The sequence below is a fragment of the Limnothrix sp. PR1529 genome (assembly GCF_002742025.1).
Taxonomy (GTDB): Bacteria; Cyanobacteriota; Cyanobacteriia; order CACIAM-69d; family CACIAM-69d; genus CACIAM-69d.
Genome location: NZ_LIRO01000034.1, coordinates 1 through 46043, shown reverse-complemented (window position 1 = coordinate 46043; position 46043 = coordinate 1). Strand labels below are relative to the sequence as shown.

The 46043-nt window shown below is 55.0% G+C and carries 42 protein-coding genes, 1 pseudogene and 1 riboswitch; of the genes and pseudogenes, 26 read left to right on the top strand and 17 right to left on the bottom strand.

What is annotated here, in order from left to right; genetic code table 11:
- The 3 genes from AMR42_RS05330 to AMR42_RS05320 all read left to right on the top strand — a co-directional run.
- The coding region (locus AMR42_RS05330) for an ABC transporter permease (protein ID WP_158234370.1) at positions 1-417 on the top strand (417 nt) is incomplete at its 5' end.
- Between the two features lie 33 nt (positions 418-450).
- Complete coding sequence (locus tag AMR42_RS05325; protein ID WP_099532421.1) at positions 451-1128, top strand: hypothetical protein; 678 nt, start codon at positions 451-453, stop codon at positions 1126-1128.
- Positions 1125-1496 (top strand): hypothetical protein, encoded by a 372-nt coding sequence (locus AMR42_RS05320; RefSeq protein ID WP_099532420.1) that lies wholly within the window; start codon positions 1125-1127, stop codon positions 1494-1496. The genes AMR42_RS05325 and AMR42_RS05320 overlap by 4 nt, the downstream gene beginning before the upstream one ends.
- Positions 1497-1681: 185 nt before the next feature.
- Here AMR42_RS05320 and ilvD read toward each other — a convergent pair whose 3' ends face one another.
- From ilvD to AMR42_RS05300, 4 genes and pseudogenes are all read right to left on the bottom strand, one after another.
- On the bottom strand, positions 1682-3367 hold the full coding sequence (ilvD, locus tag AMR42_RS05315; protein WP_099532419.1) for a dihydroxy-acid dehydratase: 1686 nt from the start codon (positions 3365-3367) through the stop codon (positions 1682-1684).
- 361 nt (positions 3368-3728) lie between these two features.
- Positions 3729-4499: pseudogene (locus AMR42_RS05310) on the bottom strand (site-specific DNA-methyltransferase); the annotation flags it as partial.
- A gap of 329 nt (positions 4500-4828) precedes the next feature.
- Positions 4829-5014, bottom strand: coding sequence for a hypothetical protein (locus AMR42_RS05305; protein WP_099532417.1), 186 nt, complete (start codon positions 5012-5014; stop codon positions 4829-4831).
- Positions 5015-5072: 58 nt separating this feature from the next.
- Positions 5073-6095: a Gfo/Idh/MocA family protein gene (locus tag AMR42_RS05300; protein WP_255407512.1), complete on the bottom strand. Its 1023-nt coding sequence runs from the start codon at positions 6093-6095 to the stop codon at positions 5073-5075.
- A gap of 141 nt (positions 6096-6236) precedes the next feature.
- On the opposite strand from AMR42_RS05300, the gene queC reads away from it, so the two are divergent.
- From queC to AMR42_RS05280, 4 genes are all read left to right on the top strand, one after another.
- Entirely contained in the window at positions 6237-6998 is a 762-nt protein-coding gene (gene queC, locus AMR42_RS05295; protein WP_099532416.1) for a 7-cyano-7-deazaguanine synthase QueC, read from the top strand.
- 252 nt (positions 6999-7250) lie between these two features.
- Entirely contained in the window at positions 7251-8321 is a 1071-nt protein-coding gene (locus tag AMR42_RS05290; protein ID WP_099532415.1) for a ParA family protein, read from the top strand.
- Positions 8305-9063 carry a HEPN domain-containing protein gene (locus tag AMR42_RS05285; protein ID WP_099532414.1) on the top strand — a complete coding sequence of 253 codons (759 nt, stop codon included), beginning with the start codon at positions 8305-8307 and terminating at the stop codon, positions 9061-9063. The genes AMR42_RS05290 and AMR42_RS05285 overlap by 17 nt, the downstream gene beginning before the upstream one ends.
- Before the next feature lie 176 nt (positions 9064-9239).
- On the top strand, positions 9240-10646 hold the full coding sequence (locus AMR42_RS05280; RefSeq protein ID WP_099532427.1) for a DNA cytosine methyltransferase: 1407 nt from the start codon (positions 9240-9242) through the stop codon (positions 10644-10646).
- Between the two features lie 131 nt (positions 10647-10777).
- On the opposite strand, the gene AMR42_RS05275 is transcribed toward AMR42_RS05280, so the two are convergent.
- From AMR42_RS05275 to recQ, 4 genes are all read right to left on the bottom strand, one after another.
- Positions 10778-12406: a sensor histidine kinase gene (locus AMR42_RS05275; RefSeq protein ID WP_143472947.1), complete on the bottom strand. Its 1629-nt coding sequence runs from the start codon at positions 12404-12406 to the stop codon at positions 10778-10780.
- On the bottom strand, positions 12345-12896 hold the full coding sequence (locus AMR42_RS05270) for a heme NO-binding domain-containing protein (protein WP_099532412.1): 552 nt from the start codon (positions 12894-12896) through the stop codon (positions 12345-12347). Before AMR42_RS05270 ends, AMR42_RS05275 begins: the two co-directional genes overlap by 62 nt.
- A 560-nt stretch (positions 12897-13456) precedes the next feature.
- Positions 13457-13750, bottom strand: coding sequence for a hypothetical protein (locus AMR42_RS05265; RefSeq protein WP_143472946.1), 294 nt, complete (start codon positions 13748-13750; stop codon positions 13457-13459).
- 15 nt (positions 13751-13765) lie between these two features.
- Positions 13766-16012 (bottom strand): DNA helicase RecQ, encoded by a 2247-nt coding sequence (recQ, locus tag AMR42_RS05260; RefSeq protein ID WP_099532410.1) that lies wholly within the window; start codon positions 16010-16012, stop codon positions 13766-13768.
- 184 nt (positions 16013-16196) lie between these two features.
- Between recQ and AMR42_RS05255 the strand changes: the two genes are divergently transcribed.
- On the top strand, positions 16197-16958 hold the full coding sequence (locus AMR42_RS05255; RefSeq protein ID WP_099532409.1) for a Tfp pilus assembly protein FimT/FimU: 762 nt from the start codon (positions 16197-16199) through the stop codon (positions 16956-16958).
- A 31-nt stretch (positions 16959-16989) separates the two neighbouring features.
- Here AMR42_RS05255 and AMR42_RS05250 read toward each other — a convergent pair whose 3' ends face one another.
- Positions 16990-17478: a hypothetical protein gene (locus AMR42_RS05250; RefSeq protein WP_143472945.1), complete on the bottom strand. Its 489-nt coding sequence runs from the start codon at positions 17476-17478 to the stop codon at positions 16990-16992.
- Positions 17479-17778: 300 nt separating this feature from the next.
- On the opposite strand from AMR42_RS05250, the gene argB reads away from it, so the two are divergent.
- From argB to cobW, 5 genes are all read left to right on the top strand, one after another.
- Positions 17779-18678, top strand: a complete 900-nt coding sequence (gene argB, locus AMR42_RS05240) for an acetylglutamate kinase (RefSeq protein WP_099532406.1) — start codon at positions 17779-17781, stop codon at positions 18676-18678.
- A 150-nt stretch (positions 18679-18828) separates the two neighbouring features.
- On the top strand, positions 18829-19926 hold the full coding sequence (locus AMR42_RS05235; RefSeq protein ID WP_099532405.1) for a Gfo/Idh/MocA family protein: 1098 nt from the start codon (positions 18829-18831) through the stop codon (positions 19924-19926).
- Between the two features lie 165 nt (positions 19927-20091).
- Positions 20092-20233, top strand: a riboswitch (cobalamin riboswitch).
- 193 nt (positions 20234-20426) lie between these two features.
- Positions 20427-20816 carry a DUF1636 domain-containing protein gene (locus AMR42_RS05225; protein ID WP_099532403.1) on the top strand — a complete coding sequence of 130 codons (390 nt, stop codon included), beginning with the start codon at positions 20427-20429 and terminating at the stop codon, positions 20814-20816.
- Between the two features lie 80 nt (positions 20817-20896).
- On the top strand, positions 20897-21538 hold the full coding sequence (locus AMR42_RS05220) for a HupE/UreJ family protein (RefSeq protein ID WP_099532402.1): 642 nt from the start codon (positions 20897-20899) through the stop codon (positions 21536-21538).
- A gap of 47 nt (positions 21539-21585) precedes the next feature.
- Positions 21586-22668 (top strand): cobalamin biosynthesis protein CobW, encoded by a 1083-nt coding sequence (cobW, locus tag AMR42_RS05215; RefSeq protein WP_099532401.1) that lies wholly within the window; start codon positions 21586-21588, stop codon positions 22666-22668.
- A 19-nt stretch (positions 22669-22687) separates the two neighbouring features.
- Here cobW and AMR42_RS05210 read toward each other — a convergent pair whose 3' ends face one another.
- The 3 genes from AMR42_RS05210 to AMR42_RS05200 form a co-directional block, all read right to left on the bottom strand.
- On the bottom strand, positions 22688-23233 hold the full coding sequence (locus AMR42_RS05210; protein ID WP_099532400.1) for a DUF456 domain-containing protein: 546 nt from the start codon (positions 23231-23233) through the stop codon (positions 22688-22690).
- 72 nt (positions 23234-23305) lie between these two features.
- Positions 23306-24268 (bottom strand): ABC transporter permease, encoded by a 963-nt coding sequence (locus AMR42_RS05205; protein WP_099532399.1) that lies wholly within the window; start codon positions 24266-24268, stop codon positions 23306-23308.
- Positions 24269-24507: 239 nt separating this feature from the next.
- A complete protein-coding gene (locus tag AMR42_RS05200; RefSeq protein ID WP_099532426.1) occupies positions 24508-25512 on the bottom strand; it encodes a saccharopine dehydrogenase-like oxidoreductase in 1005 nt (334 codons plus the stop codon).
- Between the two features lie 682 nt (positions 25513-26194).
- Between AMR42_RS05200 and AMR42_RS05195 the strand changes: the two genes are divergently transcribed.
- The 7 genes from AMR42_RS05195 to AMR42_RS05165 all read left to right on the top strand — a co-directional run bounded on the left by AMR42_RS05195 (position 26195) and on the right by AMR42_RS05165 (position 33763).
- The gene (locus AMR42_RS05195; protein WP_099532398.1) at positions 26195-26407 is read left to right on the top strand and encodes a DUF2997 domain-containing protein; all 213 of its coding nucleotides are present in this window, start codon (positions 26195-26197) and stop codon (positions 26405-26407) included.
- A 127-nt stretch (positions 26408-26534) separates the two neighbouring features.
- On the top strand, positions 26535-26921 hold the full coding sequence (locus AMR42_RS05190; protein WP_099532397.1) for a DUF1257 domain-containing protein: 387 nt from the start codon (positions 26535-26537) through the stop codon (positions 26919-26921).
- A gap of 277 nt (positions 26922-27198) precedes the next feature.
- A complete protein-coding gene (locus AMR42_RS05185) occupies positions 27199-27657 on the top strand; it encodes a ferredoxin (RefSeq protein WP_099532425.1) in 459 nt (152 codons plus the stop codon).
- 107 nt (positions 27658-27764) lie between these two features.
- Positions 27765-28355: a GNAT family N-acetyltransferase gene (locus AMR42_RS05180; RefSeq protein WP_099532424.1), complete on the top strand. Its 591-nt coding sequence runs from the start codon at positions 27765-27767 to the stop codon at positions 28353-28355.
- Between the two features lie 541 nt (positions 28356-28896).
- Complete coding sequence (locus AMR42_RS05175; RefSeq protein ID WP_099532396.1) at positions 28897-29967, top strand: ABC transporter substrate-binding protein; 1071 nt, start codon at positions 28897-28899, stop codon at positions 29965-29967.
- Entirely contained in the window at positions 29955-32399 is a 2445-nt protein-coding gene (locus AMR42_RS05170; protein WP_099532395.1) for an ATP-binding protein, read from the top strand. The genes AMR42_RS05175 and AMR42_RS05170 overlap by 13 nt, the downstream gene beginning before the upstream one ends.
- Complete coding sequence (locus tag AMR42_RS05165; RefSeq protein WP_099532394.1) at positions 32396-33763, top strand: sensor histidine kinase; 1368 nt, start codon at positions 32396-32398, stop codon at positions 33761-33763. Before AMR42_RS05170 ends, AMR42_RS05165 begins: the two co-directional genes overlap by 4 nt.
- 82 nt (positions 33764-33845) lie before the next feature.
- Here the strand turns inward: AMR42_RS05165 and tsaD are convergent, their stop codons facing one another.
- Entirely contained in the window at positions 33846-34937 is a 1092-nt protein-coding gene (tsaD, locus tag AMR42_RS05160) for a tRNA (adenosine(37)-N6)-threonylcarbamoyltransferase complex transferase subunit TsaD (protein WP_099532393.1), read from the bottom strand.
- Positions 34938-35161: 224 nt separating this feature from the next.
- Here tsaD and AMR42_RS05155 point away from each other — a divergent pair, with 224 nt between their 5' ends.
- The 3 genes from AMR42_RS05155 (at position 35162) to AMR42_RS05145 (ending at position 36645) form a co-directional block, all read left to right on the top strand.
- Entirely contained in the window at positions 35162-35644 is a 483-nt protein-coding gene (locus AMR42_RS05155; protein ID WP_099532392.1) for a Photosystem I reaction center subunit III, read from the top strand.
- 256 nt (positions 35645-35900) lie between these two features.
- Positions 35901-36026 (top strand): photosystem I reaction center subunit IX, encoded by a 126-nt coding sequence (gene psaJ, locus AMR42_RS05150; RefSeq protein ID WP_099532391.1) that lies wholly within the window; start codon positions 35901-35903, stop codon positions 36024-36026.
- Between the two features lie 136 nt (positions 36027-36162).
- The gene (locus AMR42_RS05145; RefSeq protein ID WP_099532390.1) at positions 36163-36645 is read left to right on the top strand and encodes a photosystem I reaction center subunit XI; all 483 of its coding nucleotides are present in this window, start codon (positions 36163-36165) and stop codon (positions 36643-36645) included.
- Positions 36646-36814: 169 nt separating this feature from the next.
- Here the strand turns inward: AMR42_RS05145 and AMR42_RS05140 are convergent, their stop codons facing one another.
- Positions 36815-38446, bottom strand: coding sequence for an FAD-dependent oxidoreductase (locus AMR42_RS05140; protein WP_099532389.1), 1632 nt, complete (start codon positions 38444-38446; stop codon positions 36815-36817).
- A gap of 218 nt (positions 38447-38664) precedes the next feature.
- Positions 38665-39546: an NAD(P)-dependent oxidoreductase gene (locus AMR42_RS05135; protein ID WP_099532388.1), complete on the bottom strand. Its 882-nt coding sequence runs from the start codon at positions 39544-39546 to the stop codon at positions 38665-38667.
- Positions 39547-40046: 500 nt separating this feature from the next.
- On the opposite strand from AMR42_RS05135, the gene AMR42_RS05130 reads away from it, so the two are divergent.
- From AMR42_RS05130 to ribD, 3 genes are all read left to right on the top strand, one after another.
- Positions 40047-43121, top strand: a complete 3075-nt coding sequence (locus AMR42_RS05130; protein WP_234406632.1) for a type ISP restriction/modification enzyme — start codon at positions 40047-40049, stop codon at positions 43119-43121.
- 76 nt (positions 43122-43197) lie between these two features.
- Positions 43198-43932: a Uma2 family endonuclease gene (locus tag AMR42_RS05125; protein WP_099532387.1), complete on the top strand. Its 735-nt coding sequence runs from the start codon at positions 43198-43200 to the stop codon at positions 43930-43932.
- A gap of 114 nt (positions 43933-44046) precedes the next feature.
- On the top strand, positions 44047-45195 hold the full coding sequence (gene ribD / locus AMR42_RS05120; RefSeq protein ID WP_099532422.1) for a bifunctional diaminohydroxyphosphoribosylaminopyrimidine deaminase/5-amino-6-(5-phosphoribosylamino)uracil reductase RibD: 1149 nt from the start codon (positions 44047-44049) through the stop codon (positions 45193-45195).
- Here ribD and AMR42_RS05115 read toward each other — a convergent pair.
- Both AMR42_RS05115 and AMR42_RS05110 read right to left on the bottom strand, forming a co-directional pair.
- Complete coding sequence (locus AMR42_RS05115; protein WP_099532386.1) at positions 45192-45443, bottom strand: hypothetical protein; 252 nt, start codon at positions 45441-45443, stop codon at positions 45192-45194. The two genes, ribD and AMR42_RS05115, sit on opposite strands and share 4 nt — an antisense overlap.
- Before the next feature lie 230 nt (positions 45444-45673).
- Positions 45674-46043, bottom strand: a 370-nt coding sequence (locus tag AMR42_RS05110) for a PEP-CTERM sorting domain-containing protein (protein ID WP_143472944.1), incomplete at its 5' end; no start/stop codon positions are given.

Here is a 46043-nt window from a genome sequence, read left to right as displayed (position 1 = left end):
TTGGGGGCTGGGCTGGCGGGGGTGGCGGGGTTGGCCGTGGTCGGGGCGATCGTGCTGCTGTTGGTGGCGGGGGTCACCTCCCTCAGCTTGGGTCTGGCCTTTGCGCTGCCGGGCCACGTGGAATTAATTGCCGCCATTTTTATCACCAACTTGCCCCTGCTCTTTGCCAGCACGGCCTTAGCTCCCTTGTCGTTCATGCCCGGTTGGTTGCAGTGGGTGGCGGTGTTGAATCCCTTGAGCTACGCGATCGAACCCATTCGCTATCTTTATCTGCATCCGGACTGGAGTTTTAGCAGCATTGTCATGCAAGCGCCCTTTGGATCGGTTAGTTTTGGTATGGCCCTCGGGGTTCTATTCATTTTTGATTTGGTGGCGATCGGGCTTGTGCGGCCATTGCTGCAACGGCGGATGGCATAGGGCGCTGGATCGCAGGAGCAGGCTAGACGTGGCATGGAGCAGAATCTAAAAGACAAGCTGGATTGCTTTTTAGCATCCCCCTATGGACGCACGATGCTGGGGGAATACGCTTACCTCCATGCCTCGGAATGGTTGCAACAATATTGCGAAGCGGCCGGCGCAATGGCGAATTTGCCGGATTGGTTGCTCCTCCTGTTGGATTTGGGGCAAGAGTCGGCGGAGATTTTTGCGAGTTTGACCGATGCCGGAACCCTGGAAACCGATCGCAAAACCATGTCCCTGTTGCTGGAGCGGCGGGGGCCCCTGTTGGCCCAAACCAGCGGCCGACTGCGACAGACCTTGGAACTCCATCGCCCGGGCCTTGACCTCAGCCAGGATGCGATCGAAGACGCTAGCCTATTGGCATCAACCCATCCACCGCGATCGGGGTTGGCGGGTTCCGGCCGTCGCGACAACATCGTGAATCGCAACCACTGGGAACCGAAGGCGGACTTTTTGCCTCACAGTGAAAGGCGGGTGATTGGCGATGTGGGGGGCACCCCTCTGCTGTTGGTGGGCTACGAAAAAAACCAGTCCCGATCGCCCATGGTTGCTCGCGCCACTTCCGGCAACCCTCAACAGGATTCGCTGTTTGCGGTTCCCCTGTCCGATTTGCTGGTGCATTCTAACGAACCCGTTAATATCCCTGAATTGGAGTTAGCTGAATCATGAGCCATCCCTCGATCGCTCCCTCGATCGCCTGGTTGTCGGGATCCTCGATCGTCACCGTCTTGAGCATTCTGGCCTTGGGCAGCAACCCCGCGATCGCCCAATCCTCGGCCCTGGGTGACCCAAATGCCAATGGATCGTCCGGTGATGTGCGCCCCAATGAAGTGTTTCAAGGCTCCGGCGTTTCTGCCCAAGATTTGATTCGCAACATCATGTTGGCCCCGGGGCAAACCCTGGATGATTTCAATCAACAACAGTCGGGACGGATTGACAACGCTGCCAATGAGTTTTTGCGCCAGCGCCAGCAGCGATTGGAACAAAACGGCCAAGGCGGTGCTAGCGTGACTCCCAGTAGCCCAACTCGCAATTAATTCGCGATGCGGTCTACAAAAACCCCGCTCGATCGAGTCGCGATCGGGCGGGGTTTTGCGGATCGAAATGCGGATCTGAATAACGATCAGCAATAACTGGGTGGATTGGGTCGCGCTGAATTGCTGAGCTGAATTGCTGGGCTGAATTGCTGAGCTGAATTGCTGACCTGACCCAGCCCCAAGCCCTACAGCAAGTTCAAATCCGTCACGGCTCCCAGGCTGCTGGAAGAGACCAACTTGGCATACTTTGCCAACGTGCCTCGTTTGTAGCGCGGTTCCGGCGGTTGCCAGTTGGCCCGGCGGGCCGCCAGCTCCTCATCGGACACATTCAGTTGCAGCTTGCGGTTCGGAGCATCGATCGTGATGCTGTCACCCTCCTGCACCAGGGCGATCGTGCCACCCACGGCCGCTTCGGGAGCCACGTGACCCACCACCATGCCGTAGGTTCCGCCCGAGAAGCGCCCATCGGTGATCAGCCCCACCGAGTCGCCCAGACCCGCACCGATGATCGCCGCCGTCGGAGCCAACATTTCCCGCATTCCGGGGCCGCCCTTGGGCCCTTCATAGCGAATCACCACCACATCACCGGGGTTGATTTGATTCGCCAAGATCGCCTTTAAGCAATTCTCTTCCGACTCAAACACCCTTGCCGGGCCGGTGATCACGGGATTTTTCACGCCGCTGATTTTGGCCACGGAACCTTCGCTGGCCAGGTTGCCCTTCAGAATGGCCAAGTGACCCTGTTGATAAAGGGGCTTGTCGAAGGGACGGATGACATCTTGGTCGGGGCGCGGTTCGTCGGGGATCTCCGCCAGGGTTTCCGCGATCGTCTTGCCGGTGATTGTCAAGCAATCCCCATGCAGCAGCCCCTGATTCAGCAAAATTTTCATCACTTGGGGGATGCCGCCGGCCTTGTGCAAGTCGGTGGCCACATAGCGACCGCTGGGCTTCAGGTCACAGAAAACGGGCACGCGGGCGCGGATTTCTTCAAAGTCGTCCAGGGTGAGGGGCACCCCAATCGTGTTGGCGATCGCCAGCAGGTGCAACACCGAGTTGGTGGAACCGCCCACGGCCATGATCACGGAAATGGCGTTTTCAAAGGCCTTGCGGGTCAAAATTTGCTTCGGTGTGCGGCGTGCTCTGATCGCTTCGGCCAACACGCGGGCAGACTCGGCCGCGCTGGCGTTCTTCTCGTCATCCTCGGCGGCCATGGTTGAGGAGTAGGGCAGGCTCATGCCCATGGCCTCGTAGGCGCTGGACATGGTGTTGGCGGTGAACATGCCGCCGCAGGAACCCGCACCGGGACAGGCGTTGTGTTCCACGGCCATCAGCCGGGCTTCGTCAATTTTGCCAGCGCTGAATTGGCCCACGGCTTCAAAGGCGCTGACGACAGTGAGATCTTCTCCGTGCAGATGGCCGGGTTTGATCGTGCCGCCATAGACAAAGATGGCGGGAATATCCAATCGGGCCATGGCGATCATGGCTCCGGGCATGTTTTTATCGCAACCGCCGATCGCCAGGATGCCATCCAGACTTTGGCCGTTGCAGACGGTTTCGATCGAGTCGGCAATTACGTCCCGCGACACCAGGGAATATTTCATCCCTTCAGTGCCCATGGAGATCCCGTCACTGATCGTGATCGTGCCGAAAATTTGGGGCATCACGCCAGCTTCGCGGGCTGCGGCCATGGCGCTGTCGGCCAGGGTGGCAATGCCCATGTTGCAGGGGGTGATGGTGCTGTAGGCGCTGGCGATGCCGACGATCGGTTTGCTGAAGTCATTGTCACCAAAGCCCACTGCACGGAGCATGGCGCGGTTGGGCGATCGCTGCACACCGCTGGTGATCTGTTGGCTGCGGAAATTGTCGGACATGGGGTTTTGCTCTCTCTAGCCGATCCAGAAAAGCGATCTTTAATTGTCGCACTGGGTCTGTCGAATCAAGCTGAACAAATCTCGATCGCCTGGTTTCTTAATGGTTTGGATGGTTTGGGGGACTGGAATAGCTTGCTGGGGAGCTGTTTGGTTCTATAATTGACGCTCCCGCCGGTTGATTGCTGGTTTTGCTGCTGGCTGGGTTGTTGGCCTTGCCGCTGGCCTTGCTGTTGGTCTGGTTATCGGGTTGCTGGCTGGGTTGATGACCCGGTTGAGAACTGGATTTGCCATTGGCCAAAACGCGATCGCCCGCGCTGGTCTCGGAGCCTGGGAGGGGGGCGGTGGTGAAGCGATCGACCGCCAATTGCAGATAGGCCGCTTCTTTTTCAATGCCGATAAAGGCGCGATCGACTCGTAGGGCTGAAAGGCCCGTTGTGCCGCTGCCGCTGAAGGGATCGAGCACCAAATCTCCCGGATTGGTGCTGGCGGAAATGATTCGATCGAGTAAATCCAGAGGCTTTTGGGTGGGATGTTTGCCTTGCAATTTCTCCGAAGCCGGTGGGGTGGGAATTGACCAAACACTCCGCATTTGTCGGCCAGAAAGCTTGAGGGGATCGCGGGGAAAATCTCCCAGCTTCATGGCTTCATAGTTAAAGACATGTTTTCCTTTTTTGCTTTTGCGGGCCCAAATTAGGGTTTCATGGCTGGCCGTAAAAAAGCGACAGGATAAATTGGGACTAGCGTTGGGTTTGTACCAACAAATTTCGTTCAAAACATGAAAATCCAAACATTGCAGTGCAAAGCCACAGGCGTAGATATTGTGATAGGTTCCTGAAATCCAAATCGTGCCATTGGGTTTCAAGATCCGCCGACATTCCTGAATCCAAGCGCGGTGAAATTCAAAATCCTGTTCAATGCCATTGCTGCGATCCCAATCGCCTTTATTGACACTGACGGCCCGGCCGCCATGACAGGTAAACCCGTTATTAGACAGGTTATAGGGCGGATCAGCAAAGATCAGATCCACACTATTGGCCGGGAACAGGGGCAAAATTTCAAGGCAATCGCCCTGGTAAAGGGTGCATCGATCGCGCTGGTAGAACGGCTGGACTGCCACAGAAGGCTCGGACATGGTTCTAGGCCAAACGACACACCAAAAGGAAGGCTGGAACGGGACAAAACCACGCCCCGATCGACATAGAAAGATCAGCTTATCGAGAAAGCAAGATTGTGGCTAGCTAAATCCGCTGCTTAAACTTAGTCGCAAACCTAATCTAAACCGTTGGTTAACTCTACTATCAACCCTAATCTAATGCAGGGAACCGTAGCTAGGTTAGCCAGAAAATAACAATCTGGCTAGGTAATTTGCCAACTTTGTTTACGGATCAATGGGCTAATCTTGACGCTGGGCCAGCGCTTGAGGGCTTTTGGGAAACGACAAATTAAGACCGATGCCGCTGTTCACGGCCTGAAAATTTTGGAACGGGAGCCAAGTTGTGGTCGGAGGGCATCCATGGCCACCGGTTGATGGGCGATCGCCCGCCGAGTGAGTCGCGATCGCCGGTTAACAGGCCGGTTCAGTTGATTGGGCCGATCAAACCGATCGATCCGATCGAGCCGAGCCAACGGATCGCGCCAAAACTTCACGGGCAAATTGGGCCGCTGGGCCCGCCCCGAAGGGGATGCTCGATGGTCTAACGGTTGATTAACCCCACCGATCGTCGCCTTTGCCCAAGGGTTCGTCCAGGGCCATTTGTTCGATCGCGCTGGCAATTTTTAGGGCCTTCAGGGCCTGTTCGCCGCCGATCGAGGGTTGCATCTCGCCCCGCACACAGTTCACAAAATGCTCCAATTCCGCATGGAGCGGCTCCGTGTTCCCGATCGCCACCGACTCGATCGACCCATCCAGCCGATAGCAAGCCTGACTGGCGCGATCGCCCGCCGGATAGCTGGAGGTTTTGCGATGAACCAAAATTTGACGCGCCAGGAAATCCGCCTCCACCAGCGAATCCTGGCAATGGGCGGCAATCCGGCGAATTTTGCGGTGTGTCACCTTGCTCGCCGTCAGGGTAGCCACAATCCCATTGGCAAAGCCCAGGGTTGCCGTCACATAGTCCAACTGACCGGAAGCGGCCCGGCTGCCGCTGGCCGACAGACGCACCACCGAGGAGTTGGCAATTTCCAAAATTAGATCAATGTCATGGATCATCAAGTCCAACACCACCGACACATCATTGGCGCGATCGGCGTGGGGACTCATGCGATGGGCTTCGAGCGCTAACACCCGTTCTGTTTTCAGAACGTTGAAGCATTCTTGAAACGTGGGGTTAAATCGCTCAATATGTCCCACCAGCAAAATGCATTGACGTTCGGCCGCCGCATTCACCAGGGCCTCCGCTTCAATGATGCTGGCGGCGATCGGTTTTTCCATCAGCACATGCACGCCGGCCCGCAGGCAATCCATGCCCACGGTGTAGTGCAGCTTGGTGGGAACCGCGATGCAAACCGCATCCACCAAGGGCAGCATGTCTTTGTAGTCTTCAAAAAACCGAACGCGGTATTTGCTGGCCAATTCCAGCCCCCGTTCCACATTCAGATCTGAAATTCCCACCAATTCGGCATCCTTAAGCAAGCTCAGGATCCGGGCGTGGTGTTGTCCCATGTTGCCGACCCCGATCGCGCCAACGCGGATGGGATGGTGGCTCGGCCGGGCAAGGGCAGGCCGAATTTGAGCATCGAGCGATTCGCTACGGGATTGCACGCGCGTTTAACAGCAGCAGTGAAGGGGCAATGGGGCGAGGAGTGATGCCGCCAGCGTCGGCCGGCCACATCCTACCATAGGGTGGATTTTCGCAAGAATTCTTGACCCATGACCGTCGTACCGCCTGGAACTCCGGAAGCCGCCCCAACGCCCTCTGCCCGATCGCCCCAGTGCCAACCGCCCAAAGCCGTTGTGTTGCTCTCCGGTGGTTTGGACTCATCCACGGTGCTCTATCAAGCCAAGGCCGATGGGTGCGACTGCTACGCCCTGTCTTTTGATTATCAGCAGCGCCACCGTCGGGAACTGCAAGCGGCTGTGGCGATCGCCCAAGCGGCCGGCGTGGTGGCCCATCAAGTGGTGCGGTTTGACCTAACCCAATGGGGTGGCTCGGCGCTGACGGATAACCAGCTTGATTTGCCGAGCGATCGGCCCTTAGACGGCATGGCGACGGAAATTCCGATCACCTATGTGCCGGCCCGCAACACGATCTTTTTGAGCTTTGCCCTGGCCTACGCGGAGGCGATCGACGCGCAACGGGTTTATATCGGTGTCAATGCCCTGGACTATTCCGGCTATCCTGACTGTCGGCCCGACTATTTGGCGGCGATGCAGTCGGTGTTTCAGTTGGGCACGCGCCAGGGCCGGGAAGGCCAACCGATCGAAATCGTTGCGCCCTTGGTGGAACTGCGCAAAACGGACATTATCGAGCTGGGCAATCGGTTGGGCGTGCCCTGGGCGGATACGTGGTCTTGCTATGCGGGGGGCGATCGCTCCTGTGGCCGCTGCGATTCCTGTCGGCTGCGGCTGGCGGCCTTCGCGGAATTGGGCCTAACCGATCCAGTCCCCTACGAAGTTCTTCCCTCACAATAGACTCAATTCTGATGTGTGCTATGGTTGGAGAATGAGACCTAGCCAACCACATCAGAGCTTTCGGTTTTGAGTCTGATCAGGTCAAAAGAAACTAGAGACTGCTGACCTAATCGTTGATCTCTAGTTTCAATATCTTTGGCTCGATCGTTATGATTCATGAAAACTTCCTAGAAAATCATAAAAACATCAGTCCTAAATCTTAACTGATTTCATAGGCTTAAATTTTAAAACCACTGAAAAGGCTAAATAAAAATGACTAAGAAAATTGCTCTTTTTAACCACAAAGGTGGAGTAGGCAAAACCACAACCACCTTTAATTTGGGTTGGATGTTAGCCAAAAAAGGTAAACGAGTAATCTTGGTTGATAGCGATCCTCAATGTAATTTGACGGGCATGGTGTTGGGTGATGCAACAGAAGAGGATGAAGAAAGAGTTCAAAAGATCTACAAGACAACATCAAATATAAAGACAGGCCTTGCCCCTGCGTTTGAATCCCAGCCACGGGCGATTGAAGCCATTGATTGTGTGCCTGTAGAAGGCTGTCAAAATCTATTCCTTTTGCCCGGTCATCTTAGCTTTGCTGAGTATGAAGTGGCACTTGGATTCGCTCAAGAGTTAAGCGGTTCAATTCAGGCTTTGAGAAATATACCAGGAGCAATCAATGACTTGTTAGATAAGACGGCAGAAAAATTTAATGCTGATTATATTTTGATTGATATGAGTTCAAGCTTGGGAGCAATCAACCAGAATTTACTAGCAATTAGTGACTTTTTTCTGATTCCTACAACTGCTGATTTCTTTTCGATAATGGCTATTGACTCTCTAGTCAAGGTCTTACCTAGATGGTACGCATGGGCAAAAGTCGCAAGCTCACTGCAAGTTCTTCGAGAAGCTCATTACCCTTTTCCAGCGACAAAATTGAAATTTTTGGGAGTTATTATACAAAATAATCGCATTATTCACGGTAAAGCAACAACAGCCTTTCAAAATTGGATTGAAAAGATTGAGAAGGCAGTTTCTGAACAGCTTATTCCGGCACTTCAAAAAAGTAATATGACGTTGCCTGATTATTTATATCGAGAGCAAGGAGTGCAAGACAATCTTTCCTTAGCTAAAATTCCCAACTTCAATAACTTAATTGCCTTGTCTCAAGAGCACCGAACGCCTGTCTATGATTTGACTCCTGAGCAACTTGGGCAAACAGGTATTGTTCTGAAAAGTAATCAAAAGAAGCAAGAAGAGTTTAGACAAATGTTTTCTGATTTGGCCGATAAGATTATTGCGCTTAGTTCTGAAAGTTCGGTGTATGCAGTCAGCCCTTGATCAATTTCGCATCAGTATTGGTCGAGTTAGAGACCTGATTGCACTACACAATTCTATGAAAGCTCAGGCAACCGGTGCATTGGATGTGTCGGATATGCTGCGTGCAGCTTTGGTGCTGACGGTGAGTGCTCTGGATTACTATATCCATGAGGTTGTGACGCTGGGAATGCTGGAAATCTATCGAGGCGATCGCCCTGAGCCAAGCCCTGCCGGAAACATAGCCCAATCAGCCTTTGCCTGCTTTCAGGTTTCCTTGGGTAATGCACGTCAAGATCGCCTGACTGCAATCAATCTCGCAGATTGGCTGGAGTTTGAAATTCAAAAACTTCAGGGTTATGAATTCCTGCAAAATACTTATACCATTTCCGAATTAATTCCAGTTTTGTCTAATAGTCTTTCCAATAAACTAGATGACACTTTGTGGTTAGAAACAGAAATTCGAGAGCGTTTGAGATATCAGAGCTTTCAGCAGGCTGAAAAAATTGCTGATGCAATTAGGCTAATTTCCGATCAAAAGCTATGGGATACAGTTGCTGATCGAATGAAAAGATCCGCAAAAGAGGTTAAGCAACAACTTAGCTTGATTGTGGATCGAAGAAATAAGATTGCTCATGAAGCCGATATTAATCCAATATTGGGAATTGGCGAACGTTGGGGAATTGATGAAATGCAAGTGAGCGAAGCTGTGGATTTCATTGTTGGTGTAGTCGAAGCTATTCATCAGGTTATTCAGGTTGGGTGACTCAGGGGCCAAGAGTTGCTGATCAGATAGATTAAATATCCACAAAATTGACTGAGTAATAAGTTTGTTACCCGATCGCCCAAGAAAGGGTAGGGGCAGTGGATCGATCAATCGCTCGGAATTCCGCTACCATATGGGTCGCTTGACCGCTGTTGCTGAAAGTTGACCCCCTTGCCGTGACCGTTTCCCGCCGCCCGATCGCCGTTGACCTGTTTGCCGGAGCCGGAGGGATGTCCTTAGGGTTCGAGATGGCGGGGTTTGATGTGGCGGTGGCGGTGGAAATTGACCCGATTCACTGTTTAACCCATCAGTACAACTTTCCGCAGGGGGCGGTGCTTTGTCGGAGCGCGGCGGAGGTGACGGGGGCGGAAATTCGGCAGCAATTGGCGGCGGTGTTGCGGGGCGATCGCCCGAGTGATTCCGAACGGATTCGTGATTCAGCGCTGACCAGCCGCCTAGGGCTAGAAGAACCAGAGCTGGAAATTGATGTGCTGTTTGGGGGGCCGCCCTGCCAGGGATTTTCCATGATGGGAAAGCGGGCCTTTGATGATCCGCGAAATGCCTTGATGTTCCACTTTGCTCGGTTGGTGAATGAGCTGCGGCCCAAGTATTTTGTGATTGAAAATGTGCGGGGCATGACCCTGGGCAAACATCGGGCGTTTTTGAGCGAATTAATTGAGTTATTTGCCGATTTTGGCTACCAAGTGGAAGCCAACTATCAGGTTTTGAATGCGGCCCATTACGGCGTACCGCAGGATCGCCAACGTTTGTTTCTGTTGGGGGCCCGATCGGGTTGGCCGCTGCCCAGCTATCCAGCGCCCCAAACCCGCCGCCCGCCGGTTTGCAAAAGCGCCAAGCGCGATCGAACCCTGGCCCATTTGCCCATTTGCCCCACCGTGGCCGGGGCGATCGGAGATTTGCCCGACGTGGATCAATATCCCGAGCTGCGATCGAGCGATTGGTTGGACTTGGGCCAACTGGCCGATCCCCCCGGCGACTATGCCCGCTGGTTACGGGGCGCATTGCGGGATCCCGCTGATTTCAGCCATCCCCGTCGATCGCCTCGATCGGGCCTGTCCGGTTGTTTGCGCACCGACCACAGCGCCGCCTCAGTGGCCCGGTTCCAAACCACGCTCCCCGGCGAAGTCGATCGGATCAGTCGCTTTTTAAAACTGCATCCCGAAGGCATTTGCAACACCCTACGGGCCGGAACCCCCAGCAATCGCGGTGCGTTCACCTCGCCCCGGCCCATTCACCCCATCCAAGGGCGTTGCATCACCGTGCGCGAAGCGGCCCGCCTCCACTCCTACCCCGACTGGTTCTGTTTCCACGGCACGAAATGGCATGGAATGCGGCAAATTGGTAACTCAGTGCCGCCCCTGTTGGCGCGGGCTGTGGCTGCCCAGGTGCGATCGTGCCTGCCGGGCGAACCCACCCTGCCCGATCGCCCCATCCCGATCGGCGATCCTCAGTGGTTGAGCTACACCATGAGCCAAGCCGCCGATTTTTATGCGGTCAGCCGCCATGCGATCGCCCCGCGTCGTCGGCAAAGGGATCAGGCTCCTGCGGAAGCACTTTCCTGAGCTACGTTTTGCGAATTTCCCGGCTATTTCCCAGCTATTTCCTAGTCAGGATCAACCAGCTCTCTCAATTCTCAATTCTCAATTCTCAATTCTTAATTCTCAATTCTCAATTCTTAATTTTGGGACTATTCCTAAACCGCGCTCTTGCCTTGCAGTTGGGCCGGCTCGATCGGCAGCTCAATCACAAATTCCGTGCCCTGGCAAGGTTCCGAAATGCAGCGCAACCGTCCCCCGTGGCGTTCTGTCACAATTTTGTAGCTAATTGACATGCCCAGACCCGTGCCTCGATGGGCGGACTTTGTTGTGAAAAACGGCTCAAACATCTTCGATTGAATATCTCTGGGCATTCCGCACCCATTGTCACGAATCGAAATGCGCAGCCATCCAGAATTAATCAAAGCTGTTTCAATCCAAATTTTGGGTGATTCTCGTTTTGTGCCCGATCTCGCCGGTAACTCACAAGCCTGATTATGGTCTTCCAGGGCATCGATCGCATTCGCCAAAATATTCATAAAAACCTGATTAATCTGTCCCCCATAACAAGAAATTGGTGGCACATTACCATAGTTTCTAATAATTTCAATGTTCGAGGAAACCTTAGCTTTGTTGAGTCGGCTCTTCAGAATCATTAATGTATTATCAATACCTTCATGAATATCAAACCAATCAAGCGCACTAGCATCCAAGCGCGAAAATTGGCGTAACCCCTCCACAATTTCACGAATTCGCTGACTGCCAATCCGCATGGACTGAAGCACCTTTGGAAAATCATCCAAAGCAAAAGCAAGGTTTTCCAAGTCCAAACTAGCCAAAGCCACAGCACCATCCAAAGAATGATCAGGATCAATGGCTTGATCTTCAGTATTTGAGCCTAACGTGGCTTCGCTCAACCAACTCCTGGATGAATTGGCATGGGATATCTCGTGCCATTCCCTTGCTCGGGGAGAGGCTTGTAATAAAACCTGACAAGCCTCTAGTAGAGCCTGAGCATAATTGAGGCAATGATCTAAGTTGCCATAAATGAAATGTAAAGGATTATTGATTTCATGAACAATGCCCGAGATCATTTGCCCCAAAGTGGACATCTTCTCAGCTTGTACAAGTTGAATTTGTGTTTCCTTTAGCTCCTTGAGTTGTTGTTCAAGCTGGCGAGCTTGTTTTTCCGCCTTAAATCGCAAATGTTCCTGAATTGATAAAGCGTCTTTTAACTGTTCTTGGCTAGCAATCAATTGCTGATTGAGAGTTTCCACCTGCTTCACGGACATCTGGGTGGTTTGTTGCAGAAAAACCAGATCCGGGGTTACATCATGAAGCGGAAAATCTTTCAGTTGAATTCCTACATCTGTTAGTTTTTTAGCATCGATCGCGGATGGTGAGCACAGAAAAAGAAAGATTTCTGATTCCAGCAAATCCACCATCTGCCCCTTCAAAACCAAAGATAAATCTCGAGACTCCAGCAGAAAAAGGGATTGTCTTTTTTTAAGAAAGTCCTCAATGTTAATAGACATGCGAGGACGGTTAATCGAAAAATGATCCGCAAATGAGCGTCCCCTCAAGGGGTGGGGATAGATTCGATCGAGCGCCTGCCCCACCTGAACAATTTGCAGTTGATGATTGAGGGCCAAATGAAACGGAAAGAGCTGCACCAGCAACTCTGCTGAAAGGTGGAATGGGGGTAAGGGCAACTGATCCATAGCCCTAGTCAGTGGTGTAGTGGATGAGGAAGGTGTCGCATTCGTCACCCTGGGCGCGATCGGCAATTTGGGTAATTTCCACTTCCGTATCGAAGCGATCGCCCAGCCCTTCAATCAATCCCTCCACCATCGGCCCCAGACCTTGGCGAGTCGATCGATAGTGTAATTCCACCGTGTGATGGCCCACCTGATCACAGTCAAAGGACGGGGGACGAAATGCGGGAAACTGCACCCCTAGCCGCGTGTGCAAATCATCCAAATTGCCCAAAAAATCCACCAAGTTATCACCGCACATATTCATGATTTCTTGGTAGCCCGCTGTTTTGGTGTAACCCACCCAATAGTGGCCAAATTTGCGTAACAATTCTGTTGCAGAAATATCCAGAATAGTGGTCGCCGCTTGCACAATGTTGTGGGTGATGTCGTCAGGATAGGACTTCATCACAAAAAAATGCTCCTCCGAAAGCTGAGCATGGGCCATGATGTCGTCCCAAATCTCCTGGCCATATTGCTCGCACATCATCATCCGCAAGGCGCTGTTAATTAAGCCATACATAAAAATAAAGTGAAATCCTGATCTGACGGAGTAGGGAGTTTTGAGCACATGATCAGCAATTTTGCTTAATCACGTTCATTATATAAAGACGGCAGTTTTGAGCGTCAAGGGATCTTTCTGGTTATCCGAATGGTGCTCAGGAATTTATGAGATTAACTTGGTTAAAATTAATGCCTACAGTCAAAATCAGTTACGGAAACTGCCTAGCCAATCATGGTTATTTTTGAGGACTTTCGTAAGAAATCAAACATGAATTAAAAATAAAGCTTAATTATTTCCGTCAAAAAGTTTTGTGTCTGTGACATTGCGGCATTAGGTTGGCTTGGTACGGGAGGATTGGTAACGAAGTTTGGCGATCTGGATCCATTCCCAGTTGAGAAGTAGATACTCTGGGCGATCGTGCGATACTGCATGACTCAATGATGAATTCTTTAATTACTTCATGCTCTATTAGTGATTAAAGATGATGATGATTCACTCAATGGCGGAGGGGTTGGCTCAAGGTTCTGCGGCAGGGTCAGCAGTTCAAGCATGGAGCGCCAGATTTCTATCTCCGTCATCTAATCTGCATCCCAAATAATTGCCTCTTGAATTTGATTCATCTCATCGATCGTTTGATCAAAGCTGCCCACTTCGATGCCCTGACCGGCATTAATATCGGCCGCAGAAAGCGTTTGGCGTTTGACTTTGCCTTTTCGCCCTGGAACAGCAATTAAATCTAGTTGAGCAATATAGACCCTCATTTGTTCAGGATTTAGTAGCTCTTCCGGTTGATATCCCCATTGGTCTCGAATATTTTGAAGATGGGGCTGGTCACGATTGAGCATAATTAGATGATTAATTTCCTTAACCAAATAGAAGAAAAACAGCTAATGGGCGAGTTCGTTGGCGGTTTCGGCTTCCCAGGCGGCGCGGACAAGGCGGATGTCGGCATAGGTGTAGCGTTGCTGCAAGAAGTCGTAGATTTCCGTGAGTCGTTGGGCCCCGCAATGGTCGATCGCCCGGATAATTTCTTGCTGGATCTCGGGAGCCACAAAATCATCGATGTTGATCGCGTAGCCCTTGCGGATCAGCTCTTCGATGTGGGTAACGATCGTGGTGGTGCGTAGGTTGCGGGCTTCGGCGATGTCCGCCAGGCGCTGGCCCTGTTGGTAGAGTTCCCAGGTGCTGTAGATGGTGGTGCTGACGGCGCGGCTGGTGCGATCGCTGATCCGCTGGTCGATCGCCTTGGCCGGTGAATCCAGGTTGAATTCCTGGCAAAACGCCCCGATCGCCGCCGTGAAGGTTTGACCATACTGCTCCAGTTTGCGGCGACCGACTCCGGGCACATCGGCAAATTGCGCCAAATCCAGGGGCCGCAGCTTGGCCATGGCCCGCAGGCTGGCATCGGTGAAAACCACGTAGGGCGGCACGTTTTGCTCGTCGGCCAGTTGTTTGCGCAGTTGCCGCAGCCGATCGAACAGGGGTTGTTCTTCGGGGGCCAGGTCTTCGGTGTTGCTGGTGGGGCGATCGCGCCGTTGGGGGGGTACGGCGACCCAAACGTCTCGCTGTTTTCGCAACACTTCCCAACTGAGGGCGTTTAACCGCAAAACTCGATAGCCATCGGTGGTTTCATCGACCAAGCCTTCGTGCCGGAGCGATCGCGCCAGTAGTTGCCACTGTTCCGCCGTTCGATCCTTGCCAATGCCGTAGGTCGAGAGTTCTTGGTGATTATTGCGGAGGATCTTTTCGTTTTTGGAGCCGCGCAACACGTCGATGATGTATTGCGTGCCGAACCGCTCCCGCACTCGGGCCACGCAGGAGAGGAATTTCTGAGCCGGAATCGTCCAATCTTCGAGGGGTTTGGGATCGCGGCAATTGTCGCAGCCGTTGCAGTTGCCGGGAAAGGCTTCGCCAAAATAGCCCAGTTGGATTGTGCGGCGGCAGACGGTGCTTTCGGCATAGTCGATCGTCTGGCGCAGTTGCTGTTGGGCGATTCGCTGTTCGTTGGGGTCGGGCTTTTGGCCAATCAAATATTCAATGCTGCGAATGTCGCCCGTGCCGAAGTAGAGGATGCAGCGGGCGGGGTCGCCATCACGGCCGGCGCGGCCCGACTCTTGGTAATAGCCTTCCAGGTTGCGGGGCAGGTCGTAATGCACCACCAACCGCACATCGGGCTTGTTGATGCCCATGCCAAAGGCGATCGTCGCCACCATCACCCGCACATCGTCGCGAATGAAGCGGGTTTGGTTGTCGGCGCGGCTCTCGTTGTCCATGCCCGCGTGGTAGGCGAGCGCTTCGATGCCGTCCATTTGTAGCTTGCGGGTCAGCTCGTCTACCCGTTTGCGACTGAAGCAATAGACGATCGCGGAGCCATCGGTGGTGCGCAACAGCCGCAACAGTTCGGGATAGGTGTTGCGATCCTTGGGCCGCACTTCGTAGTAGAGGTTGGGGCGGTTGAAGCTGGCGATGTGGATCCGTGGATCGCGCAACTGCAACTGATGCACGATGTCTTGGCGGACGCGATCGGTGGCCGTGGCGGTCAGGGCCATGAAGGGCACGTTGGGATAGCGATCGCGCAGGCTCCAGAGTTGCCGATATTCCGGGCGGAAGTCGTGGCCCCACTCGGAGACGCAATGGGCCTCGTCGATCGCGAATTGGGCCAAGCCGATCGTCTGGTGGATTCGATCGATCAGGGGCAAAAACCCTTCGGTCATCAACCGTTCCGGCGCAACGTAGACCAACTTATAGACGTTGTTCAGCAGTTCCAATTCGCGCGATCGCAACTCGGCCACGCCCAAACTGCTGTTCAGGAAGGTGGCGGAAATCCCGTTATCGCGCAGGGCGGCCACCTGGTCTTGCATCAGGGCAATCAGCGGCGACACCACCACGGTCAGGCCAGGTTGCAACAGGGCGGGCAGTTGGAAGCAGAGGGATTTGCCGCCGCCCGTGGGAATCACGACCAGTTGATCGCGCCCTGCCAGTGCCGCTTCCACAATGTCCCGCTGGCCGGGCCGAAAGCTGCGATAGCCAAAGTACTGCTTGAGGGCCTGATCAAGGTTGGGATCGGTGACCCGATCGGGCGCTGTGGTGGGTTGCCCCGCCGTTTGGTTTGTTGTCTGACCAACCCCGATCATGTGCCTTGCCGCCACTCGCCGTGCAATTCCTTGCTGAATTTAGCCCAAAACGGCAGTCCATACCGATCTCGCTGGGGATGGGCGATCGATCCGGAGCTGGGGTTCAAGTGCGACCTGCCATAAGCCAGAAAATATACCCAGCTAATGTCAAAATAATCACCGATGGGCTGATCTACATCCGGTCATGAACTCTTCCTTTGTGTGGCGGTGGCTTGTGCGACGATCCTGCACATCTGGGCTGCGGCCCGTTGATGATCCGGGTTCAGGATTGGCAACTGGCTCTGTGGTTGTGGGTATTGTGGGTGAAGATCTGGGTTCTGGATCGGTTGCTGGTTCTGTGACTTTGGGTGATGGGCGATCGGGCTATCAAACCCAGAAGGCTTCTCACTCAATTTCAGGCTGTTTGATTTCAAATCGCTTGATGGCGGGTGACTCGGCGGTGGGGTTTACGCTGCTGGAATTGCTGATTGTGGCGGCGATGGTGGGCATCCTCAGCGCGATCGCCGCGCCCGTTTGGCTATCTTTTGCTGATAATCAACGTCTCAGCCAAGCCCAGGATGCGGCCTTTCGGACGTTGCGAATTGCCCAAGCTCGGGCCCGCCAAAATCGCCGGGTTTGGGAATTGTGTTTGCGGGACACGGGCCGATCGGTTGAGTTGGCGGTGCAGCCCGCTCGGACAGGTTTTTGTGACAATGCCCGGTGGGAACCTCTGCTGGCGGAGGCCACGGGCACGATCGGTGTGGCGATTGATGTGGATAACAGCACCCTGCGATCGCGCAGTGGCGTTTACCGAATGCAATTCCAAGGCAGCGGCTGGGTGAATGGGCAACTGGGCCGCATCACCTTTCAACTGCGCGATCGGGTGGATAGCCGCCGGAGTTGCGTGTTTGTGTCAACCCTCTTGGGTGCGTTGCGGGGCGATCGCGATCGGGCCTGCTTGCGCTAACTCACGAGTGGTTGGCTCGCGGGCTGCTGGTTTAGTTCTTCGCTTTTTCGCTCACGCCCTGGCCCAGCTCGGGAGCCACGGGATACCAACGCCAACGCTGAAGCTGAAACCGCACTGTGGTGAACCGGGCCCGTTCCGCCACCGGGCGATCGAGCAATTGCTCCACGGGCAACACTGTGCCATCAGTCTGCACAGCCAAATTGTCCGCCTCTAACTCCAGCATCCAATTGCCGAACCGACAGGTGACCGGTGTGATCCGAAAGCCACTCAAGGACTCGATCGGGTGGCCAATGCGGGCCCCCACACAAAACACCTCCTCTGGGGCCCGGCTCACGACCCGCAGCGCGATCGCCACTTCCTCGCGTAATTTCTCAGACTGCTCAATTAACGATTGCCACTCAGCCAGGCTGGAGGAGCCACCCGCCAAAGCAGGCTGGACTTCCCAGCCAACGGTGGCCACTCGCACAACTCCCACCAGAATGGTGATCAGCCCCAAAGTCCAATGTATGTATTTACCCATTGATCGGGAAGCAACCGCCGAGCGCCCAGACGATTACGTAGCCTCTGTTACGGTTTTAGCCCGATCGATGCAATCTCAGCCCAGTTCTCAAGAAAACCACACAGCAATTTCAGTGCGTCTGGTCACCACGATCCGATCGCCTGCCTCGTATCATGCAACCGAAGCGGGCCCCTCATCGGATTGACCCACGGGCAGCGGCCAAAGGGTGAATGAAAAACAACATGGGCAACCCTCGCCCGGCCGCCACCAACCGGTCACTCCTAACCTCCCCCAACAAACCCTCAGAGCCACTGACTGACCATGGATCACGAAAGCGAATACATCAGCAAAGCCGAAGCCACCCGGGTGCGCGTTCTCAGCGAAGCCCTGCCCTACATTCAGCAGTTTGCCGGGCGCACGGTGGTGGTGAAATATGGCGGCGCAGCCATGAAAGACGATCGCCTCAAGGACAAGGTGATTCGTGATGTTGTGTTCATGTCCTGTGTGGGATTACGTCCGGTGGTGGTGCATGGGGGCGGGCCCGAAATTAACAATTGGCTGGGCAAACTCAACATCGAGCCACAATTCCGCGACGGGCTGCGGGTGACCGACTCCGACACCATGGATGTGGTGGAAATGGTGTTGGTGGGCCGTGTGAATAAGGAATTGGTCTCGCTGATTAACCAGGCCGGTGGCATGGCGATCGGGCTTTGTGGCAAAGACGGCAACTTGGTCACCGCTCGCCAAAAGGGCAACCGCCAGGAAATTGGCTTTGTGGGCGAAGTTAACAGCATCAACATCGATGTGTTGGAACCGATGTTGAACAATGGCTATATTCCCGTGATTTCCAGCGTGGCGGCCGATGCGGACGGCCAGGCCTACAACATCAATGCGGACACGGTGGCCGGGGAGTTGGCGGCAGCCCTGGGAGCCGAGAAGATGATCCTGCTGACGGATACGGCCGGGGTGCTGCGGGACTATAAAGATCCTTCGACCCTGATCCCCAAGGTGGATATTCAAGGGGCCCGGGAGCTAATTTCCCAAGGCATTGTCGGCGGCGGCATGATTCCCAAGGTGAACTGTTGTGTCCGATCGCTGGCTCAGGGGGTGCGGGCGGCTCACATTATTGATGGCCGCATTCCCCACGCCCTTTTGCTGGAAATTTTTACGGACGCGGGGATTGGAACCATGATTGTGGCCTCCGATCTGATGAAGTCTTGAACGCCTTAGGGGACGGGTGCGGTTCTTCATAACCCTGATCCCGCGGCCATGAGATCGTGGGGGACAAGGGGCTGCGGCCCCTTGTCTAGTATGGGTATTGCGGAAGTTCCCTGAAGCAATCTGAACCGTTCTGAACTGTTTCGAGCAATCATGACCTATTCCACAAACACCCTGGGCGTGGCGATCGCTGGTACGGGGTTTGGCCAAAAAATCCATCTGCCGGTGTTGCAGCAGCACCATCGCACTCGCCCGATCGCCCTGTACCATCGCCAAATTCAAACGGCCCAGGCGATCGCCCAACGGCATCAGCTCCCCTATGCCTTTGATAGTTTTGAGGAAATGGTGGCCCTGCCGGAGGTGCAGGCGGTGATGATTTCTACGCCGCCCTTTTTGCACTACACCATGGCCCAAACGGCCCTGGCGGCCGGGAAGCATGTGCTGCTGGAAAAGCCGGTGACCATGACGGTGCAAGAGGCGATCGCCCTAGAGCATTTGGCTGCAAAAACGGGGGCGATCGTGGCGGTGGATTTTGAGTTTCGGATGGTTCCGGCTTGGCAATATTTAGCGGAACTGCTGGCGGACGATCGCGTGGGCCAAAAGCGACTGATCAAAATCGATTGGATGGCTTCCAGCCGGGCCGATGCCAGCCGGCCTTGGAATTGGTATGCCCAGCGATCGAGCGGTGGCGGGGCCCTCGGGGCGATCGGGTCACATACCTTTGACTACATCCATTGGCTGTTTGGGCCCGTGCGGCGGTTGTTTGCCCATTTGGTCACTTCCGTGCCCGCCCGACCCGACCCCAGCAGCGGCCAACTGAAACCGGTGGATTCCGATGATATTTGCCAAATCTTGCTGGAGCTGACCGATGGCACGCCGGTTCAGGTCTGTTTAAGCTCCACAACCTACCAAGGGCGCGGCCATTGGGTGGAAGTCTATGGCGATCGGGGCACGCTGATTTTGGGCAGCGACAACCAAGCGGACTATATCCACGGGTTCAAGCTCTGGTATGCACCCGCAGGCGAGCCGTTGCAAGAATTGCCCGTTCCCGATCGCCTGGCGTTTCCCCAAACCTATTCCGATGGGCGGATGGCGGCCGTGTTGCGGGTGGTCGATCGCTGGGTGCAGGCGATCGATCAAGGCCAGGCGATCGCCCCATCCCTCCAGGAGGGGATTGTGTCTCAGCAGCTAATGGACTTGGCCCACGAGTCCCACGATCGGGGTCAATGGGTGACGGTTCCCGATGCTTAATGCCCCCAAGCTCGCCAAAGTTGCCCCTTGCGAACCGGGGTGGCGATCGACCCCTGTTGAAATATCTTCGATCTGAACTATGCTCTTGGGATGAATCGGCCCAGCTCGATCGACGGCGGCCACAGCCAAACCATTTGGCGTTCCGTAGCCAGCCGCTGGGCAACCAGCTCGTGATTCAACTGCGGTTCTGGTGGAGACCAGCCACCAGAGGTAACGGGGAAAGTCCGGTGCAAGTCCGGCGCTGTCCCGCAACTGTGATGGGCGATCGCCCTGAGTCAGGATGCCCGCCGCGCGATGTTTACCCCTTCCACTTCTGCGAGGTTCGGACTGTGGAGTCCTCACAACTTTTGTCACCGACGGGCGAAACGCTCGCGGCCCATTCCGCATCCCCATCCGTCGTTTTCAGCCAAGCTGGCTCCGGGAAAACCAGCCCAGCACCAACAAATGGGGTCACCTCGGCCGCCTTGACCCAATCAGCCGACCAACCCGCCACCGTTCCCATGGCCCTGTTGGTTTGCACCACCTGTGCCAGCACTTGGCAAAACGGCAAGCGCGTGGGCATCAGTGGCGGTGAGCAACTGCTCGATCGCCTGCAAAGCCGTTTAGCAGACGGGGCCAATGGCGCGATCGCCCTGACTCCCATCCAATGCATGAGCGCCTGTAGCCATGCCTGTGTGGTGGCCTTTGCGGCCCCCGGTAAACACAGCTATCTGTTTGGGGATCTGCCCCACGATCTGGCCCACCTGGATCAGACCGTGGAGGCGATCGCTGCCTGTGCCGATCTCTATGTCAATCGCCCCGATGGTCTTTTGGCTTGGGGTGAGCGGCCGGAACCCCTGAAAAACGGCGTTTTGGCCCGCATTCCCCCCACCACGGTTCCGATTGCCTAGGGGCCGTTGCCCATTCCTCAGAATTCTGCATCCATCTCATATTCATCCCATCCGCCCACTAGGGCTTGGAGAAATTACCCATGCGACAAACCAAAACATTGGCATCGGTTCAAGGTTGTTTTGCTGGCGCTGTGACCGGTTTGGCCCTGCTGTTGGCTGCTCTGCCCGCATCGGCACACCACATGATGGGCGGTCAAGTGCCCAGCAACGGCTTTGAAGGATTCATGTCCGGTTTGGCTCACCCGGTGATCGGCTTGGATCACTTGGCCTTTGTGGCGGCTTCCGGCTTGGTGGCGATCGGGGCGGCCCGAGGGTGGATTGTGCCTGTGGTCTTTGCGGCGGCGGCCCTCGGCGGCACGGGGCTGCACCTGCAAAGTTGGGATTTACCCTTCCCGGAGCTAATGGTTTCCGGTTCGGTGGTGCTGTTTGGGTTGTTGCTGGCCATGGGTCGCCAACTGCCGACGGTGGCCTTGGGGGCGATCGCCCTGGTGGCTGGCTTGTTTCATGGTTATGCCTACGGTGAATCGATCGTGGGGGCAGGCATGGTTCCCCTCACGGCCTATCTGGTTGGGTTCACGGCCATTCAGCTCACGATCGCCCTCGGGGTGCGGGGGTTGGTGCAACAGTTGGCGGAAGGCTCGATCGCCCAAACCCTGCGCTACATCGGCTTTGCCATTGTGGGTGCGGGCGCGGCATTCTTAGCCTCGGCCTTGGGCGCTTAGGGCCGTTCAGGACTGGAGTTCAAGGACTGAATTCAACACCAATAACCATGCACAAAATTCCCGTTACCGTTGTCACTGGCTTTTTGGGCGCGGGCAAAACCACGCTGCTGCGCCATTTGTTGCAAAATCCCCAAGGCCGCCGGATTGCCGTGCTGGTGAATGAGTTCGGCGAAGTGGGGATTGACGGGGACTTGCTGCGATCGTGCCAAGTCTGTGATGAGGAAGATGCGACCGACCCCAATAACGGCCCCAGCAACGTGATTGAGCTGACCAATGGTTGCTTGTGCTGCACGGTGCAAGAGGAATTTTTGCCGACGATGCAACAGTTGCTCGATCGCCGGGAAGATATCGATTGCATTGTGATTGAAACTTCGGGGCTGGCGCTGCCCAAGCCGTTGGTGCAGGCCTTTCGCTGGCCGGAAATCCGCACGGGAGCCACGGTCGATGGCGTGATTGCCACGGTGGACTGCGAAGCCCTGGCGGCTGGTCGCGTGGTGGGCGATGTGGCCGCGCTGTTGGAGCAACGGGCCGCCAATGACAGCCTGGAGCACGAAACCCCGATCGAGGAATTGTTTGAAGATCAGCTCGCCTGTGCTGATTTGGTGTTGTTGACCAAGTGCGATCAAGTGGCCCCGGAGGATGTGGCGCGGGTGGAAGCCTGGCTGAAGCAGGAGTTGCGACCCGGGGTGAAAATTGTCCGTTGCCAGCGGGGGGCGATCGCGCCGGAACTGCTGTTGGGCTTCAATGCGGCGGTGGAAGATAACCTAGCCGATCGCCCCAGCCACCACGACCATCACCACCATGACCACGATCATGACGATGAGCATGATCACGATCATGACCATGACCACGACGACGACATCAGCGCGATCGCCCTCACCCTCGGAACTGTGGAGCCTCGCGCCCTGGTGCAACGCCTAGAGCGGCTGGTTCAGGAGTGGGAAATCTACCGCATTAAGGGATTTGCCGATGTGGCTGGCAAGCCAATGCGGTTGGTGGTGCAAGGGGTGGGGCCGCGGTTCGAGACCTTCTTTGATCGCCCCTGGCGGCCCGATGAAGCGCGATCGACCCAATTGGTGATCATTGGTCGCGATTTGGATCGATCGGCGATCGCGGCTGCTATTGGATAAAGTCAGGTTCGGGGAAAAGTTACATCGCCTGATTCCAGGTCGTGCCCACAAACACGATCGCCGCCATCAGGGCCAACAGTCCTTGAATCACGTTGCCAATGATGGATCCCAACAGGATGCCCAAAGCCGCCTTTAGGGAAACTTTGAAGCGGGGCACGAGCGGTACGGTGCGCCGGTAGAGCATTTCCCCCACCACGGCCCCCAACACCGGCCCCAACAAAATGCCTGCCAAGGGCCCTCCGATCGGGAGGGCCGGCAACAGGCCAAAGAACCCCAACAGCAACCCCACGATCGAGCCAATTTGCCCCCACTGGCTGGCTCCGGCCTTTTGTGCGCCAATGATGCCCGCCAGGTTGTCGATTAACAGGCTCAAGACCAACACGGCGATCGACACCCACAGGGCCGTGGTCACCAGGGCCCAGCCCTTGACGGCTCCCCAAATCACCACGGCCAACACCACCAAACTGGGCCCCGGAATGGCGGGGATGAAGGATCCCAAAACGCCCACCAAGGCCATGGCGATTAAGCCCAAATACAAAATTGTCTGACCTGTCTGCCCGTCCATGTTGAGTTGCGAATTGAGCTGCGAGTTGGTTGGTGAATTTGGGCGAGTTAATCGGGTTGGGATGACAACGGGCTAGCGATCGAGCCGCACCCTCGGATCCAAAACTCCGTAGAGGCCATCCGCAATTAGATTGAACAGCACAATCAAAATCGCATAGATAAACGCGATCGCCATCACCACGGGCGTATCGTTGCGCTGGATGGAGTCCACCAGCAAAGAGCCAATGCCCGGCACACGGAACACCTGCTCCGTCACGATCGCCCCCGTGAACACCGCTGGCACATCGAGCGCCACCAACGTCACCACGGGAATCAAGGCATTGCGCAAAATATGCCGCCCCACCACGATCCATTCCGGCAGTCCCTTCGCCCGAGCCGTGCGCACATAGCCCTGATAGACCTGTTCCAGCACCGAAGCACGGGTGAACCGCATCAGTCCGGCCGTTTGAAACAGGGCCAACACCCCGATCGGCATAATGGACTGCTTGATCTGCTCTCCCAGGCTAGCGAAATCCACCACTTGCAGGTTGCTGTCATAGATAAAGGGCAGCCAGCGCAGTTGCACACTGAACAGCAAAATCACCAGCAAGCCCGTGAAAAAGGGCGGCAGAGAAAAGCCAATGAAGGAAATGAGCGTGGCCGTGCGATCGACCCAGCCATGGCGCTTGAGGGCAGCAATTAGCCCCAACGGCAGGGCAATGAGGGCGCTGAATCCATAGGCCACCCCCACCACGGCCAGGGTGGTGGGTAACCGTTGGCCAATCAATTCCAAAACGGGCACTCGACTTACGAAGGAGTAGCCTAAGTCGCCCCGCAGCAGGGACAGCAGCCACTTGAAATAGCGGATGTGAACGGGTTGATCCAGCCCCAGGGAGGCGCGAATTTGCGATCGCACCTCGGGGGAGAGGGCCCCGTTGGCGGCAAATTCACCCAAGGGGTCGCCGGGAGCCAGGGCCAGGATGCCAAAAATAATCAAACTGATGGCGAGCAGCGTTGGAATTGCCACCCCAATTCGTCCGAGGAAGTAGCGCCCCATGGGTTTAGTCGCGATTGACCCGGCTGATGGATCGAGTGATTGAATCGAGTGATTGAATTGAATGCCTGAATTGAATGACTGAATTGAACGATTGATCAGGGCATTGACCAACGTTCAAAGTTCAGAATTCAAAGTTCAGAATTCAGACCGATGATAGGCCTTTGAGGCCGATCGCCCCGTAGCCAGCGAGACCCGCCGTGCAGATCGCTTTGGGCGGGTCTCGCTTGGCCAAATCGGCCTTAACGGACAAATTGGGGCATGATTTCAGCGGCGGTGAACAGGCCAAATTGCCCGCGCCGTTGTAGGGAAACGCCGGCCTTCAGATAGCCAAAGGCGGGGCCACAAACGTTGGCGGCCATGCTGGTTTCGTCGCCGAGGGTGAAGGTGTGGGTGGAGATTTTGCCCTCGAAGGTGCGGCCCGTGACCTGCACGTTGGTGCTGAGGGGTTTCTTGGCGTTGCGCGTATCCACCACACCACCGACGGTGACCCGATCGCGGCTGCAAATGCCCGCCAGTTCCAGCATCAGATCATCGGCATGTTCCATGTTTTCCAAGGATAGGATGCCGTTGGTGGTGTCGAGCAGGGCTTCGACTTCCGCATCGGTCATCAGGCGGGCCCGCTCGGTGTCATAACCGGGCATGTGGGCGATGTCTTCGCGGATGGTGGCGCGGTAGGCTTCCCAGTTGGCGATGCCCACTCCGAAGGTGATTTTGACGCTGTGAACTTCGGCGTAGCTTTGGGCGGCGATCGTGGCGGCGGCGGTCAACAGGCCGGGGGTGGCTCCGCAACCGGTCAGGTAGGTGATGCCAGCGTTGGCGAGCCGATCGCCCAGGGCCAGGATCTGTTCCATGGCGCTGGTGCGTTTGAGGGCATCCACCAACACGCCGCGCCAACCGGAGGCGATGATTTGTTCGACAACCTCGGCCATGAAGGTGTTGGGCAGGTTGGGCAGGGCCAGGAAGAAGCCATCGACGTTACCCTTGGCGGCTTCGATCGCCTCGATGATGCTGGTGGGGCTGAGGGAGCCGCCGGGCAGATGGCCCACGGAACCCCGATCGCGGTAGGTGGCGATCGCCTGATCGGGATCTAGCCCTTCGGGGCTGTAGGCAAAGCCATCGCGATCGACCGCTGCCACCAACAGCATTTCGCGCTTGGGAGCCAGCACCCGCGCCGCCGCTTGGCCCAAACCGCCAAAGCCCATCACCCCAACCCGAATTGCGCCGGTCTTGTCCGAATTCACCATTTGCGCCGATGCCAAGTCCACAACCGAATGACTCATAACGGAATCCCCAAACTGAACGGGTCAATCAACTTCCAACAAATTCCCACAATACAGATTCCAACAAATTCCCAGTGCGGGAAAACGCTGGAAAAAGATAACCCCCAATCATTGCAGTGATCGGTAAATCTCAGCAATCGCGATCGCCGGGCCATCTGCTTGGACTCGGCGGGTTTCGATCGAGATTGCCTGGGCGGTGGGTTGCCCAAACCGGTAGCTGACAATACTTTCGAGCGATAAATGGTGGGTGCTCAATGGCCGATCGATTGCCCCAAACCCTTGCCAATGCGTCCCTTGACTGCGATCGGAAGTTACGCCACACTATCAAAAAGGCAAAGTCAGCGCTCCTATTCAATTTAAACAATTGTCAAGAAGCGTCTCGAAATGGATCGTTTTTTGGACGATCCGCATCGATCGACTCTCGATCGACATTTCAGACCCTCGGTAACTCGGTGAAATCCCGATTCTAAAAAGACCATGGTTTGCTCGGTTGGCGCTTTTCGCGGCCCGGAACTCCTCCGTTGGGTTCCCCGTTGCGGAGCGATCGCCCGAGTCAGTGCTCAAACACCGGTACGAGTTATCCCGCTTGGGAACTTGTGCAAAGGCCTTGAGACCGCCTGTTGGCCGCCTAGTCTGGAAACCCTGCATGGAAACCCTGGAATTCATCATTTACCCCGATGGTCGGGTACAGGAGAAAGTCACCGGTATCATCGGGGCCTCCTGTGCCGAAGTGACCGCCGCCATCGAAGCACAACTGGGGCGGGTCATCAGCCGCGAGGTAACTTCCGAAAACTTTGCTCGGGCCCAAGCGGATCGCGAGGCCTCGATCGAAGCCCAAACAACCTTCAGCGAGTGGTAGCACTCTGGGATTTCTAAGGCGCAGCTTTCGAGCCATTCGGGAGCGGCGCTTTAAAAATTTCAGCCGCGCTTGCTCCGGGGGGTCTGCATCGTTCAACCCGTTCAGATCGCTGTTAACGAAAACCACCATGTCGCACTTTAGCCAAATCAAAACGCAACTTCGCAACCTGACTTCCCTGAAAGCCGCCCTGACGGATCTGGGCATGGATTGGAAAGAAGGCCCCGCCACCGTGCGTGGTTATCAGGGGCAAACGGAAACTGCCGACGTGGCGATCGAACAGCCCAACGGCTACGACATCGGCTTTGCCTGGAACGGTCAGGAATATGCCCTGGTGACTGATATGCAATTTTGGCAACTGAACGGCTCGGTCGATCGGTTCCTGAAGCAAGTGACCCAGCGCTATGCCTTCCACACCGTGATCAACAGCGGTGCTGAACAGGGCTTCCAAGTGGCCGAGCAGGTCAAGAATGAGGACGGATCGATCCGTCTGGTGTTGCAACGCTGGAATGGTTAAGGTTCGTTAAGGGAGAGGCTTTGATCCTTTCTGCGCAACGACTCAACCGGCCGCGTCGTCTCCATTGTCTAGCGCTGGCTTTGCCCAAAGCAGTAGCGATCTCGCCAGATCTTCTCGCTTGCGATCGGGGCAGGTTCTCAGAGTCCAAACTCGGAACTTGCCCCGATTTGTTTTTTCCGATTGTCGGCTTGCTATGCCACTAGAGGCAGGAAAAATCATGGATCAGGAACCACAAGCACCAATGGAATCCGCGATGGAATCCGCAATGGGATCCGCAATGGGATCCACCGACCTGGGGGTCAACAATGACGCAGGCCCCGGGTTTGCGCCAGAGCTGGGCGGTGCATTGCGTGGCCTGGGCGATCGCACCGGATTGGAGCCGGAGCTAGGCGGCCTGGTGCGCCAAAAGGGCGTGTATGTGGACGAAATTACCTGCATTGGCTGCAAAAACTGCGCCCACGTGGCCCGCAACACCTTTTACATTGAGCTGGAATATGGCCGGGCCCGAGCCATTCGCCAAGACGGTGACCCCGAGGAATTGATCCAAGAGGCGATCGACACCTGCCCGGTGAACTGCATCCATTGGGTTCCCTTTGCGGAGCTGAAGCGACTCGAAGAAGAACGGCGCTATCAAGAAATTCCCACGGCGGGCTTCCCGATCGATAAATCCGTGATTGCGGCTAATTTGCGTCGTCGCAAGGAAGCGGCCAGAAAACGGCGATCGGAACAGGGTTGATCAACGATTACAACCCACCATCACAAGCCTGAGTCCACGATTTAATGGTCGATCGCCCCTGACCCACGGGCTGGCCCCGTTTCCCGAAGCTCTTGTTTCCCGAAGCTATGGTTCCTGAACCGCGAGTGAATGAACCCAGGGCCGATCGATCGCAGGTGGATCCTCCCAGGGCGAATGACGATCGCCCTGAGTCGATCGTCATTCGCCCTGGCTTGCCCAGCGACGCAGCGGCAATTGCCCGACTTTTTCACGATACTGTGCGAGAAATTAACAGCCGCGACTACAGCCTCTCGCAGGTGAAAGCTTGGGCCCCGGATGATTTGTCGTTTCGTAACTGGGCTGAACGCAGCCAAACCCGCTGGACAATCGTGGCTGAAGATCGGTCAGTACCCGATCGCGACCTGATCGCGGGTTTCTGTGAATTGGAACCCGATGGCCACATTGATTGCTTCTACTGCCACAAAAACTATCAACGCTGTGGTTTGGGTCGGCAGCTTTACCAGACCCTAGAAACCGAAGCACTCGATCGTTCTCTTCAACAATTGCAAGTTGAATCCAGCATCACAGCGCGCCCTTTTTTTGAAGCGATGGGCTTTATTATGCTCTCTCCCCAGACCGTAAGTGTTCGAGGCGAAAGTTTTGTGAATTACAAGATGGTTAAAGCGCTCAGTCCAACTCCCAAAGGGAGCATAACCTAAGATTTAAACAAGCGAAATTTGCATCTTTGCCATGCGATCTTTTGACGAAAATTCAAAAATTAATCACTAATAACTTTGTGATTGAAAAATGAAAAAATTAGTTGATTTAATTGAAATTAATCAACTAATTTTTGATCTGAGAATCATAGGGTAAATACTGATTGTTGATTCCTGAATTGGGAACTTAATTATAAATTTTGTCAACTGCTGGGATCGAGTTCTAGCAATGGAGAAACGGGCGTGCTACCTTGAAAGTCCGGAAAAACTCGTAAATTAGTTCGAGCATTTTGAAGCATTACCCCTGCCCATTACCTGTCTCTGTCACGATCTTGCCCCCCTGATCCCGATACGTTGGTATCAATTTAAACCAGAAAATCTGTATTGATCAATCCTGGTTGTTCCGGCATTGCTTGTAAAGCGGCCTGTGAAAGCTAAATCCTGAGGCTATGAATCAGAGAAAAAATAAAATAATCCTAAAAAAGTTGAATTGCCATCTGTTGTTGTGGTTCGGTCTGAATGACCGATCGGCCCTCGGCTCAGAGTGAGCCTGCCACTCACTGCTCCTATCCTCTTCATTGCTGAAACTGATGGCTCCAAAATGATGGTTCCCCAAAAATTTCGACCCAAACGGTTCCCACAATTTCTGTTGGTTTGTGCATTCGTTCTGAGCCTGGTGATTCATGGCTGCTTGGCCGGTGGAAATCGCGAGCTGCCGACCTTGCGAGTGGGGATGAATAATTGGCCCGGCTACATGATTGCCCTCTACGCCAAAGAAGCGGGCCTCTTCCAAAAGCGCGGTCTCCAGGTGGAGTTAGTGCGCTTCACCAATCAGCAAGATAATATTCGGGCTACCATTCGCGGCTCGTTGGATGCCAGTTTTGTGCCCCTGTGGGAGGCAATGCAGGTAGACCCGGGGAACGATCGCCCGGCCTATGTGATGGTGGCGGACATTTCCCATGGTTCCGATGGGATTGTGGCGCGATCGTCCGTGCCCTCGGTGAAAGATTTGCGGGGCAAAACTGTGGCGGCCAAGTTGGGAACCGTCAGCCATCTGATCTTGCTAGAGGCTTTGCAGTCTCAGCAACTGAAGCCAACGGACGTGAAAATTAAAGACGTTTCCAACGATATTGCCGTGCAGTTGTTGTCCAAAGGCGAAGTGGATGCGGCGGTGGTTTGGGAACCATTGCTGAGTGAAACGGCGGACAAAATTAAAGGTAAAGTGATTTTTACCACCAAAGATGTGGATAGTTTGGTGATTGATGGATTGGCCACGCGGGCTAGCTTTGCGGCGAATCATCAAGCGGAATTAACCCAACTCATGTTGGCTTGGTTGGATGCGATTCATGCGGTGGATACCCAGCCTGATCGCGTGTTTGCCAGCATTGCGCGTCAGTTGGGCCAAACGCCCGAATCCGTTGCTAAGGACTATTCTGGCCTGCTCAAAGGTGGAGTTGAATTGAATCGCCGGATGTTTGAGGGTCGTCTTGAAGCCGCTAAAAATGAAATTGTGCAGTTGCTGAAGTTAGACCCGCGCCATCGCCAGGTTATTCGTGAAGATATTGAGTTTGATCGTGGGCCGATGATGACTGCAATTGAACAATGGAAACCCTAATTTCAAGCCAAAACCCAAACCAAAAGTCCGGGACAATCATCATTACCCCATCGCCCAAATCTCCCAAAGCGGTTGCCCCTGCCCGCAGCTTGGCTCGGCAGCTCCTCAGCAAGCTAGGAATTTCCCTGATGGCGATCGGGGTGTCCATTTTGGGCGTGAACTATCACCTGATTTCGGCCCAATTGCAAAACCAAATGGGCAAGCGGGCCTTTGCCATTACCCAAGGGTTGCAGTTTGCGACGGAAGGACTGCTGGAAATTAGCCAAGAGAGCATTTTGCGGCGAGTGGTGCAAAATTATGCCACCTTGCCAACGGTGTTGGAAATTGCCATTTTGCGACCCGATGGCACGGTTTTAACCCATAGTTCCGGCTTCCTAGAAAACCAATCCTATGCTGCGAAATATCCTGGACTGGCGGAACCGATTCAAGGTGCAGCCGCTTCGGGGGTCGAAGCCAGTTATCCCATGCAATTGCAGGGGCGATCGGTGTTGGTGAGCCTGATGCCCTTTAGCAGCACGCTTTTTCAGGTGCAAGGGAAACGAGGGTTGGCCGTGGTAATGCTGGATCAAGAGCAAACGGCCTTGGAAATTCGCCAGAGTTTTTTGACTTCCATGGTGACTTGGGGGGCTGGCATCATTGGCATTTTGGGTTTGGGAACTTTGCTGTTGCAGCGCCTGGTGTTGCGGCCTTTGAATCAGCTTCAGCAGGCGATCGGGGTTAGCCAAGCAGGCATGACTTTCACCTTGCCTCCGCAAATGCCTGACCATGAAATCGGCTTTTTGGCAAAAACATTTGAGCAGATTTTTACCCAAAATATTGCCTTGCTAAATCAAGCCCAACAGCAAACGGTGGCCCTGGCCAAAGCTAAAGAGGCGGCGGATGTGGCTAACACGGCCAAGAGTGAATTTTTGGCCAATATGAGCCATGAATTGCGAACACCGCTGAATGGCATTTTAGGCTATGCCCAAATCCTTCTGCGATCGCGCACCATGACCGAAAAGGAGAAGCATGGGTTAACGGTAATTTACCAATGCGGCTCCCATCTGTTGAATTTGATTAATGACATTTTAGATCTGTCTAAAATCGAAGCGCGAAAGCTAGAAATTTTGCCTGCTCCGGTGAATTTTCCAGCATTTTTGCAAAGTGTGATCGAAATTTGCAAAATCCGTGCCGAACAGAAAGAACTGAATTTTATCTATGAAGCTGATCGCCCTTTGCCGGAGGGGTTGCTGTTGGATGAAAAACGCCTGCGTCAAGTGTTGATTAATTTGTTGGGCAATGCCATTAAGTTCACCGGTACGGGATCGGTGACGTTGCAGGTGCAATGGGTCGATCGCCCCGTGGAAACCGCCGCAAAATCCCACCAACCAGCACAACCTTGCTTGCGGTTCGTGGTGAAAGACACGGGCATTGGCATGAGTGTCGATCAGTTGGGGCGTTTGTTCACGGCCTTTGAGCAGGTGGGCGATCGCCGCAGAAATGCCGAAGGAACTGGTTTGGGTTTGGCCATCAGCCGGCAAATGGTGCAGTTGATGGGCGGAACCATTCAAGTACAAAGTACCTTGGGCGTGGGGAGTGTTTTTTCGTTCCAGTTGTCATTCCCAGAAACTGATCGCTGGCAAGTGCCGTTGCTGGAGTCCTACAGTCAATTGGTGGTGGGCTATGAGGGGGCGAAGCGCAATTTGCTGATTGTGGATGATCGCCCCGAGAATCGATCGGTGCTGGTGGCATTTCTAGAGCCGCTAGGATTTGGTTTGGTCGAAGCGGAAAATGGGCAAGTGGCCTTGAACTATTTGCGATCGCAGATTCCCAATCAGCTCCCAGATTTGGTAATTACGGATTTAGCCATGCCTGTGATGGATGGCTTTGAAATGCTGAAAAAAGTCCGCAATGATCCGCTGCTCTGTTACTTAAAAATCTTGGTTTCTTCCGCTTCTGTGACGCAACTCGATCGCCAAACTAGCATCGAAGCGGGTGGTGATGATTTTCTGGCCAAGCCAGTGTCAATGGCAAGTTTGCTGGACAGTTTGCAGCGCCATTTGGGCGTGGTTTGGCGCTATGAATCGGAGGATGTTGCTGCGGGTTCTCAATCCACAGCAGCCCATTTAACAGATGAATTCACTGAACAAAAAGCCATTCATTTACCCGATCGGGCAACCCTGGAAAATCTGCTAGATCTGGCCCAGCGGGGACGCTTAAAACAACTCTTGGCAGTTATTGACCCCCTGCAAACCCAAGATCCGCAACTGCAATCCTTCTGGAAGGAATTACGATCTTTGGCGAAAACCTTCCAAGCGGAACGGATTGAAACCCTGCTGCAAACGGCCCTGGCCAGTCAAGATCAATCGCTGCCCAGCGAAGATCACACTGAGCCGGCCATTGTTGGGTCAGCCATTACCAGTCAGCCATCAACCTTTGGAGAGTTCTCATGACCAATATGCTATCGGGTTTGATTTTGATTGTGGATGATACGCCAACGAATTTGGATGTGGTTTGTGAAGCGTTGAGCGATGCGGGACTCGAGGTGGCCATTGCCACCAGCGGTGAACGGGCGCTACAGCAGGTGCAGCGAGAACTGCCGGATTTGATTCTCTTGGATGTGATGATGCCGGGAATTGACGGGTTTGAAACTTGCCAGCGCTTGAAGGCCGATCCCTTGACTCGATCGGTGCCAATTATTTTTATGACCGCGCTGTCGGATACGGATAGCAAAATTAGGGCCTTAGACTTAGGAGCCGCTGATTACATCACGAAGCCCTTCCAAGAACAAGAAGTGCTCGCAAGGGTCAAAACCCATTTGCAAATTCGATCACTGACCAAAGAATTAGAACAGGATTTGGATCAAAAAAATGCGGCTCTGCAAGCTTCCCAATTGCACCTAATTCAAAGTGAAAAAATGTCTGCCCTGGGAAACCTGGTGGCAGGGATTGCCCATGAAATTAATAACCCGATCGGGTTTTTACGGGGCAGCATTGAGCACATTCAAGACTATTTGGAAGATTTGATGGAGCATTTGGACTGTTATCAACAGACCTACTCGGAAGCGAGTGCCCAAATTTTGGATCATGCGGAAGATATTGAGCTGGACTTAATTCGCGAAGACTTGCCCAACATTCTGGATTCTATGAAGGCCGCTAGCCATCGCATCGCAGAAATTAGCACCAGTTTGCGAACTTTTTCGCGATCGGATAGTGATAATGAAGATGCTCAGGTGTTGGCAGATATCCATGAGGGCTTGGATAGTACCTTGTTGATTTTGAAATATCGCCTGAAAGCGAGCGATCGCCGCCCAGAAATTTTGGTTCAAAAACTGTATGGGAACTTGCCGGAAGTGCCTTGCTTTCCGGGACAGCTCAACCAGGTTTTTATGAATTTGTTGGCTAACGCGATCGATGCCTTCGATGAAGCCACCCATCAACAATCCTTTATGGAATTGGCAACTCGGCAGCCAACCATCACGATCGAAACCCTCCTAGCACCCGATCAACAATCGGTGGAAATTTGGATTCGTGATAATGCCTTTGGAATGAGTGAAGCGGTGCAGCAGCGCATTTTTGATTGGGCTTTCACGACCAAAGGCGTGGGGCGCGGCACGGGGTTGGGTTTGGCGATCGCCCGCCAAATTGTGGTCGATCGACATCAGGGCGAGCTGACAGTGAACTCAACCTTGGGAGAAGGCAGCAGTTTCTGCTTGCGGTTACCGCTGCCCTCAATGTTTTCTGATCTGACTTGGGACAGTGGCGCGATGATGGGAGGGGTGTCGCCCAGTTCCCTGGTGGAGTCCCGTTGTTTTTGAGGGCCACCGCTCTTGCTCAATTAACTGGAAATCGTCCCTGTGGATCTGGCTCCGATCGTTCAACGGGAATTGCCCAACCTTCCTAGGTCTTCAGGGATTCCAGCACCCAGGGAGATTGTTTCGGGGGTTCCATCTTCGGATAGAGCGTTAGCACCTGTTCCAAACCCAGGCGCGATTGGGCGGCGGTGCTGAGGGGCGATTGTCGCTCCCGATCGAAATGTTCACCGGCCGCACAGGCAATCATGGCCGCATTGTCGGTGCAGAACTGCATGGGCGGGAACAAAACCCGTAGCCCCAAGGGTTCCGCCGCCGCCGCCAGGGTTGCCCGCAAGCCACGATTGGCCGCCACCCCACCCCCGATCGCGATCGTCGAAAGGCCCAGATCCTGTGCCGCCGCGATCGTTCGCTTGGTGAGGGCATTCACCACCGCCGTTTGGAAGCTGGCGGCCAAATCTGCCAAAGGCAGCTCAGGGGATTCCGCTTGCAGTTTTTGCACCAATCGCAACATGGCTGTTTTCAGGCCGCTGAAGCTGCAATCGTAGGGATGAAAGCCCCCGTCCGGCAACGAAACGCGCCCTTCCGGCAACTTGAAAGCCTTGGGATTGCCCTCGGCCGCCAGGCGATCGATCACGGGCCCGCCCGGATAGCCCAAGCCCATCAGCCGCGCCACCTTGTCAAAAGCCTCCCCCGCCGCGTCATCCCGGGTTTGACCCACCGTTTCATAAACACCCGAGTCGCGCACCGCAATCAAGCTGGTGTGGCCCCCAGAAACCAACAGACACAGGAACGGCGGCTGCAACGTTGGCTCCATTAAATAGGAGGCGCAGATATGGCCTTCCAGGTGATGCACGGCCAAAAAGGGTTTTTGGTGCAGCATGGCCAGGGTTTTGCCCGCCGTCAGCCCCACCAACAGGGCCCCAACCAAACCGGGCGCACTGGTGGCCGCCACCGCGTCGATCGCCCCCCAATCGAGACCCGATTCCTGGAGCGCTTGGGCGATCGTCCAATTAATCGTTTCCACGTGGCCCCGGGAAGCCACCTCCGGCACAATGCCGCCGTAGGGCTGGTGGAGGGCAATTTGCGACGAGACCACATTGGCCAGCACTTGACGATTCTTTACGATCGCCACCGCCGTCTCATCACAACTTGTTTCAATTGCTAAAGCAGTCGCCATCGTTGGGAATTTGGCTGATATGGTGAGGGGCAGTATTGGCCATTTGTTGAAGTCTAACTGGTTTCGGCTGAAGACTTCAAACGCGCCCTCTGCCTAGCCTTGCGCGGTCTGGTGTTCCTCCTTAAAGGGATCCAAACCCACGGGGCGATCGGGCAAAGTTCTCGCGACAAATTGCCGTGATTTGTAACAGAAACGTATTGTTTCATAAAGAAAGGAAACAATCTATGCGTCAGTTGTTTGCAATTGCGCTAGCGGTTTGCCTCTGGTTTGGGTTTGCTGCCCCGGCTAAGGCAGATTACTACGCTAACCTGACCCCCTGCGGCCAGAACGCTGCCTTCGTCCAACGCGCCAAAGCAGCCACCACGCCCCAGGCGAAAGCTCGTTTTGAAAAGTATTCCACGCTGCTGTGCGGTGAAGAGGGTCTGCCTCACTTGATCACCGATGGCAACCTGTCTCACCTGGCAGAATTCACGATCCCGAGCTTGGCTTTCCTGTACATCGCTGGCTGGATTGGCTGGGCTGGTCGTTCGTACCTGCAAGCCGTCAAGAAGGGTGACAGCCCCGAAGAAAGCGAAATCATCATCAACGTGCCTTTGGCTGTGAAGTGCTCCTTGGGTGGTGCGGCTTGGCCCGCAGCGGCCTTGGCTGAATTCAGCAGCGGTAAGTTGTTGGCCAAAGACAGCGAAATTACGGTTTCGCCTCGCTAAACCCGGTTGGTTTACCGGGGTGCGGTAAGGGCACAGGTTTATGGTGACAAATCGGATGACGACCTCGATCGGTCAGCCTCCGTTGCTGGCAAACAACTGATTCTGTGAGCGATCGCCTGGGGCTGGGAGGCACAACCAACCGACCCGGTGATCGCTTCCCTGTTATCAGCGATCGCCCCGTTTCCGTTCCCGCCTGGGCCATGGCCGATCGACCCCCACTCCCCTGTTTTTAGAGATCTGGATTCGGAGACCATCCATGAAAGACTTGCAGCGCTATTTGTCCTCGGCTCCCGTGTTGGCAGCCGCTTGGGTTACCTTCACCGCTGGCCTGTTGATTGAATTCAACCGGTTCCATCCGGATTACTTGGTGCCGCCCTTCTAAATAAAGGGCGATCGCAGTTTGGGCGTTGGGTTGGGTCTGCCAAAGGGCAGCCAGAACACCGGCCCACGATCCAAACAACCAGTTTTGAAAACGCTTTGTCCCGCTGATTGCACGCTTAACCTCTAGAGGGAAAACTATGGCTTTGGACGTGGTTTCTCATAACGGCGATCCCCAGGTCGGCGATCTGGTGACTCCGATCTCCGGTTCTGGTTTTACGAAGGCTTTGATTCAAAATCTGCCGGCCTACCGCAAGGGGCTGTCGCCGATTCGTCGTGGTTTGGAAGTGGGCATGGCCCATGGTTATTTGCTGTTTGGGCCCTTTGCCTTCACGAGCCAATTCCGCAACACCAGCTACGGCACTTTGGTGGGCTTGATTGAAGCAATTATTTTGGTGACGATTCTGTCGCTGTGCCTGTCGGTCTATGGCAACGTGACGACCAAGGCTCCTTTGGCCTCCGTGGCCGTGTCCGAAGTGCCCGCTGAGTTGGGCACGAAGGAAGGCTGGAGCGAGTTCGCTGGCGGCTTCACGATCGGTGGCATCGGCGGCGCGGCCTTCGCTTACGCGGTCTATTCCGTGGTGCAGTCGGGCGTGTTCCAAACCTTTGCGAACGGTCTGTAATTGACCCGGCCCTTGGTTTTCAACCTGAACTTTTAAGCCCAAAAAGGCGGTGGTCTCAATGGCCATCGCCTTTTGGTTTTGAGCGGCTCATGAACTTTGGGCCGCTTGTTTGGGCGCTGATTTTTGGGTGCTGATTTCTTGATTTTCTGGATCTTGATTTCCTGGATCTTTAGGAGTCGATCGCGGCGGGCAAATCCGCCAGCCAACCGGCCGCCCGTTGCCCATTGCCGGGGCCGCTGGCCAAACCCCAAGACCCGGTTCCCGTAATCACAAACCCATTGGGGCCACAGGGAGCCACCGTTGATTGGCCATCCGCATGGACTGGCCGCGCCCCCACCCAGGGTTGCAGAGCCGCCAACGATGCCCAATCTGGGGATTCGGACTCCAAATTGGGGGAGCCATGGAGCGCCCACAGTTCCGGAAAGAACTGCGCCGCCGCCCTCAGTTGCGATCGCAGGGCCCACCGTGCGCCGGGGTGTTGCAAATCGAGGGGCCGATCGACCCCGGGATAGAACTTGCAGCCGCCGATCCGAATTTCCCAAGTTCCGGCGTTGGCTCCCAGGGCTTCCGGTTGGAATCGATCGAGCCGACGCGGATCCAAAACATCCAGGGGAATCGGCCGATCGCCCCAGGCCGCGGCCCAGGTGCGATCGATCCAATCGGTGGCCTCTCCAATCCCATCTAGGGCTAAGCGATCGAGCGCCCGCTGCTGATCCAACCAATCGAGAAAAGCCGTCGCCGGAATCAGGGTGGGGCTGATCACCAATGGCCCGGCGCTGCCGTCCTGTTTCCAGGCCCGGCGGGGAAAGGTCAGACCCTGGGCGATCGCCGATCGGGCAATGGCGAACGTGATCGATGTGCCCGCGATCGGGAAGAGCGGTTGGCTGACCGCGCCGCTTTGTTCCAGCAGCGGATCAAACCCTGTGGCAAAGATGAACCGATCGGTGGCGCGGCCGAGGGTGATCGCTTTGCCCCCTTGGTGGGCCCGCAATTGCTGGATTTGACCGCTGGCATCCCGATCGATTCCGGCAATTTCCGTGTTCAGTTGCCACTGAATCCGCCCCATTTGGTTCAACCGATCGGTCAATTCCGCCACCAATCGGCCCGCATGGATCGCGCCCCCCGGTTGGCGGGTGATTTGGCCCGCAAAGGCCGCCGCTCCCAAAAAAGGAGCCAAACCGGGATTCAGGGCCAAGGCCTCCGCCACCGACACCAGAGCCGCCACGGAGCGATCGCCTGCGGCCCGATGCAGCCGCGCCACCTCTTGGTTGGCCTTGGTTTCAGCCTGGGGCCCCTGATAAACCCGCAGTTTCGCCCCCAATTGCAAACCGGTGCGGGCCGCCAGGTGCGGATCTTGAGCAGCCAGCTCGCGCCAAAGGTGCAAATTGCGGAACCCCAATTGCAGCATGGCCCGCTCCCGATCGGCCGCCGTGGCTTCCTGGGCCCGCGCCCGCTCCAAAAATGCCCCGATCGCGGCTCGATCGGCCCCCTGAGCCACAAACCCCGGATAGGCATAGCCCCCCTGATCCACAGGTGTTTCAAAGGCCTGGGCCAATTGCGCGGCCGTGAGACCGCCGGCCACCAGCCCTTCGGTGGCCGTCAGGCTGCGCCCATTGCCCGCCGTCAGGCCCGCCCCCGGTGTGGCGGCGCGATCGACCATGACCAAGGGCAGTTCCGTTTGGCCCGTTTGACGAATGGCCCAAGCGGTCAACAAACCCGCCACGCCCGCACCGACGATGTAGACCCGACGGGCGCGGGGCCCGGTGGTGCGATCGACAGGATTCAACAGAACAGAGGACATGGCAGCAACTTGGGGTCTAGGGGATGGGAGCAGGCGGGTTGATCGGGTGGGCGATCGGGGATGATGAATTCAGAATAACTATTCAACGATGAATCGATGAAAGCTTCAAGGGCTAAACAGCAGTCACCATGACCGTTGGCAACGGCCGCCGTAGCCCAAAGCTCATTTTAAAAACGATCGCCCCAACGATCGCCCATTCACGCCGCTGCCCAATCGGCCTAAGGTTCCGGTTCCGTCGCCGGAGCGATCGCCGCAAACAGCGCCGAATAGTCCGTGTTGCCCAACCCCTGGGCGATCGCCCGTTCCACCACCGCCCGCACCGCCTGAACCGGAGCCGTCTCGATTCCTTGGGCCCCTGCCGCCTGGCTGAACAAGTCCAGATCCTTCAGCAGATGCTTCGTGGGGAAATTGGGGCGATCGAAGTCCCGATCGAGCATCCGTTGCAATTTCTTGTCAAAGGTCGGCGCGTAGAGGGCGCTGGGTCGCAAAATCTGCAAAAAGGTCTCCACGGCAATCCCTTCCCGCTGCACCAGGGCCAAACTAGCCGCAAACGCCGTGGTCAGCGACCCAATCAACTGATTCATGGCCAGTTTCAGGGCCGCCGCTGACCCCACGGGCCCCACCAACAGCGGCTCAGGGCCAAAGGTTTGCAACCAAGCCCGATCGCGCTCAAACTGCTGCGGCGTGGCCCCCACCATCAACAGCAACTTACCCGCGCTCAGTTCGGGAATGCTGCCCAGGACGGGCGCTTCGTAATAGTCACAGCCCAAGGCGGTCAACTCCGCGCCGATCGCCCGGCTTTCCTCCGGGGCGATCGTCCCCATTTGCACCACGGTTTTGTCCGCCAACAGCGCCCCGATCGCCCGATCCAGCAGCACCGATCGAATCGCGGCCCCATCCGCCAGCCACAACACCACCCGATCGGCCGGGGCGATCGCCGCCGCCAAGTCCGTCGTAGTGTTCAGGCGATCGATCCCTTGCAACGATTCCAGAGCCTCGGGCGATCGGTTCCAAGCCAGCACCTCCTGCCCCGTTGCTGCCAGCCGCCCGGCTGCGGCCCGACCCATTAACCCCATGCCCAACACGGCTACTACAGTCATTGCGCTTACTTTTGTTCTGAGTGATTAGTTTGCGTGATCCTTAAGATCGCATCAAACTGCTGAGAAAATATGAATCCTTAAATGTCAATGATCAACTGAATCGATCATCCCGTCGGTTGGATGGAAGTAAGGCTAAATTGTGATGAAATGGTTGATTTTTCTCCCATATACCGAAAATTCTGACCACTCAACCGATCGACCCGGTTGGAGGGCGTACAGCGGTACGCCCCTACCCGATCGGGCCTTGTTGAATGGAGCGATCGATGCGGAAAAAATCGATCAATTCCCGTAGGGGCGCATCGCCATGCGCCCTCCGATACGCGAAATCTCGAATTGTCAATTCATGGCAACCGATCGACCCGGTTGGAGGGCGTACAGCGGTACGCCCCTACCCGATCGGGCCTTGTTGAATGGAGCGATCGATGCGGAAAAATCCGATCCGCAAAATCCCTATGGTTTCCTGAAATGTGATACAAAAAAATAGGATCTTTGCGGGTGGGATGTCCGCATTTTGGCTGGGAGATTGGGATATGTCGCGCCTGCTAATCAATGAGTACTACAAGCGGTTAGAGCGTTTGCGCGGGGCCAGTACTAATGAAGGTGTAACCAGCGGTGCATTTTTATTGCTTTTGTCGTCCTATTGTGATCGACGAAGCTATCAACTAGTTACTCAGCTCAGTCGCCATACTTCTAGAGGCAATCTGATCAGATTTGATGGTGTAGTACAGAACTACCTGCACTTTGATTTGGGCTATTGGGAAGCAAAAGATGAAAAGGATGATCTAGATCAGGAAATCGAAGCAAAATTCGACAAGGGTTATCCAAACGATAACATCCTGTTTGAAAATACAAGAGAAGCAATCTTATATCAAAATGGCTCTGAAGTTTCTAGGATTGACCTAGCCAAACCTGACGAACTCGATAATTGTCTCAATCAGTTTTTAGATTATGAGCGGCCGGAGGTGAAGGGATTCCGGCAGGCGATCGAGAAGTTTCGGGAGGATTTGCCGCAAATTGTGGAGGTGTTGCGGGAAACGATCGCCCAAGAAGAAACTAGCAATCAGCGATTTTTGGAGTTGCGCGATCGGTTTTGGGAAACTTGCAAAACGTCGATTAATCCGCAAATTACGCTGTTTGATGTACAGGAAATTTTGATTCAGCATATTTTGTCTGAGGATATTTTCCTGAATGTGTTTAATGACGCGCAATTTCACCGGGATAACAACATTGCGCGGCAAGTGCAATCGGTGGTGGATACGTTTTTTACGGGTGGGTTGCGGCGAAATGTGCTGAAGTCGATCGATCACTATTACGGGGTGATTCGTCAGCAGTCGGCGGCGATCGCGGATCATCACGAGAAGCAGGAGTTTCTGAAGTCGGTTTACGAAAATTTCTACAAGGCCTATAACCCGAAGGCGGCTGATCGGCTGGGGATTGTCTACACGCCGTCGGAAATTGTGAAGTTCATGATCCAGGGGACGGATTACCTACTGGATAAACATTTTGATCGGTTGTTGTTGGATGTGGGTGTGAAGATTCTCGATCCGGCGACAGGTACGGGGACGTTTATCACGGAATTGATTGATCATTGGTCAAAAAATCTGTCAAAAGAATTGCTTGCCCAGAAGTATCGGGAGGATTTGTTTTGCAATGAGGTGGCAATTTTGCCTTACTACATTGCGAACTTGAATATTGAATATTGCTATCAGCAAAGGATGGAGCGTTATGAGGAGTTCAACAATATTTGCTTTTTGGATACGTTGGATCATGCGGGGTTGAAGGAGGAGCAAAAGGATCTGTTTTCGATTTCGGTGGAAAATACGGAACGGATTCGGCGGCAAAATGCGGAAGATTTGACGGTGATTATTGGCAATCCGCCCTATAACGCTTGGCAGGAAAATTTTAATCTCCGCAATCCAAATCGTCCTTACAAGGAAATTGATCAACGGGTTAAAGAAACCTATATCAAAAAAGGAACAGCCCAGAATCAGATCGCTGTTTACGATATGTATGTGCGGTTTTATCGTTGGGCAGCCGATCGGTTGCGTGGTCAGGGAATCATTTCGTTTATTACGAATCGATCATTCATTAACTCTCGGGCTTTTGATGGCGTTCGGAAGTGCTTTTTTGAGGAATTTGACTATATTTACTTGATGGATTTAGGGGGTGATGTGCGCGAAAATCCGAAGCTTTCGGGTACAACGCACAATGTGTTTGGAATTCAAGCGGGCGTGGCGATCGCCTTTTGTGTGAAGTTGCCAGTTGAACCGGGCGAAAAGCGCAATTGCCGAATTTTCTACATCGATCAGCCAGAAATGGCGACGGCGAAGGAAAAGCTGCGATTTTTGGCTGAAAGCTCACTGGAATTGTTGGCAAAGTCCGAGATGGTGCGGATTAGGCCCGATGCGAAACAAAACTGGATTAATCAGACGGATAACGATTTTGATCAGTTGTTGCCGCTGGTTGATAAGGAAGTGAAGGCGGGCCGGGGCGATCAATGTGTCTTTCGTCTGTTTTCGGCGGGCGTAAAAACCCAGCGAGATGAGTGGGTTTATGACTTCTCTCGCGAAAGCCTTGAGCAGAAAGTGAAGTATATGATCGCCGCCTATCAAGAGCGCCTAAAAACTGGTAAGCGCCGCGATTCTCTTGATATGAAATGGGATGAAGACCTGGAAAATTATTTAAAGAGAGGTATTCAGAAGAAATTTGACCCTAAATCGATCAGAAAAAGCTGCTGCCGCCCATATAGTCAAATTCATTTGTATTTTGATCCACACTTTAATGGAAGAACCTATAGAATTTCTGACCTGTTCTCTTTTCCAGGTTTAGAGAACACAGTAATTGCCATTACGAGTCATACTCAGATACCTTTTTTGGTGCAATCTGCTGATTGTATTCCTGCATTAGATTTTGGCGGTCGTCCAACTCAATGCCTACCAATTTATACCTACGATCGCGATGGCAATCGCAGCGAAAACATCACCGATTGGGCGCTGCAACAATTCCGCGATAACTATCAGGATTCACAGATTCAACGGCTCGATATTTTTCATTACACCTACGCCGTTTTGCACCATCCCGCCTATCGGCAAAAATACGAAATCAACCTCAAACGCGACTTTCCCCGACTGCCCCTCTATGCAGACTTTTGGCAATGGGCAAATTGGGGCCGCGACCTGATGGATTGGCATATCAATTACGAGGCGATCGAACCCTATCCCCTCGATCGCACCGACCTGCCCCCCGACGAAAAAGCCAACCCACCCAAACTGAAAGCCGACAAAACCAAAGGAACCATTCAAATCGATCGGCTCACCACCCTCAGCGGCATTCCCCCGATCGCCTGGGACTACAAACTCGGCAACCGCAGCGCGATCGAATGGGTCTTAGATCAACACAAAGAAAAGACCCCCAAAGACCCAACGATTCGCGAACTGTTTAATACTTATCGCTTTGCCGACTACAAAGAACGGGCGATCGATTTGATTCAGCGCGTCTGTACCGTTAGCATCAAAACTATGGAAATCGTGCAACAAATGCCCGCCGAATCGGTGCATCAGCCGCGAGTTTTCTGAGGCTCCACCCAAACCGCATGGGCATAATGGGAGCCATGGCCCAAACCGCAACCGCAACACCCGCGAGGCCCACCCCATGATTGCTCAACTCGATCCGCAAACTCCTCCAGCGGTGATTTATCCCGACAGCGACGGCCAACCGATGGCAGACAACACCCAACAATTCCGCTGGATTACGGTCATTCAAGGCAACCTGGATTGGATTTTTGCCCAGAATGATCAGGTGTTTGTGGCCGGCGACCTGCTTTGGTATCCCGTGGAAGGCGACAACAAAACCCGCCAAGCGCCCGATGTGATGGTCGTGTTTGGAGTGGCTAAGGGCGATCGGGGTTCCTATATGCAATGGCGCGAAGGAAACATCGCCCCCCAGGTGGTTTTTGAGATTTTGTCGCCCGGCAATCGATTAGCAGAAATGCTGAAAAAACAGACGTTTTATGATCGCCACGGAGTCGAGGAATATTACATCTATGACCCCGATCGCCATGAACTCAGCGGGTTTTTGCGCGGGGCAGCACCGACACCCTGGCTGACCCCGATCGAGTCCATGGAAAATTGGGTGAGTCCGCGCTTGGGCATCCGCTTTGAATTCACCGAAACCGGCCTGAATCTGTTTCAGCCCAACGGTCAGCCCTTTTTGACCTATGCGGAATTGGGCGAGCAACTGGTGAACGAGCGATCGCGCGCCGAAGCCGCCATCCAACGGGCAGAACAGGAGCGCCAACGGGCAGAACAGGAGCGCCAACGGGCCGATCGCCTGGCGGAACAGTTACGCGCCCTCGGCATCGATCCCGATCGGCCAGCGGACGGGTAAGGCACTTCAGAACAGAATCGGGCAATTTTGGGGGGTGGATGGGCCTCTGCCTATACCATTTGGTTGAAAGAATCGCGGATTCGATCGCGATCGCCCTTGCTCCTGTCTCGTCCTATGTCTGAGTTTGTCGCCGTCGATGCCCCCGCTGCCACCGAGTTCGATCGGGCAATGATGCGCCGTTGTTTAGCGTTGGCGCGTCAGGCCCTGGGGCGCACGGCCCCAAACCCAATGGTGGGTAGCGTGATTGTGCAGGGTACGGAAGTGGTGGGAGAAGGGTTCCATCCCGGCGCGGGCCAGCCCCATGCGGAGGTGTTTGCCTTGCGGGCCGCGGGCGATCGGGCGCGGGGAGCCACCGTGTATGTCAGCCTTGAACCCTGCAATCACTACGGCCGCACGCCGCCCTGTTCCAAGGCGCTGGTGGAAGCGGGCGTGGCCAAAGTGGTGATTGGAACGGTGGATCCGAACCCCCAGGTGGCGGGCCAAGGGATTGCCACCTTGAATGCGGCGGGCATTGAAACCTTGGTGGGGGTGGAACGGGCCGCGTGCGATCGGCTGAATGAGCCGTTTTTTTATCGAATTCAGCAGGGTCGGCCCCTGGGCATTTTGAAATATGCCATGACCCTGGATGGCAAAATTGCCACTACCCACGGCCACAGCGCTTGGGTGACCGATGAACGGGCCCGGGCGGAGGTGCATCACCTGCGGGCCGGTTGCGATGCGGTGATTGTGGGGGGAAACACGGTGCGGCGAGATAACCCCAAGCTCACCAGCCACGGCCTGGAAAGTCACGATCCGCTGCGGGTGGTGATGACCCGGCGACTGGAGTTGCCCCAAACCACGGCGGATGGTCGAATTTTGCACCTGTGGGAGCCGTCGGAAGCGCCAACTTTGGTGTTGACTTTGCCGGGGGCAAATCTGGAAATGCAAGCTTGGTTGCGCGATCGGGGTGTTGAGGTGCAGGAAGTGCCCGACCTGTCGCCGGCCCGGGCGATCGAGGTGTTGAATCAGCGGCAATTTCTATCGGTGTTGTGGGAATGTGGCGGGGCCCTGTCGGCCCAGGCGATCGCCGATGGATCGGTGCAAAAAATCCTGGCGTTTATTGCGCCCAAAATTGTCGGCGGCGTGGCGGCTCCGTCCCCGGTGGGCGATTTGGGGCTGACGCAAATGGGCGACGCGATCGCCCTGGAGCGGGTCACCTGGCGATCGGTGGGCCAAGACTTCGCGATCGAGGGCTACTTGCGTCCCCTCAAAAAAACCGATTAGGGGTGCATCCCTTCCGCCGCCGCCCAACCCAGCAACTCCGCCTCATCCTCGATCGCCACTTCCACATAGGCCTTCAACTGTCCCAGGTTGCCACCCGCCAGGGTCAGCGCCGCCATCAACACTTGCTCCGTATGGGCTGTGGCGGCCGGGTCTTGGGGATAGTTCACCAAAATTCCCAGCACGGTTTCTTGCTGTTCGATCGGGAACTGGGCTTTGACGTAATCTCGAATCGCTGGGGGCAACAACATCGCAATCCTCCCGATCGTTCCTGATCGCTGAATGTGAACTCAAACCAACTCCCGCGCCCTCGCTCAAGGCTGGCTAGTTTCAGGGTAGCGAATCCCGATCGGCCTGTTTCCCACTGAATAACCTCGCCTACAAACAAGCCCCCGAAATCCGCTCAGGATCTCAGGGGCTGCAACATTAGCTAGACAGAACAGGTTTCAGAACTGGGTTTCACCCATCCAGGCGATCGGGTCTAGTTGCGGCGGCGCTTCATGGTGCGCAGCGCAGCACCCAAAGCCACCAAGCCCATCACGCTCACAGGTTCCGGCACAGACTTCGGAGTGGGTTCCGGGGTCGGCTCAGGAGTAGGAGTCGGGGTCGGAGTGGGTTCCGGCGTAGGCTCGAAAGTGGGAGTGGGTTCCGGGGTCGGCTCAGGAGTCGGCTCAGGAGTCGGCTCAGGAGTCGGCTCAGGAGTGGGAGTCGGTTCCGGGGTCGGCTCGGGAGTCGGGGTCGGTTCCGGCGTAGGCTCAGGAGTCGGCTCAGGAGTCGGCTCAGGAGTGGGAGTCGGTTCCGGGGTCGGCTCGGGAGTCGGGGTTGGAGTAGGAGTCGGTTCCGGGGTCGGC

Coding starts and splice junctions, on each gene's coding strand:
- AMR42_RS05205 (WP_099532399.1), bottom strand. CDS start 24,268: ATGGGGCGCTACTTCCTCGGACGAATTGGGGTGGCAATTCCAACGCTG.
- cobW (WP_099532401.1), top strand. CDS start 21,586: ATGCACAAAATTCCCGTTACCGTTGTCACTGGCTTTTTGGGCGCGGGC.
- queC (WP_099532416.1), top strand. CDS start 6,237: ATGACCGTCGTACCGCCTGGAACTCCGGAAGCCGCCCCAACGCCCTCT.
- AMR42_RS05125 (WP_099532387.1), top strand. CDS start 43,198: ATGATTGCTCAACTCGATCCGCAAACTCCTCCAGCGGTGATTTATCCC.
- ribD (WP_099532422.1), top strand. CDS start 44,047: ATGTCTGAGTTTGTCGCCGTCGATGCCCCCGCTGCCACCGAGTTCGAT.
- recQ (WP_099532410.1), bottom strand. CDS start 16,012: ATGATCGGGGTTGGTCAGACAACAAACCAAACGGCGGGGCAACCCACC.
- AMR42_RS05185 (WP_099532425.1), top strand. CDS start 27,199: ATGGGATCCACCGACCTGGGGGTCAACAATGACGCAGGCCCCGGGTTT.
- AMR42_RS05135 (WP_099532388.1), bottom strand. CDS start 39,546: ATGACTGTAGTAGCCGTGTTGGGCATGGGGTTAATGGGTCGGGCCGCA.
- AMR42_RS05190 (WP_099532397.1), top strand. CDS start 26,535: ATGTCGCACTTTAGCCAAATCAAAACGCAACTTCGCAACCTGACTTCC.
- ilvD (WP_099532419.1), bottom strand. CDS start 3,367: ATGTCCGACAATTTCCGCAGCCAACAGATCACCAGCGGTGTGCAGCGA.
- AMR42_RS05325 (WP_099532421.1), top strand. CDS start 451: ATGGAGCAGAATCTAAAAGACAAGCTGGATTGCTTTTTAGCATCCCCC.
- AMR42_RS05270 (WP_099532412.1), bottom strand. CDS start 12,896: ATGTATGGCTTAATTAACAGCGCCTTGCGGATGATGATGTGCGAGCAA.
- AMR42_RS05155 (WP_099532392.1), top strand. CDS start 35,162: ATGCGTCAGTTGTTTGCAATTGCGCTAGCGGTTTGCCTCTGGTTTGGG.
- AMR42_RS05255 (WP_099532409.1), top strand. CDS start 16,197: ATGAACTCTTCCTTTGTGTGGCGGTGGCTTGTGCGACGATCCTGCACA.
- AMR42_RS05115 (WP_099532386.1), bottom strand. CDS start 45,443: ATGTTGTTGCCCCCAGCGATTCGAGATTACGTCAAAGCCCAGTTCCCG.
- AMR42_RS05145 (WP_099532390.1), top strand. CDS start 36,163: ATGGCTTTGGACGTGGTTTCTCATAACGGCGATCCCCAGGTCGGCGAT.
- AMR42_RS05165 (WP_099532394.1), top strand. CDS start 32,396: ATGACCAATATGCTATCGGGTTTGATTTTGATTGTGGATGATACGCCA.
- tsaD (WP_099532393.1), bottom strand. CDS start 34,937: ATGGCGACTGCTTTAGCAATTGAAACAAGTTGTGATGAGACGGCGGTG.
- AMR42_RS05180 (WP_099532424.1), top strand. CDS start 27,765: ATGGTTCCTGAACCGCGAGTGAATGAACCCAGGGCCGATCGATCGCAG.
- AMR42_RS05140 (WP_099532389.1), bottom strand. CDS start 38,446: ATGTCCTCTGTTCTGTTGAATCCTGTCGATCGCACCACCGGGCCCCGC.
- AMR42_RS05200 (WP_099532426.1), bottom strand. CDS start 25,512: ATGGTGAATTCGGACAAGACCGGCGCAATTCGGGTTGGGGTGATGGGC.
- AMR42_RS05320 (WP_099532420.1), top strand. CDS start 1,125: ATGAGCCATCCCTCGATCGCTCCCTCGATCGCCTGGTTGTCGGGATCC.
- AMR42_RS05210 (WP_099532400.1), bottom strand. CDS start 23,233: ATGGACGGGCAGACAGGTCAGACAATTTTGTATTTGGGCTTAATCGCC.
- AMR42_RS05195 (WP_099532398.1), top strand. CDS start 26,195: ATGGAAACCCTGGAATTCATCATTTACCCCGATGGTCGGGTACAGGAG.
- AMR42_RS05235 (WP_099532405.1), top strand. CDS start 18,829: ATGACCTATTCCACAAACACCCTGGGCGTGGCGATCGCTGGTACGGGG.
- psaJ (WP_099532391.1), top strand. CDS start 35,901: ATGAAAGACTTGCAGCGCTATTTGTCCTCGGCTCCCGTGTTGGCAGCC.
- AMR42_RS05170 (WP_099532395.1), top strand. CDS start 29,955: ATGGAAACCCTAATTTCAAGCCAAAACCCAAACCAAAAGTCCGGGACA.
- AMR42_RS05250 (WP_143472945.1), bottom strand. CDS start 17,478: ATGGGTAAATACATACATTGGACTTTGGGGCTGATCACCATTCTGGTG.
- AMR42_RS05290 (WP_099532415.1), top strand. CDS start 7,251: ATGACTAAGAAAATTGCTCTTTTTAACCACAAAGGTGGAGTAGGCAAA.
- AMR42_RS05130 (WP_234406632.1), top strand. CDS start 40,047: ATGTCCGCATTTTGGCTGGGAGATTGGGATATGTCGCGCCTGCTAATC.
- AMR42_RS05285 (WP_099532414.1), top strand. CDS start 8,305: ATGCAGTCAGCCCTTGATCAATTTCGCATCAGTATTGGTCGAGTTAGA.
- AMR42_RS05225 (WP_099532403.1), top strand. CDS start 20,427: ATGGCCCTGTTGGTTTGCACCACCTGTGCCAGCACTTGGCAAAACGGC.
- argB (WP_099532406.1), top strand. CDS start 17,779: ATGGATCACGAAAGCGAATACATCAGCAAAGCCGAAGCCACCCGGGTG.
- AMR42_RS05220 (WP_099532402.1), top strand. CDS start 20,897: ATGCGACAAACCAAAACATTGGCATCGGTTCAAGGTTGTTTTGCTGGC.